Source organism: Prevotella sp. HCN-7019 (genome assembly GCF_037890215.1).
In the GTDB taxonomy this organism is placed as follows: domain Bacteria; phylum Bacteroidota; class Bacteroidia; order Bacteroidales; family Bacteroidaceae; genus Prevotella.
On the sequence record NZ_JBBKBO010000010.1, the window covers coordinates 1 to 57671 of the forward strand.

General features: G+C 47.6%; 33 protein-coding genes, 2 tRNA genes and 1 pseudogene (1 of these 36 running past the window's edge). 21 read left to right on the plus strand and 15 right to left on the minus strand.

Annotated elements, in window-relative coordinates:
- Positions 1-1213 precede the first annotated feature (1213 nt).
- Positions 1214-5458, plus strand: coding sequence for a family 78 glycoside hydrolase catalytic domain (locus tag WKT13_RS11385; RefSeq protein ID WP_340323968.1), 4245 nt, complete (start codon positions 1214-1216; stop codon positions 5456-5458).
- Positions 5459-6917: 1459 nt separating this feature from the next.
- Here WKT13_RS11385 and recO read toward each other — a convergent pair.
- Entirely contained in the window at positions 6918-7643 is a 726-nt protein-coding gene (gene recO, locus WKT13_RS11390; RefSeq protein ID WP_298621204.1) for a DNA repair protein RecO, read from the minus strand.
- Positions 7644-7873: 230 nt separating this feature from the next.
- Between recO and rpsT the strand changes: the two genes are divergently transcribed.
- The 5 genes from rpsT (at position 7874) to WKT13_RS11415 (ending at position 12030) form a co-directional block, all read left to right on the plus strand.
- Positions 7874-8128: a 30S ribosomal protein S20 gene (rpsT, locus tag WKT13_RS11395; protein ID WP_340323969.1), complete on the plus strand. Its 255-nt coding sequence runs from the start codon at positions 7874-7876 to the stop codon at positions 8126-8128.
- 169 nt (positions 8129-8297) lie between these two features.
- On the plus strand, positions 8298-10106 hold the full coding sequence (locus tag WKT13_RS11400; protein ID WP_340323970.1) for an AMP-dependent synthetase/ligase: 1809 nt from the start codon (positions 8298-8300) through the stop codon (positions 10104-10106).
- Positions 10107-10208: 102 nt separating this feature from the next.
- Positions 10209-11330 carry a peptide chain release factor 2 gene (prfB, locus tag WKT13_RS11405; RefSeq protein WP_298621197.1) on the plus strand — a complete coding sequence of 374 codons (1122 nt, stop codon included), beginning with the start codon at positions 10209-10211 and terminating at the stop codon, positions 11328-11330.
- A 62-nt stretch (positions 11331-11392) separates the two neighbouring features.
- Entirely contained in the window at positions 11393-11530 is a 138-nt protein-coding gene (locus tag WKT13_RS11410; RefSeq protein ID WP_298621195.1) for a hypothetical protein, read from the plus strand.
- Entirely contained in the window at positions 11530-12030 is a 501-nt protein-coding gene (locus tag WKT13_RS11415) for a CYTH domain-containing protein (protein WP_298621193.1), read from the plus strand. Before WKT13_RS11410 ends, WKT13_RS11415 begins: the two co-directional genes overlap by 1 nt.
- On the opposite strand, the gene WKT13_RS11420 is transcribed toward WKT13_RS11415, so the two are convergent.
- The gene (locus WKT13_RS11420) at positions 11981-12385 is read right to left on the minus strand and encodes a VanZ family protein (RefSeq protein WP_340323971.1); all 405 of its coding nucleotides are present in this window, start codon (positions 12383-12385) and stop codon (positions 11981-11983) included. The two genes, WKT13_RS11415 and WKT13_RS11420, sit on opposite strands and share 50 nt — an antisense overlap.
- 73 nt (positions 12386-12458) lie before the next feature.
- On the opposite strand from WKT13_RS11420, the gene WKT13_RS11425 reads away from it, so the two are divergent.
- Complete coding sequence (locus WKT13_RS11425) at positions 12459-13820, plus strand: sodium-dependent transporter (RefSeq protein WP_298621189.1); 1362 nt, start codon at positions 12459-12461, stop codon at positions 13818-13820.
- A gap of 39 nt (positions 13821-13859) precedes the next feature.
- Complete coding sequence (locus WKT13_RS11430; RefSeq protein ID WP_298621187.1) at positions 13860-14756, plus strand: ComEA family DNA-binding protein; 897 nt, start codon at positions 13860-13862, stop codon at positions 14754-14756.
- Between the two features lie 288 nt (positions 14757-15044).
- On the opposite strand, the gene WKT13_RS11435 is transcribed toward WKT13_RS11430, so the two are convergent.
- Positions 15045-15248 carry a hypothetical protein gene (locus WKT13_RS11435; RefSeq protein WP_340323972.1) on the minus strand — a complete coding sequence of 68 codons (204 nt, stop codon included), beginning with the start codon at positions 15246-15248 and terminating at the stop codon, positions 15045-15047.
- A 709-nt stretch (positions 15249-15957) separates the two neighbouring features.
- Positions 15958-16030, minus strand: a tRNA-Pro gene (locus tag WKT13_RS11440).
- A 124-nt stretch (positions 16031-16154) separates the two neighbouring features.
- Between WKT13_RS11440 and WKT13_RS11445 the strand changes: the two genes are divergently transcribed.
- Positions 16155-16227 (plus strand) — tRNA-Phe (locus tag WKT13_RS11445).
- 81 nt (positions 16228-16308) lie between these two features.
- On the opposite strand, the gene WKT13_RS11450 is transcribed toward WKT13_RS11445, so the two are convergent.
- Positions 16309-17496, minus strand: coding sequence for a WG repeat-containing protein (locus WKT13_RS11450; RefSeq protein WP_340323973.1), 1188 nt, complete (start codon positions 17494-17496; stop codon positions 16309-16311).
- 222 nt (positions 17497-17718) lie between these two features.
- Positions 17719-18525, minus strand: coding sequence for a hypothetical protein (locus WKT13_RS11455; protein WP_340323974.1), 807 nt, complete (start codon positions 18523-18525; stop codon positions 17719-17721).
- 819 nt (positions 18526-19344) lie between these two features.
- Between WKT13_RS11455 and WKT13_RS11460 the strand changes: the two are divergent.
- Both WKT13_RS11460 and WKT13_RS11465 read left to right on the plus strand, forming a co-directional pair.
- Positions 19345-23646 (plus strand): annotated as a pseudogene (locus WKT13_RS11460) (glutaminase domain-containing protein); the annotation flags it as partial.
- Between the two features lie 275 nt (positions 23647-23921).
- Entirely contained in the window at positions 23922-26627 is a 2706-nt protein-coding gene (locus WKT13_RS11465) for a glutaminase family protein (protein ID WP_340323975.1), read from the plus strand.
- 750 nt (positions 26628-27377) lie between these two features.
- Here WKT13_RS11465 and WKT13_RS11470 read toward each other — a convergent pair.
- Entirely contained in the window at positions 27378-28262 is an 885-nt protein-coding gene (locus WKT13_RS11470; protein ID WP_340323976.1) for a mechanosensitive ion channel family protein, read from the minus strand.
- A 366-nt stretch (positions 28263-28628) separates the two neighbouring features.
- On the opposite strand from WKT13_RS11470, the gene WKT13_RS11475 reads away from it, so the two are divergent.
- The gene (locus WKT13_RS11475; RefSeq protein ID WP_298621172.1) at positions 28629-28805 is read left to right on the plus strand and encodes a DUF4250 domain-containing protein; all 177 of its coding nucleotides are present in this window, start codon (positions 28629-28631) and stop codon (positions 28803-28805) included.
- A gap of 80 nt (positions 28806-28885) precedes the next feature.
- Positions 28886-30232 (plus strand): MATE family efflux transporter, encoded by a 1347-nt coding sequence (locus WKT13_RS11480; protein WP_340323977.1) that lies wholly within the window; start codon positions 28886-28888, stop codon positions 30230-30232.
- Here the strand turns inward: WKT13_RS11480 and WKT13_RS11485 are convergent.
- Positions 30211-31506: a UDP-N-acetylmuramoyl-tripeptide--D-alanyl-D-alanine ligase gene (locus WKT13_RS11485; protein ID WP_340323978.1), complete on the minus strand. Its 1296-nt coding sequence runs from the start codon at positions 31504-31506 to the stop codon at positions 30211-30213. The genes WKT13_RS11480 and WKT13_RS11485 overlap by 22 nt on opposite strands.
- A 427-nt stretch (positions 31507-31933) precedes the next feature.
- On the opposite strand from WKT13_RS11485, the gene WKT13_RS11490 reads away from it, so the two are divergent.
- Complete coding sequence (locus tag WKT13_RS11490; protein ID WP_340323979.1) at positions 31934-35203, plus strand: S41 family peptidase; 3270 nt, start codon at positions 31934-31936, stop codon at positions 35201-35203.
- 180 nt (positions 35204-35383) lie between these two features.
- Here WKT13_RS11490 and WKT13_RS11495 read toward each other — a convergent pair whose 3' ends face one another.
- Together WKT13_RS11495 and WKT13_RS11500 are read right to left on the minus strand one after the other, a co-directional pair.
- A complete protein-coding gene (locus WKT13_RS11495) occupies positions 35384-36790 on the minus strand; it encodes a DUF5723 family protein (protein WP_340323980.1) in 1407 nt (468 codons plus the stop codon).
- A 22-nt stretch (positions 36791-36812) separates the two neighbouring features.
- Complete coding sequence (locus tag WKT13_RS11500) at positions 36813-38588, minus strand: hypothetical protein (protein WP_340323981.1); 1776 nt, start codon at positions 38586-38588, stop codon at positions 36813-36815.
- A gap of 806 nt (positions 38589-39394) precedes the next feature.
- On the opposite strand from WKT13_RS11500, the gene WKT13_RS11505 reads away from it, so the two are divergent.
- The 3 genes from WKT13_RS11505 (at position 39395) to cdaA (ending at position 43546) form a co-directional block, all read left to right on the plus strand.
- Positions 39395-41704, plus strand: coding sequence for a glycoside hydrolase family 3 N-terminal domain-containing protein (locus WKT13_RS11505; protein WP_340323982.1), 2310 nt, complete (start codon positions 39395-39397; stop codon positions 41702-41704).
- Between the two features lie 177 nt (positions 41705-41881).
- Positions 41882-42727, plus strand: a complete 846-nt coding sequence (folP, locus tag WKT13_RS11510; RefSeq protein ID WP_445323601.1) for a dihydropteroate synthase — start codon at positions 41882-41884, stop codon at positions 42725-42727.
- Positions 42728-42772: 45 nt separating this feature from the next.
- A complete protein-coding gene (gene cdaA, locus WKT13_RS11515) occupies positions 42773-43546 on the plus strand; it encodes a diadenylate cyclase CdaA (protein WP_298617575.1) in 774 nt (257 codons plus the stop codon).
- Between the two features lie 182 nt (positions 43547-43728).
- Here the strand turns inward: cdaA and WKT13_RS11520 are convergent, their stop codons facing one another.
- Entirely contained in the window at positions 43729-46344 is a 2616-nt protein-coding gene (locus WKT13_RS11520; protein ID WP_340323984.1) for an alpha-L-rhamnosidase C-terminal domain-containing protein, read from the minus strand.
- Positions 46345-46492: 148 nt separating this feature from the next.
- On the opposite strand from WKT13_RS11520, the gene WKT13_RS11525 reads away from it, so the two are divergent.
- The gene (locus WKT13_RS11525; protein ID WP_340323985.1) at positions 46493-47365 is read left to right on the plus strand and encodes an AraC family transcriptional regulator; all 873 of its coding nucleotides are present in this window, start codon (positions 46493-46495) and stop codon (positions 47363-47365) included.
- An 884-nt stretch (positions 47366-48249) separates the two neighbouring features.
- Here the strand turns inward: WKT13_RS11525 and WKT13_RS11530 are convergent.
- Positions 48250-50145: a hypothetical protein gene (locus WKT13_RS11530; RefSeq protein ID WP_340323986.1), complete on the minus strand. Its 1896-nt coding sequence runs from the start codon at positions 50143-50145 to the stop codon at positions 48250-48252.
- A 485-nt stretch (positions 50146-50630) separates the two neighbouring features.
- Between WKT13_RS11530 and pta the strand changes: the two genes are divergently transcribed.
- The 3 genes from pta (at position 50631) to WKT13_RS11545 (ending at position 55447) form a co-directional block, all read left to right on the plus strand.
- On the plus strand, positions 50631-51638 hold the full coding sequence (gene pta / locus WKT13_RS11535; protein WP_295311062.1) for a phosphate acetyltransferase: 1008 nt from the start codon (positions 50631-50633) through the stop codon (positions 51636-51638).
- Between the two features lie 100 nt (positions 51639-51738).
- A complete protein-coding gene (locus WKT13_RS11540; protein WP_340323987.1) occupies positions 51739-52935 on the plus strand; it encodes an acetate kinase in 1197 nt (398 codons plus the stop codon).
- 463 nt (positions 52936-53398) lie between these two features.
- The gene (locus WKT13_RS11545) at positions 53399-55447 is read left to right on the plus strand and encodes a hypothetical protein (RefSeq protein WP_340323988.1); all 2049 of its coding nucleotides are present in this window, start codon (positions 53399-53401) and stop codon (positions 55445-55447) included.
- 518 nt (positions 55448-55965) lie between these two features.
- Here WKT13_RS11545 and WKT13_RS11550 read toward each other — a convergent pair.
- The 3 genes from WKT13_RS11550 to WKT13_RS11560 all read right to left on the minus strand — a co-directional run.
- Positions 55966-56664: an SGNH/GDSL hydrolase family protein gene (locus tag WKT13_RS11550; protein WP_295311068.1), complete on the minus strand. Its 699-nt coding sequence runs from the start codon at positions 56662-56664 to the stop codon at positions 55966-55968.
- Between the two features lie 21 nt (positions 56665-56685).
- Entirely contained in the window at positions 56686-57456 is a 771-nt protein-coding gene (locus tag WKT13_RS11555; protein WP_295311070.1) for a UDP-2,3-diacylglucosamine diphosphatase, read from the minus strand.
- Positions 57457-57566: 110 nt separating this feature from the next.
- Positions 57567-57671: the end of a metal-sulfur cluster assembly factor gene (locus WKT13_RS11560; protein ID WP_295311072.1), read on the minus strand. The gene runs 216 nt beyond the window's last position; only the last 105 of its 321 coding nucleotides appear in the window; the start codon falls outside the window, past its right edge; it ends in the stop codon at positions 57567-57569.

A 57671-nucleotide genomic window follows, 5' to 3' on the forward strand; every position in this document is an offset into this window, starting at 1 on the left:
CTTGCATTGTTCTGAATTCGTCGAACTCACGTTATTTATTCTGTTTTTTTTGTTAGTATATGGTGCTGCGTGGGGTGTGCTGTGCACACATATTCTATATGTAGAAATACATAGCCATATTTTAATGGTATTATATGATTTATTAATGTTGTTTTCATTACCGTTGGTGTGTATTTTTGAGAATAGTCTCGTTTAAGGAAAACGTATATACTTATAACTAATAATACTATGATGCTCGGCAGATAACATATTTTTAATACTATGTGAGTGTTAAAAAATATGATATACAATAATAGTAATTTAGCATGTGTATGTTATATGTGAGACAGATCCTATTTTCATTCTGTATAATGTATATTTACCTTTGCGTTATTTTCAGAATAGCCAATATAATCAGCGTGTCTATTGTTCTGTTTCGGTCTATACGACAGATAATGATAATTGTCTATCTTTTTGGAAATACTTATATCTTTTGACACGTCAGACACCGTAATATAGGAACTGTCAGAGAATTCATATTCATGGATGCTGTCGTATGAAAACTCCTGTGTTGTGACATCCCCACAATCTGGAATACTTTGATGAAATAAAGTGGTGATTTGAACATTATATAGAAGATCATATTCTTATTAAATATATTTCTGTTCTGTTTGAATTTTTAGCATTTCGTATATTTGATGTTCATACTCCTAACAATATCCTCCATGTATATGTTCTCACAGATATATTCGTGCAAGTGGTTTGAATTTATTTTAATATTTTTTACAATGTGATTTATTATATTTTCCTCATCTATATGAGGAAAATATAATGCTTACATATGCTGTGAGTAGTTGTAAGTCGCTGAATACAGTAGCGTAGCCTTATATATAAAAAAACTATCTTTGGCAAGGTTCTGTTATTTTAATGAGAAAACATGTAGGCCGTTAGATATTTTTTCTGTATAAACTTCACTAGGTAAGATATTTTTACTCCGATAGTTATTGTCACTACTCTTCTGCGATAATCAACATATATTTCGAAACTAATTAAGTCCTCTTAAACATTGGGACATACAAATGTAGAATTATTTGTCTGAATGTCAATTATTATATATATAATATCAATTATTTTACATATGATAAGGGTAAAAACGCTATATTTGTCATCACATATAGAATTTGTAATCGGATAATAAATCTTTTACTATACAATCTAAATAAACTGTTACAAAATGAAAAGAGAATTTTTACTTGTTGTATTGTCGCTGCTGTTTTTCAGTATGCATGCTTCTGGATTATCTGTGAACAATCTTAAGGTTCAGAATATGATCAATCCTGCAATTATTGATGTTAGTGAACCAATGTTTAGCTGGAATATTAGCTCAGACCGACGTTGCGTTATGCAGACTTCTTATCGTATTATTGTTTCTACAGATCCTTCTTTTGGAGACATCGTGTGGGACTCTGGTATAGTGGATTCTGATTCTTGTGTGGGGGTCAAGGCTGTTGGTCTTGTTCTTAGACCGGCTACACGCTATTATTGGCGTGTTACTGTTACAGATAATGCCAATAACGAGGCTACATCTTCAGAAATCGCATGGTTCGACACTGGCTTGATGTCGTCAGGATGGAGTGGGGCTCAATGGATAAAGGCTACGGATTTCCCTGCCGGTACGGAAATTCCTGATGTTGAAAAAGTAACGGAATACACAATTGAGGCAAGATTCTCTATTGAACATACTGCTGCTGGTATATGTTTTGCTCGTAAGGATAATTCTAATTTTTATATGTGGCAGTTTAATGTGGAAGGTGAATTTCCACGTCTACGTCCTCATAAATGGACAAATGGCAATCCGGCATGTCTTGACAATATCGATCTTACAGGGAAAGTTGTATTGAAAACAGGTTCGTGGTACACCGTTCGTGTGGAGGTGTCTGATGATTGTACAATGGCTAAAACATATATTGATGGTGTGCTTGTCGATGAGCGTAGCGGCGATTTCTCTTACGGTCTTGTTGGTGTTCGACAGGATAAAGGTGAGAGCGATGGTGCTCCGGAGATAGCTTCGTTCGATGATTTTAAAGTAGTGACGTCTTCTGGTAAGGTTTTGTTTGAGGAGGATTTTAGTTCAGACGAATATGGATTTGACGGTGGTGAGGTGATGGATGGATACCTACGTGTTGTCGGTTCTACTGTGAATTCTGTTTATGCATGGCAGAAAGACGAACATGCTTTTCTGAAATATACAATTGAGGCAGACATGACACTTATGAAAGACAATGCTGCCATCGTATTCTCATCGACAGGAGCTCGTACATATCTTATGTGGCAGATAAATACATTTGATTCTGACAAACCATTATTGAGGCATCATATCTACAATAACAGTCTGCATCCGCAATATGATGACGTTATTATAGAACAATTTTCTAAGGATGATATTCTAAATCATGAACGTCGTGTAAAAATAGATGTAGAAGGTAAGTGCATCAGAACGTTCATTGATGGTGTACTTGTAGATACCTATATTGATAATTCTGGTGTATTGGCTAAGGGTGATATAGGCTTCCGTGTTGATAATTCGGCTCAGTTCCGTGATAATGTCTATTTTGACAATGTGCTTGTAACCGAATATGATGAGAACAATATACCTACAATTGTTCTTGATGAGAATTTTGAACAATTACCGTCAGCTTTTTTCTATGACGCTATTGTGGTTGACGTGAATGGCAACCATAAAATGTATATGCCTGTGACAGGAATTGAAACTCGTGTTATGCAACGGGGAACAAAAGGTGCACCTATGTTTAGAAAGGAATTTTCGGTGTCTCGTGAAATTAAGTCTGCAAAGCTTTACACTTCAGGCCTTGGAGTGTACGATGTTTTTGTGAATGGTGTGCGAGTAGGTCATGTCCAGCCAGATGGTACTGTCGTGTATGAAGAATTGAAGCCTGGTCGTACGGACTATCACAAGCGGGTACATTATTCATGTCACGACATAACATCGCTTGTGCATGAAGGTGCTAATGCTGTTGGCGCTGTAGTGACTGACGGATGGTGGCGTGGTGATGTGGCTCATGGGGAATATGGAACTCCCGATCTTGCATTTATTGCCTTGTTGCGTTTGACGTATGAGGATGGTACAGTGGAGAATGTTGTCACAGACCGTTCGTGGTTGTCGTTTACAGGTGGAGCTATGAGAAGTGGTGATATTTATAATGGTGAGATATATGATGCACGACTTGAGGACAGATGGACGGAGGCCGGCTATGACCAGTCTGCTTGGAATGCTGTTACTCAGTCAGATGATTTCGATGGAGTTGTGGAAGCTCCCCAAACACCACCAGTGATGGTACTTGATGAACATACGTTTGTGCCTGTAAAGACAACTGTATATGATGGTACTTTGGACGAGGGTTCTGATTTTGGAATGATAAATATTGTGTCGGAAACATCGTCTGTTGCGCCACTTAAATTAAAGAAAGGTCAAACTGTAATATTTGATTTTGGACAGAATTTTGCAGGATGGGTGGAGTTTAAAGCACGTGCCGCTTCCGGTAATCGCCTACGAATGAGATTTTCGGAAATGCTCAATGATACAGGTGAAAAGTCTCGTGGAAATGATGGTCCTGGTGGAAGTCTTTATCTTCTTAATTTACGTAGTGCTAAAGCCGAACTTTTTTATACATTTGCAGGAAAAGAGAATGGCGAAACATACCGTCCTACCATGACGTTCTTTGGTTTCAGATACTGCGAAGTTTCTGCATCAGATGACGTGGAAATAATGTATGTTTCAGGTCTGCCTATCAGTACACGGCTTGAGACTACCGGAAGCATTACTACAAGTGATGATTCTGTCAATCGTCTTTTCAGTAACATCCAGTGGAGTCAGCGTAGTAATTTTATAAGCATTCCTACAGATTGTCCCCAGCGCGACGAAAGATTAGGCTGGACTGCTGATGTGCAGATATTCTCACGTACGGCGGCATATAATGCAGATGTCTCAACCTTCTTGGCTAATTGGATGGAGACCATGCGTGATGGGCAGCACTCTGAAGGGGCTTATCCAAATGTGTCGCCTTATGAAAGTTGGGACGGTTACGGAGCTGGAGCATGGGCTGATGCTGGTATAATAGTACCGTGGACAATGTATCAGATGTATGGTGACAAGTCAATAATAGAAGACAATTATGAGTCCATGATGCGATATATGGACTGGCTCTCACGTCAGGTTGGTGATGGTTATAAGTATCAAGGAGGTGTACCAACGTTCGGTGACTGGTTGGCTTTTGTCCCGACGGATTCACGTTATGTAAGTGTGTGCTATTATGCTTATGATGCGAGCCTTATGGCTAAGATGTCGAAAGCTTTAAGTAAATCACCAGACGACCGTTATGCACGAAATGCAGAAATGTACGAGAAACTGTTTGATGATATAAAAGCAGAGTTTGTCACACGATATCTTATGAATGGTGTACCGCGTCAGCAAACCCAGACAACGTGTCTGTTGGCACTTAAGTTTGGATTGTTGCCAGATGCTGTGTCGGAGGAACGCGTGCGCAAGTTACTTTCACGTCTAATCTCTTCTGAAGGCGATCGACTTAATACTGGCTTTGTTGGAACAGGTATCATTAATACAACTCTTTCCGAACAAGGACTCATAGATAAAGCATATAATCTTTTACTTCAACGAGAGTGTCCATCGTGGCTTTATAGCGTGGATCAGGGAGCTACTACAACATGGGAACGATGGGATTCCTATAGACTTGATACAGGCTTCGGTGATTATACAATGAATTCGTTTAATCATTATGCTTATGGCGCTGTCGGTGAATGGATGTATCGATATCTTGGCGGTATAGATACGGATGAGGACGCTCCAGGATTTAAACATATTGTGCTCAGGCCTTCTCCTGATGTGCGTAAAGAAATACCAGAAGGACAGGAACGTATAACCTGGGCCAAGGCTTCGTATAAGTCGGCTTATGGTGTTATTAGGTCAGAGTGGAAATATGAGGGCGACGATCTTGTCTGTGAAGTGGAGGTTCCTGCAAATACCATTTCTACACTTTATTTCCCGTTGCCTTTCAAAGATGCTGTTGTGTATGAAGGTGGTGTACCTGCTATACAGTCAGAGGGCGTAGAATTTGTGTCTTCTGATGACGGTGTAGCTGTGTTCAAACTTGGGTCAGGTACATATCGTTTTACATGTGATTTTACTTCTGGAATAATATCCCGTGATGAAAACGAACGCATAATGGTTTATCCTAATCCGGCACGTGATGTTGTATACGTGAAGTGTGATATGCCGCTCGATAGTATTGCACTATATGATATGGCTGGCAATATGGTGATTCGTGATGGTTTGTGCGATGGACGTATTGATGTGTCAGGACTTGTACCAGGAGTGTATGTTCTAACAGTACGTTCCGGAGAAAAGAAAAGCACGATAAAGATAGTTAAGGTCGCTTGCTGATAATGTGCATGTATATTGTTATAGTATTATTCTTTTATAAGGAATAATTGTGAATATAGTCCGGCCATTTTCAATATGTAAATAATGATAATTATGTAACGAGACTTTGTGTTATGTTATGATTCGGATTTGCATATTGAGAATGGTCGTATATTTTATGAATGTATTGAAAAGTCTGTGCTTTAAAGTTTTGTACTTGAGTTGCATTCGCATTCTATTTTTGCCTGATGTTTTTTGTATACTTATGCATCGTTATTTCCGTGTAAGGTCGTTATTCTGCGTCAGAATTTTTATGATTATTGTTACGCAACTTTAGAGCGGTTATAATATAAGTCGGCGGAGTGTGATTTCCCGAATTTCTATATGTGTAATATTGTGGCGTGATAAAGCTTTTCAGATATTGCGTGACGCCCTTTTATGATTCTCTGCCCTGCATTTCCTTGATTGTCTTGAAGGCTTTCCCGTGTGGTGATATTGCCTTTTTTAGGCTTAGTATGAATTCTGTGTGTATTGGTTTTATTCATGATTTATCGCGGAATGAAGTGAGAATCGCGGACAATGCACGGGTGTATAAAACATGGCGGAGCATGTGTCCGTGTAATAATAAATTCATTTTGCCACAACCTTTAAGTCCACACATCGAGAAGAGTGCATGCTTTGCGCGCATCTTCTTCCGCATGATATCGGCGTTTTTAAAGAAAACCCGGACGGCGGACTTACAGTTTTTCTTGACTTTTTTTTGACAAAATAAAATCACAAAAGAGATGCGTGGAAATGTTAAATACGGTATCAGAAAGCCCGTTTCGGCTGTGCTGTCTTGTCGTATGGCCTGCGATGTAATCCCGGATCAATCGTCTTACATTCCGATTATGCCCGTTTTAAGGTCTGGTTACGACTTTTTCAGCGTGTGATATTGCGCGTTTTAGGCCCTGAAACAGGCCATATCACGTGCTGAAATGGTGTTTTTTACACGGCGAAAAAATGGTTCTTGTTTATAAATATCTGATGTTCAGTGTTTTATGCAAATCTCTTATTTTTGCGTATTTGCGTCCGACGGAGAGTCTGCCCGCAAATTCTCGCTTATTTTTGTGGGTAGAACTGAAAACTCGGATGGAAAAACCGCAGGATACTTAAAATCTGTAACTGCCCCATATCGCATCTCTTTCAACTGAAAGCAACAATGCCGATACGGGACAGATGTCGCGGTTTCTTATTGCAGGCAATCCGTATAGAATTTTTACTTAGACCTTTTTTATATCGCAGACAGAGAATGACCGGTCTGTTTTTATGAGAACATGTGTTTTATATTCTGCCCTTGTGACTTAACGGTTTCCGTTTTGCAGATTTCTTTTGTCACTATAAAGTCAAGGCGGAAAAGTATGAATATGAAAATCAGAACACCGGGCGGTGTGCGCCATATTTTATTTAATGTACACAGATCAGCTGTGACGTACGCGTATCAGGCAAAAAGTTCCTGCAGCACATCGAGTGACTTCAGCTCGGGAAAGTCGGGTACGTGCAGCCTGTAGTATTTCAGAATGAGGTCCACGCAGCGGTTGCGCTCATTGCGTGAGAATGCAAAAAGGTGCATTGTCTCATATCTCATGCGCATGAGTGTTGCTATTCTTGCAGCCTCCTCCGGTTTCAGAAAGTCCGTGTGCCAGGGTTGTCCGTCTGTGAAGCATCCGCTACGCAGGTCGAAGTAGGCGTTCTCTTTGCGGCTTTCGAGGTTAGGGTAGAAGCCTACGAAGCGCGTGAGGTGCATCATATATACAATGTGGAAGTTGGAGAAAGCGCTGCGGCATGCGTCGAGCCACATTATGCTGTTGACTATATATTGAAACAGCGGTTCGTTGTCCTGTTCGCTGCGGGTTGCGAAATTGGTGAACTCGGCCACGAACATGGCTATCGACAGTTTGTAGGCATCGAAGGGTATGGAGCTGAGCGGGCAGGCTATGGAGGCGTCGCTGATGCGCAGCAGGCGGGTGTTCTGTCTGTAGTCGAACACTATGTCGAGAATCGACAGTGGCTGCAGCAGTTGTTTCTTCACCCTTGCGCGTGCGCTTTTAGGTATGTGTTGTATGAACGACAGCCGTCCGTGGGTCTGTGTGAGCATGTCGGCGATGATTTGCGAGTCGCCGTATTTAAGTGTGCGTAACACCACTGCTCTTGTCTTTGTCAGCATAAATTCATGCGTTTTATACCGCAAAATTACGAAAAATGCACTATTTTGAAAAAAAAACTCAAATATATTTGGAGGATAAATAAAAAATGTCTACCTTTGCATCCGCAAATAAGACATCTACGGTCCCTTCGTCTATCGGTTAGGACGAGAGATTTTCATTCTCTAAAGAGCAGTTCGATTCTGCTAGGGACTACAATAAAAATACTACAAAGAAAAGAAGACTAATAAAGATGGCAAATCACAAATCATCCTTAAAAAGAATACGTCAGACAAAGGTAAAGAATTTGCACAACAGATATTATGCAAAGACAATGCGCAACGCAGTTCGCAAATTGCGCTCTCTCACTGACAAAGAGGAGGCTGTAAAACTTTACCCCTCTGTACAGAAGATGCTTGATAGATTGGCAAAAACCAATATCATTCATAAGAACAAAGCCGCAAACTTAAAATCAAGTTTGTGCAACCACATCAATAATTTGGCTTAATTAAACTAAACTTAATGTTTTTCCATAGGTGAGAGTCGCTGTCCGTGAGGCCAGCGACTTTTATTTGTACCCATTTGAAGCCGTGCCGGAGCGGCGAAAATAAATCCTTATTTTGTTTTGAGTTTTGGTATATTTGCATTATTTTTGCAATAATTATAAACCAACGCTTATGCAGACAAGGTGTCATCTCTCAATGCTCATTCACGAGCAGGCAAAAAAATACGGCTCGCGCACGGCGCTCACGTTCAGACTTTTCGGTAAGAGCACCTGGGGCAGTGTGTCGTGGGAGCATTTCTCCCTGAGAGTGAAACAGGTGAGCAATGCTCTGCTCAATCTTGGCGTGAAGCCGCAGGATAATATCGCGGTGTTCTCGCAGAACTGTGTGCAATATCTCTATACCGATTTCGGCGCATACGGCGTAAGGGCCGTCACAGTGCCGTTCTATGCCACAAGCAGCGAACAGCAGATACAGTTCATGATCAACGACGCGCAGGTGAGATTCATCTTTGTCGGCGAACAGGAGCAGTACAACAAGGCTCACCGTATCTTCCCCTTGTGTCCGTCGCTTGAGCGTATCATCATTTTCGACCGCAGTGTGCGCATCAGCACGCACGATCCTCATGCTCTTTATTTCGACGACTTTGTCGGTCTTGGCATCAATCTTCCGCGTCAGGCGGAGGTAGAGGCGCTGTGGCGTGAGGCTTCGGACGACGATCTGTGCAACATTCTCTACACAAGTGGCACGACAGGCGAGAGCAAGGGCGTGCAGCTTACCTATGGTCAGTATGCCTCGGCACTTGTCGCAAACGACAGATGTGTGCCGGTTACGGAGAAGGATAGGGTTATAAACTTCCTTCCGTTCACGCATGTTTTCGAGCGTGGATGGTCTTATCTCTGCCTTTCTGAGGGTGCCGAGCTTATCATAAACACCGATCCGCGTGAGATACAGGAGTCAATGAAGGAGACACATCCCACATGTATGTCGGCCGTGCCACGCTTCTGGGAGAAAGTCTATCAGGCCGTGAAGGACAAGATAGACCGTTCGTCACCTATGCAGCAGAAGGTGTTCCGTCATGCACTTGAGGTGGGACGCCGTCACAATGTGGAATATCTTGCTAAGGGAAAACGTCCTCCGCTCGGTCTTGCACTCGAATATAAGCTGGTGGACAAAACATTGCTCAAGATTGTGCGCAACCAGATAGGACTCACCAATCCCAACATATTCCCGACGGCCGGAGCGACTGTGTCGCCCGAGGTTGAGCAGTTCGTCCACTCCGTTGGCATTTGCATGATTGTGGGTTATGGTCTGACGGAAAGTCTTGCCACAGTGTCGTGCGACCATAAGAACAAACCTTATACGGTCGGTTCTGTCGGACGTCCCATCGAAGGCGTTGATATCAAGATATCCGAAACCGGCGAGATATTGCTCAAAGGTCCGACCATCACTCGTGGATATTACAAGCGCGACGCCGTCAATGCGGTGGCGTTCGACAAAGACGGCTACTTCCATACGGGTGATGCCGGCTATCTGAAGAACGGAGAGCTGTTCCTTACCGATCGAATAAAGGACATGTTCAAGACTTCCAACGGCAAATATATTGCCCCGCAGATGGTGGAGGCCATGCTCCTTGTCGACAAATATATCGACCAGGTGGTTGTGGTTGCCGACGAGTATAAGTTTGTTTCTGCATTGGTGGTACCGGAGTTCCGTTTGCTCGAGGAGTATGCCCGTGATCATAACATCAAGTTTGAGAGCCGCGAGGATCTGTGTGCCGACAAGCGCATACACGACATGATGATGGAGCGTGTGGAAACTTTGCAGCAGCAACTTGCACACTACGAGCAGGTGAAACGCATCACTCTTATAGCCCATCACTTCTCAATGGAGTCGGGTGAGCTTACCAACACGCTCAAGCTAAGGCGTCCGGTGATATACAAGAACTTTAAGGACGTGATAGAAAAAATGTATGCCGACTGACGTGTCCTACAGTGTCGGCGCTACGGACAGACTGGTTGCCGGAAGAAGAGGATACGTCCGCAAGGCCGGATATACATACTTAAAATAACAACAACATTTGTAATGATAACATCAGATCAGCTGAAAGACGTGATGGAACGTGCCGAGGCACTGCATCACTATCTCAACATCGACGCAAAGAAAATAGAGTTTGAAGAAGAACAACTGCGTACGCAGGCTCCTGATTTCTGGGACGATCCGCAGCGGGCGCAGGAACAGATGAAGAAGGTAAAAGGCCTTGAAAAATGGATTAACGGCTACAAGGAAGTCCGTATGTGTGCCGACGAGCTGAAGCTGGCCTTCGATTTCTATAAGGACGATATGCTCACCGAAGAAGAGGTGGACGAGGATTACAGCAAAGCCATGCAGGCCATAGAGAAGCTGGAGCTTATGAATATGCTGCGCCAGAAAGAAGATCCTATGGACTGTGTGCTGAAGATAAACAGTGGTGCCGGCGGTACGGAGAGTCAGGACTGGGCACAGATGCTCATGCGTATGTATATGCGCTGGGCTGAGGCTCATGGACATAAGGTGACCATCAGCAACTTACAGGAAGGCGATGAGGCCGGAATAAAGAGCGTTACAATGGAGATTGAGGGCGGAGAGTATGCCTACGGTTTCCTCAAGAGCGAGAACGGCGTGCATCGTCTTGTGCGAGTGTCACCGTTCAATGCGCAGGGTAAGCGCATGACAAGTTTCGCCAGTGTGTTCGTAACACCGCTTGTAGATGATACCATCGAGGTGTTTGTGGATCCGTCGAAGATAAGCTGGGATCTCTTCCGAAGCGGTGGTGCCGGTGGACAGAACGTCAATAAGGTGGAGACCGGTGTGCGTCTGCGTTATCAGTATGTCGATCCGGACACAGGTGAGGAAGAAGAAATCCTCATCGAAAACACCGAGAGCCGTAAGCAGCTTGAGAACCGCAACAACGCGATGCGACTCCTCAAATCGCAGCTCTACGACCGCGCGATGAAGAAAAGACTTGAGGCTCAGGCAAAGATTGAGGCCGGCAAGAAAAAGATAGAGTGGGGAAGCCAGATACGCAGCTATGTATTTGATGACCGTCGTGTGAAAGACCATCGCACCAACTACCAGACAACGGACGTTGATGGAGTGATGGACGGAAAGATAGACGGATTCATCAAAGCATATCTCATGGAGTTCCCGGTAAACGAAGAACAGTAACCGTCGCGGCAGGAGAGGCCTGCCGCAACTTTTGAACATAAATAACCTAAAATACTACGACTATGAGTGAAAAAAGCAAACTGAACCGCGCACGCCGCGAAGCACAACAGGAGAAACAGGCAAAGAAAGTAGTTGAGATAATATTCTGGAGTCTTATACTGCTTGCGGTGATTTATACCATCTGGGTTGTAGTTGCGTAATGAGCGGTCTGGAAATAGAACGTAAGTTTCTCGTACGAAAAGGCGACGCATTCAAACGCGCCGCCTTTTCGTGCAGCAGAATAAGGCAGGGCTACATGAATTGTGCCGATGCCACCGTGAGAGTGCGTCTGCGCGACGACAAAGCCTATCTCACCATAAAGAGCCGTTCGCTCGACGGCGGACTGTCGCGCTATGAGTTTGAGACAGAAATACAGTCAGACGAAGCTCTGCAACTGCTCAAACTGTGTCGTGGAGGATTGATAGACAAAAGCCGTTATCTCGTCAGAAGCGGACGTCACACCTTTGAGGTGGACGAGTTCTATGGCGACAACGAAGGTCTTGTGATGGCTGAGGTGGAGCTGGAAAGTGCTGACGAAGAGTTTGAAAAGCCCGATTTCATCGGAATGGAGGTAACTGGCGACAAACGCTTCTACAACTCCCACCTTCTTGTTAATCCTTTTTCTTCCTGGCGCGATACGCTGCCAGAAGAATACCGATGACGTTTCCGAGCGTCACACCTATGGCATTGGCCGCGAAGTCGAGCCAGTCGCCGCTACGCCGGCCGCCGGTGCAGTATTCCTGAAGAATCTCTATCACTCCGCTCATAAACAGCGGTGCGAGCCACGCCAGCAGGAAGAGGCGTGGCTTGTTTGTTCTGTCATGCCGGTGGAGATATTCATACCATATCGTAGCACATGTGCCGGCATACATCAGTACGTGTGTCCATTTGTCTATCAGCGTGATGTTCTCTAACGGCGTATCAGGCACATCCATGAAGCATAAAATCCATATGAATGCTATATACAGGCATGAAATCGGATAGTTTGATGTCAGATGATGCGTAAATCTTCTCATTTGCTTTCTTTTTTAATGCAAAAGTAGATATTTTTTTATACTTTTGCAGAGTTTCAGTTATTTTTCTTTGATTATGACAAACGAGAGAGCTAAATTCGGAAGCAGATTCGGACTGATACTTGCCACTGCCGGTTCTGCTGTTGGACTTGGAAACATCTGGCGTTTCCCTTATATGGCAGGCAACAACGGCGGAGCCGCTTTCATCCTTGTATATATAGGATGTGTTCTGCTGCTCGGCATCCCTTGTATGATCAGTGAGTTCATCATCGGACGTGAGGGAGCGTCGAACACGGCACGTGCCTACACAAAACTGTCCAACGGAACGGCATGGAAATATATCGGATTCATGGGTGTGCTCACCGGATTTCTGATTATAGGATATTATGCAGTGGTCGCCGGATGGTGTCTGCAGTATATTTTTGCTTCGGCCGCGGGAGAGCTTCAGGGTGATCCGAAATACGTGGCCGGCTATTTCTCCGAGTTCTCCGCCTCGCCCGTAAAGCCTGTGTTGTGGACTGTCGCCATATTGGTGATAACCCATCTGGTGGTGATACGTGGTGTGAGAGGAGGCATTGAGAAGGCTTCAAAGATGTTCATGCCCACGCTGTTCGTTCTTCTGCTGGGCCTTGTTGTGGCTTCGTGCAATCTTCCCGGTTCCGGTGCGGGAGTGGAGTTTCTGCTCAAGCCCGATTTCTCCAAGGTGGATAGCGGTGTCTTTCTCGGTGCTCTCGGACAGGCATTCTATTCTCTGAGTATCGGCATGGGATGCATCTGCACTTACGCCTCATACTTCAGCCGCCGTACAAATCTTCTCAACACGGCGGTGCACATTTCGCTTGTTGACACTATGGTGGCTGTTCTGGCCGGTCTCATGATATTCCCCTCGGCGTTCTCTGTGGGCATTGCTCCCGACAGTGGCCCTTCGCTCATCTTCATGACACTGCCCAACGTGTTCCAGCAGGCGTTCACCCATCTGCCGCTTGTTGGCTACATTGTTTCCATTGTGTTCTATGTGCTGCTCTCGCTTGCGGCACTCACTTCGCTCATTTCGCTTCATGAGGTGTGTACGGCCTTCTTCCTTGAGGAGTTCCGCATATCCCGTTTGCGTGGTGCTACGTTCGTTACGGTCATCGCATGTGTTGTCGGTGCGTTGTGTTCGCTGTCGCTCGGCCATACCGATCTGCAGTTGACAATATTCGGTAAATCTGTTTTCGACGCGCTCGATTTCGTCACCGGACAGATACTGCTGCCTTTCGGCGGATTCCTCACATGTCTGTTCCTCGGATGGTATGTTCCGAAAAAGATTGTGAAAGACCAGTTTACAAACTGGGGAACACTCCGTGGCGCATTGTTCGGAGTATATCTGTTCTGTGTGCGCTTTGTGTGTCCGATATGCATCATGCTCATATTCCTCAATCAGTTCGGTGTCATCTGATGCGGCGCAGAGAGCTTTTTAGGATGTGACAAGACTTGTATGATAAAGGAGTTCTTCTATTTTCCGAAGAGCGACCGTCGGGTCATTATATTTCTTCTGGTGGTCATTGTCCTGTCCGTGATTATTATCAGTGTCACGGACAATGGCGGAATGTCCTCGCAGCTTGCCAAGACCGACAGTCTGAAGGCCGACACTGTCACATATGGAAAGACCGCACGGCGTCAGCGCCACTATGTATATAATGTAGAAACAGCCCCTCGCGAACTGTTCGCGTTCGATCCCAATACGGCAGACAGCACGCAACTGCTGCGGCTCGGACTGCAGCCGTGGCAGGTTCAGAATATTTACAAATACCGCGCCAAGGGCGGAGTGTATCGCAAACCGTCGGATTTCGCGCGTCTATATGGACTTACCGCGAAACAGTATAGAGAACTGTTGCCATATATAAGGATATCCGACGATTACAGGCCTGCGGCCGAACTGTATGGCAATGCGGATGAGAAGAAATACGAACGCGACACGGTGCTGTATCCTGTTAAGTTGCAGCCGGGCCAGTATGTGATGCTCGATGATGCTGATACCACGGCCTTGAAGAAGGTTCCGGGCATCGGCCGTTACTATGCTTCCGAAATAGTGAGATACCGCAACGCCCTGGGCGGTTATGTGTCCGTGAGTCAGCTGTCAGAGATAGAAGGCTTTCCCGAGACAGCACTCCCTTATTTCAAGGTTTCGGGACATTCTGTAAGGAAACTCAATCTCAACCGTCTGACGCTCAATCAGCTGAAACGCCACCCGTACATCAACTTCTATCAGGCGCGCCATATCATAGACTATCGCAGGCTGAAAGGCCCTCTCCGCAGTCTCGACGACCTGAAACTGCTGAAGGATTTCACGCCACGTGACATAGAGCGCCTGCGCCCTTATGTGGAGTTCTGATGCATTTCCAATGGAGTGTTTTTATGAATCATGATGTGAAACGGCTTTACGCATGGTCCGCTGATGCCTGAAAAGCGCTGTCAAAGAGTGTGGTTTTTCTCTTTACGCAATCCGTAAGGTAGTATCAAATGACTCATGTACTTATTGGTGTTATCCTGAATTGACGGAATATTGCAGACAATAGCCGTTTCGTTTTTTTTCTGATATTATGTTTGGTTCGCCATGATGCGGAACGTACCGATATGATACTTACAAGTATATCACACCGATACGTTTTCCTGTATAATGTCAATCTAATGGATTGTTGGAACTCACTACGTTCAATGTCATTCTATATTTGCCTTTTATTTCGCATTGTCTGTTGTTGCTTTTACATTCGTATGTTCCAGTAAACGTACCTTCCACCTGTACGCCATCTCCTACATCCTTTATCGATTTGATATTGTTTGTTCCTTTCACGAGTTCGTAAAATTCGCCGGAACTTATCGTCATTGCTAGAAAGATGCGTGTTTTTCGTATTTCTCCCAGCACGTCATATCAGCGTTTTTAAAGAAAACCCGGACGACGGACTTACAGATTTTCTTGACTAATTTTTGACAAAATAAAATCGCAAAAGAGATGTTAGGAAATGTTAAATGTAGCATCGGAAAGCCTCGTTATGTCTTTACGGCATTATCCTATACCCTGTTGCGTAATCCCCGATAATTCATATTGCATTCCGATTATGCCTGTTTCAGCCTCCGGTTTCGTCTGTTTCAGGGTGTGATATTGCACGTTTCAGCCCCTGAAACAGGCCATATCACGTGCCAAAATGGTGCATTTCGTATGACGAAAAAATCACTCTTGAATATAAGTTATTGATATCCAGTGTTTTGAGCAAAGTTCTTATTTCTCGCGTATTTGCGTCCGAAGCTGAACCTCGCTGCAAATTCTCGTTTATTTTTTGGGGTAGAACAGAAAACTCAGACGGAAAAACCGAGAGATACTGAAAATCTGTAAACGGCCTTGATTGCCTCACTTTATACTGAAGGGAACAACGCCGAGATGGGGATGGAATCCCTGTTTCCCGTTGAAACCAGTCCCGGCAGAGTTTTTATTGAGCCAGAATCTCTGTATAAAATGTTAGGATAAGCCGGACAAGGCTGTTTGTATCATGATAAAACAAAAGCGACAAGCAATTTTCACTGCTTGTCGCTTTGTGTCGGGATGAGGCGACTCGAACGCCCGACCCCTACGTCCCGAACGTAGTGCGCTACCAACTGCGCTACATCCCGATTGCCTTAAAAGCGAGTGCAAAGGTACATCAAATTTTTGAAACTCGTGCAATTTTTTCGAGAAAAATTTGCTGATATATAAAAAAACTTCTATCTTTGCACTCGCTTAATAAAAGTTACAGATGGTGCCATAGCTCAGTTGGTAGAGCAAAGGACTGAAAATCCTTGTGTCACTGGTTCGATTCCCGTTGGCACCACATAGTAAAATCGCTGACAGACTTGAAATGTTCTGTCAGCGATTTTGTTTTTACGGAGTGTTTGTTGTTCGCTCTGTGGTTTTATTCTACCTTCTCTCCTTTTCCGTTTAACAGCACGCCATTACCGCTGTTTTCCTCACAGAGATACAGGTCTTTGTCTATTGCTGTTATGCTTATGTAGGATGGAGGAGTGAGAATCTTGCCTTCTGGCGACATGAGTCCGTACCATCCGTATTCAGCCTCGTACTGTCTGCATCTGGCTGTTTCTTTTACGTGTTGTGGCTCGGTGGCGAGATTTGCGTCATCCTTTTCTTCGTCTTTACCATAATCAGAGATTGAAGGATATTTCAATTCGGGTGTGTCATAGGTCAGGTATTCTATATCGCTGATATAGAAATCATCAATGAGTTTGCCTTCGAGATCGTATTGCCGCAGAGTGTGGTCGTGCATTGTAACTTTGAAAATGTTGTTTTCAAGACGTATCCGTTTGGCTATAAACGGTATGATGGTTTGCATGTTGTCTGATATTACGCTTTGTTCTTTGCCGTTGTTTACTATCCAGAAGCTGTCGCGTGGTACTATTGAGGCATACTTGGGCTGTAATATCCATCTGCCTTTCTTGTCTATCAGTCCTATCTTGTTCAGGTCATCGTTGTGTGTCGCACAATGATTGTTGTGGAATATATAGCCATCCGATCCTTCGATATAAGGAATTTTTGGATCGAGGACCACTTTCCCGTTGCCGTCGATGAACTTTATCCATCCTTTGTCATCCACGGCGGCAAGTCCTTCGGAGAATATCCACGCATGCGCATATTGAGGTTTTATGGACGGCATGCCGGTATGAATGTTGAAGTATCCGCGTTTGCAGCCGTCGCTGTAACATACAAGTGAGTCATTGCCTGAAGGTGTTGCAATCCAAGAGATGTCTGATATGGTTTTTTCACCGGCCGAATTTTCTATGTAGCCGGTTTTTTCGTCACAATCTATATGGTAGGTTGCTCCGCGCGACAGAATCATGCTTCTGTGCGTGTAGGACATCAGATATTCGTCGTATTCGAACATTCTTGAAATGTCTTGAAATGTTCTCGAACACAAGGATGCTACTAAAATGAGTGTCAGCAGTGCGAAACATCCGCCGAACACCCGTCTGATAAATCTGCTGTATGCCGAATTGTCGTTAATGGCGAACTGTAAACTGAACCATCCGGCAATGTGTGAGAAAAAAGCATTCAGTCTTTCGATGAATCTGGTGTGGTTTCTTTTCATATTCTTTATAGTTAAGTTAGATGTGTTTGTTGTAAATATTATGTTTTTTGCAGTTGTATGTTTTGTTGTTCTGTCGTTGGTGAGGATAAGCAGGTTTCCGTAATGTCAGTATGGCAGGATATTGTCATTATGAATGCCACATATACAGATTTGCTGTATAAGAACAGCTTATCGCTGTTTTATACCTTTCGTATTTTTCTTTATAGCTATGAGGTTTAATGTTTATTCCTCCCCAAACTCTTCACCGGTTGCGCCGACAAAGGCTTTCAGACGCTGTCTGTCGTTTTCTGTCAGTTTTATTTCTCCTCCCGATTTGTCGTATTCCAGCAGCCATTTTGCGTTCTTTTTGCTTATCATGGCATGCTCTTCTGATTTCATGAGATAAATGGCCGCCTGTTTTTTATCTCCTTTTTTGATATAAATATTTGCGAGCATGCGATAGGTCACCGGTGTTTCCTTGCAAAGCATCTCGAACTTCGGTATGACTGATATTGTCGGTTCTTTCAGGCCAGATGCTGCCAATATGAGACCGGCGACGTTGCTGCCTTTTTCCGATGCTGTCCTTAACAGTTTCAGCGCGGTGTCTTCATCGTTTATAGTGATGGCAATTATGGCGCGAAATGCATAAGAATCAGGAGTATCCATTTCCGTAAGTATCCTGTCAAGAGAGTCCTTCTTCTCTCTCAGAATATCATTTGTTGCGTCTGATATTTCAAGCATAGTCCTGAACGTGTCGTTCTTTGGAAGTGTTTGGGCGTATTCTTTGATACTTGTGATAACCTTGAAACTTAAAGCCTGTTTCACCATAGCGTAGAAACAGAGAAAATCTTTCTTTACACCTGTTCCGTTGCGGTAGCAGTCTGCCAGGTGCAAGTACGCTTGACGGTCACCCCATCTGGCACTGTCGATGAGTTCTTTTACATTTGTCTCTTCTACGGATATGGCATTGCCCGACACTTGGATATTTGCTGCCTGTAGGCCGGTACATGTCATGATAAATGCTGTTAAACTACATACTAAATGTTTCATTCTTAATGTTTTTTATTGTTTATGCGTTTATGACGTTTATAATAATGTGGAATTGTTGCTCTGTTATTATGTGGTAATATATGGCGCGTTCAGATGTCCGACGTCGTATACCGGCGTGGGCTGTAATATTTATGCTCCAGTGTTTTCTATGTTGTTATGCCATTAAACCTGTGTTTCCGGACTTCCATACTGTTGTTGCCCGGTAGTTTTTCCGATTGTATTATACTGTTGTAAACTTGTGCTTATGTACTCATGATATAATTCTGAGTTGTTTGTTTTTTAAATTGAGTTTCTTGTTTTATTGTTCTGTTATGATGTTTATGATAAAAGAGTATCAGATGTAACCCTTTTCTATCAGTTTTGTAAAAAAATAATTCTGAGTCGTTGTGATGGAATCTTATAATGGGCGCATGTTGTCTTCATTTGTATTCTGTCTTTCCCAATGTCGGTAGCGCATGATACAGTTTCTTTTTTCGCTTTTTCTCCATGTATTAGATGCGGTTGAGGGCGCGCTATGATCTCATTTCTGTATGGTTATATCTAAATATTTTACTGCCTGATTGCATGAATATTTATTTCAGAAGTGTTGTCTTGGTGCAATAGAACAGACTCCGGCATTTGCGGACGCAGTGGTATTAAAAGTTATGTATTCATAACCTTTTGACGCATAAAACATTCGTAAAGATATGCATTCTGCTTTTTTTAACTAATTATTGTTTGTATTGTCAGTTCAAACCTATATCTTTGCAATGTATTTTCCTGGCCTTTTTTTATTCTGCCGCTAAATATGATAAGATTATAACTAACACTTTAAACCGAATGAAACGAATATTTACATCTATTGTTGCTGCGTTTGCGGCAATGACGGTTAGTGCGCAAACCGCGGAGTTTTTCGAGCCTTACAAGAGCGTCGACCTGCGTTTGCCTTCTGTACCTATTGTGGTGAACGACCCTTATTTTTCTATCTGGTCGCCTTATGACAGGCTTACCGACGGACCTACACGCCACTGGACAGACGCCCAGAAAGCCATAGACGGACTGCTGCGTGTGGACGGAAAGACCTATCGCTTTATGGGAGTTGAAAAGCCTTATATACTCAAGTCCATTCTGCCGATGGCCGATGAGGGCGCGTGGACAGCCAAGACAAGCCGCAAGAATCCGGGCGACGGATGGGCTGCTGCCGATTTCGACGATTCTTCATGGGGAACGGAGCAGGGCGCTATCGGTACGGCTGACGAATATCCTAACGTGAACACAAACTGGGAAGAGACTAACAGTGACGTGTACGTAAGACGTACCGTCAATCTCACAGCTGACGATATCAACGATGATCTTTACATTGTCTATTCTCATGACGACGTGTTCGAACTCTATATCAACGGCACACAGGTTGTGTCAACAGGCGAGACATGGCTTCAGGGAGAGACTCTCCATCTCTCAGCTTCGCATAAGGCGCTGCTCAAGGAGGGTGAGAACGTCATCGCCGCTCATTGTCACAACACCACTGGTGGCGCGCTCATCGATTACGGACTGTATCGTAATGTGAAGACAGAGGGCGCCGACATCGAAACAGCCGAGCAGACAGCAGTCGATGTACTTGCTACAAATACTTATTATACATTTAAGTGCGGTCCTGTGAACCTCGACCTCGTGTTCACCGCTCCGATGCTTATCGACGACCTCGACCTTCTGTCAACACCGATCAACTACATATCCTATCAGGTAACTTCAACAGACGGTGCAAACCATGATGTGCAGTTCTATCTCTCAACTTCGCCTGAACTGACGGTCAATGAGACATCGCAGCGCACCAAGTCTGAGCTTCAGGCGGCCGCAGACGGTTTCAAATACATCAAGGCCGGCACAATGTCGCAGCCCATACTCAAGAAGAGCGGCGACCTCATCTGTATCGACTGGGGATATCTTTACATGCCTGCAATCAACGGCGAGGTGTCTCTGTCGTCAGGATATGTTTCTGAAAATGTTTTCGCTACCACCGGAAAACTTCCTGAAAGCGATCGCATTCTGGAAGGAAGCGGTGTTTCTTCCATGCCTTCAATATCTTATGTACACGATTTCGGAAGCGTGAGCACAGCCTCAAGCTTCGCTATGCTTGGATACGACGAAGTGTACGACATAACCTACATGGGCAAGAACTATAAAGGATATTGGGCACGCGACGGTAAGACAATACTTGAGGCCTTCGCCGAACTGCGCGACAATTACACTGACATCATGACCCGTTGCCGTGCTCTCGACAAGCGCATCTACGACGACGGACTTGCTGCCGGCAATACCAAATATGCTGAAATACTTTCCGGTTCATACCGTCACGTCATTGCTGCCCACAAGCTTTTCGAGGACAAGGACGGCAACCTGCTCTTCTTCTCCAAGGAGAACAACTCCAACGGATGTGTCAACACCGTTGACCTTACTTATCCGTCGGCTCCGCTCTTCCTTCTCTACAATCCTGAATTGCAGAAAGGCATGATGACAAGTATCTTCGAGTACAGTTACACAGGACGCTGGACAAAGCCTTTCGCAGCACACGATCTCGGAACATATCCTATCGCCAACGGACAGGTTTATGGCGGCGACATGCCTCTGGAGGAATCTGGTAATATGATAACTCTTGCGGCGATGATATGCAAACTTGAGAACAGCACGGCCTATGTTGACAAATATTGGGATATTATAACAACCTGGGCAGATTATCTTGTTGAGAACGGACAGGATCCGGAGAACCAGCTCTGTACCGACGACTTCGCAGGACACTGGGCGCACAACGCCAACCTCTCCGTGAAAGCCATTATGGGTGTGGCCGGATATGCAGAGATGGCACGCATCAAGGGCGACATCGCTACAGCCGACAAATATATGAACAAAGCCAAGGAGATGGCACGTATCTGGGAGTCTATGGCAAGAGAAGGTGACCACTACCGCCTTGCTTTCGACCGCGATAATACATGGAGCCAGAAATATAATATGGTTTGGGACAAGCTTTGGAACATACATATCTTCCCCAACAAGGCTGCAGAGCGCGAAATACAGTATTATCTCACAAAGCAGAATACGTATGGTCTGCCGCTCGACAGTCGCGAGGCATACACCAAGAGCGACTGGATTATGTGGACAGCAGCCATGTCTCCCGACACAGAGACATTCCTCAAGTTCTCCGACCTTGTATATAAGTATATCGATGAAACCAAGTCACGCGTGCCAATCAGCGACTGGTATTGGACAAACTCCGGCGATATGCGTGGATTCAAGGCACGTTCTGTGATCGGCGGACACTGGATGAAGGTTCTCATGGACAAGATAGGTACGCTGGAGCCACCGGTAAAGGAGTGGGCTCCTGCAGGCGACAAGATAAAGACAAAATGGGCAGATGAGGTGAAGGTGGACAACGTGCTGCCTGAATATCCGCGTCCTCTCATGGAGCGTTCAGAATGGATGAACCTCAACGGACTTTGGAATTTCGGATTCAATGTGGCAAGCTCCAGTGCTGAACCGGCAATGTACGACGGTCAGATACTTGTGCCGTTCGCTATCGAGTCGAGCCTTTCTGGCGTTATGCAGCCGATGGTAGAGAACAACGCTCTGTGGTATAAGCGTGAGTTTACAGTGCCTGAGACATGGGCAGGAAAGCGTGTCATCATCAACTTTGGCGCCTGCGACTACACTGCAACAGTCTATGTCAACGGAAAGAGTGTTGTTTCTCATACAGGCGGACATACAGCGTTCAGCGCTGACATTACTGATTTCCTGTCAGAAAGCGGTGCAAACGAACTCACTGTAAAGGTTATCGACAATACCGACGAGAAATCGCAACCAGTAGGAAAACAGCGCAAGGATGCCGAGGGAGACGGAAGTACATGGCATTCTCCGGTATCCGGTATATGGCAGACAGTATGGCTCGAGCCGGTAAACAACGAATACATATCAGCTGTTTCCACTACACCTGATGTTGACAACAGCAAGTTTGTTGTCAACGCTACAGCCGAAGGAGTGAGCGGAGGCAATGCCGTTGTGACCGCGAAACTTCTGGATGGCGACAATGTTGTGGCTACAGGTGAAGGCGCTCCAGGCACCGACATCGAACTCAATGTTGCTAACCCGAAACTGTGGAGCCCGCAGTCGCCTTATCTCTACGACATGGAGCTCAGCCTCACATGCGATGGCAAGGAGACCGACCGTGTGGACAGCTATGCCGCTCTGCGCAAGATCTCTGTGGCACAGGATAAGAACGGCGTATGGCGTATGCAGTTAAACAACAAAGACTTCTTCCAGAACGGTGTGCTCGATCAGGGTTATTGGCCTGACGGACTCTACACCGCACCGACCGATGAAGCCCTCTGCTATGATATAGAGACTGCAAAAAGTCTTGGCTACAACATGATACGCAAGCACATGAAAGTGGAACCGGCACGCTGGTATTACCACTGCGACCGCCTCGGAATGCTCGTTTGGCAGGATATGCCTGCTCTTGGCAACTCTTATGAGGACTGGAACAGCGACAGCTGGTATACAGGTACAGACGGCCGTCCGACCACAACCGTGCGCGTAAATTTCACAAAAGAGTGGACAGAGATAATCAAACAGCACTATTCAAATCCTTCTATTGTTGTATGGACTCCGTTCAATGAGGCTTGGGGACAGTTCCTTACATCTTCTGTTGTTTCAAGTACAAGAGGTCAGGACGCAACACGTCTTATCGATGCTGCCAGCGGTGGAAACCATCATGAAGGCCTTGGCGACATGCTTGACCTCCATGATTACAGCAGTGAACCGTCCGTTTACTTCTACGATGCTACACGTCCTACAGTTCTCGGCGAGTATGGTGGACTCAGCTACAACGTCGAAGGCTATCGCTGGGATCCTGAATACACAGCTACCGATTACACCGGAACAGATGAACTGACTGACGCTTATGTGACACTCTCCGGCAGAATTGCCGCTCTTGCCAAGTCTGATGCAGCCAAGGACTTCTCTGCTGCCGTATATTCACAGATAACTGACGTCGAGACCGAAATGAACGGACTGATGACATATGACCGCAAGCTTGTCAAGGTTGATGCTGACAAGGTGAAGGCCGCTAACGAAAAGCTCGCTTCCGTACTCGACACTTCAACCGGCATTGAGGATATCAACGGACAGGACGGACCCGCTGTAGAACTCGGCCGTTACAACGCCGGCGGACAGCGCGTATCAAAGAACAGCAAGGGACTCAACATCGTTAAGTATTCTGACGGTACGGTGAGGAAACTCATTGTGAAATGATATTGACATTATGATGACAGACCGCCCGGTTTTCTGAAAAATGAAAGCCGGGTGGCTTTTATATTATTGTACAAGCTTATTATAAATTTTTTTATATATAGATCAACATTAATTTTATGAAGAAAATCATGACGCTTGCGGCTGTGATGGCCGTTACACTGTCAGCCGGGGCACAGACTCCGGAGTTTTTTGAACCGTACAAGACGATAGACCTGCGCCTTCCTTCGGTGCCTATCTTCGTAAACGACCCTTACGTTTCGTTCTGGTCGCCTTGCGATGAACTTAACGCGGGCAACACTTGTCACTGGACCGACGACGAGAAACCTATTGATGGTATGCTCCGTGTCGACGGTGTGACCTATCGTTTCATGGGAGTTGAGCGCGAGTATGTGCTCGATCAGACACTCCTGCCTATGGCTGACGAGGAAGCCTGGGAGGCAAAAGCTACGACAAAGAAGCAGACCGGCACAGGCTGGACAGCTCCCGATTTCGACGACAGCAGCTGGGAAACAAAGAAAGGTGCGTTCGGTACAGCAAAGGAATATCCTCATGTGAACACACCGTGGGAAGATGCAAACAGTGATGTTTATGTACGCCGTACAGTCAATCTTAAGGCTTCTGACATCGCGAAAGACCTTTATGTGGTTTTCTCTCACGATGATGTGTTCGAACTTTACATCAACGGTCACCGTGTGGTAAGCACAGGCGAGACATGGCTTCAGGGCGAGACAACCCGTCTGACAGACACTATGAAGGGCTTTCTCAAGGAGGGCGAGAACGTAATTGCCGCACACTGTCACAACACTACCGGCGGTGCTTATCTCGACTACGGACTGTTTGTAAACTCAAAGACAGAGAATCCTGACATAAAGAAAGCCGTGCAGAAGTCGGTAGATGTGCTTGCCACAAACACATACTACACCTTCGAATGTGGTCCGGTGATGCTCGATGTTGTGTTCACAGCTCCGATGCTCATCGACAATCTCGATCTTCTGTCAACTCCAATCAACTACATTTCATACCAGGTACGTTCAAACGACGGTAAGGAACACGACGTGCAGTTCTATCTTGCGACTTCTCCGGAACTTGCAGTGAACACTTCAAACCAGGCCACACTGTCGTCGCTCAAGTCAGAGAACGGCATTAAGTACATCTGTGCAGGAACAACCGAGCAGCCGGTTCTGGCCAAAGGTTCAGACGGTATATGTATTGACTGGGGATTTGTATATCTGCCACAGATCAACGGAACAGTGAGTCTGGCTTCCACACTTGAGGTTGAGAGCGTGTTTGCAAACGAAGGCAAGCTGCCGCGCACCAAGATTTCTGTAGCCAGCACAAAGCAGTCAAAGAACCCGACACTTGCTTTCACCTACGACTTCGGTAAGATAAAGACCGGCTCAAACTTCGCTATGATAGGTTATGATGAGGTTTGGGACATCGAATATATGAACCAGCGCTACAAGGGATACTGGGCACGCAACGGCAAGACCATCTATCAGGCGTTTGAGGAACTGCGCGATAACTACACCGACATAATGAAACGTTGCCGCGAACTTGACAAGCGCATATATGACGATGCATTCGCTTCCGGCGATAAAATGTATGCTGAGATACTTTCCGGAACATACCGTCACTGCATCGCTGCCCACAAACTGTTTGAAGGTCCTAACGGCAATCTCTACTTCTTCTCAAAGGAAAACAACTCCGGAGGATTCGTAAACACAGTCGATCTGACTTATCCTGAGTCACCTATCTTCTTCCTCTACAATCCCGAACTGCAGAAGGCGATGATGCGCAGTATATTCGAGTACTGTCGCTCAGACCGCTGGAACTTCCCCTTCGCTGCCCATGATCTTGGTATCTATCCGCACGCCAACGGCCAGCGTTACTCAATCACAAGCCCTGATGCTGACGGAGGTTTTGCCGGAAACATGCCTCTTGAGGAGTCCGGAAACATGATTACGCTCTGCGCAATGATATCCATGCTCGACGGCAACACATCTTTCGCTGACCAGTATTGGGACACAGTGAAGCAGTGGGCCGACTATCTCGCTGAAAACGGACAGGATCCGGAGAACCAGCTCTGTACTGATGACTTCGCTGGACACCTCGCACACAACGCCAACCTTTCTGTAAAGGCTATCATGGGTGTTGCCGGATTTGCAGAGATGGCACGCATGAAGGGCGACATAGAGACCGCCGACAAGTATATGGCCAAAGCAAGAGAGATGGCCGAAATATGGGAGAAAGACGCACGCGACGGCGATCATTACGGTCTGACACTCGACAAGACAGGAACATGGAGCCAGAAGTACAACATGGTGTGGGACAAACTCTGGGGACTGAATCTCTTCCCGAACAACGCCATGAAGCGTGAGATGGCATATTATCCAAGAAAGCAGAACACCTACGGTTTGCCGCTCGACAGCCGCAGCGACCAGTCTAAGACCGACTGGATAATGTGGACTGCCGCCATGGCCGACACCGATGAGGACTTCCAGAGATTCCTTGCTCCGCTCTACAAGTACATCAACGAGACTCCGTCTCGTGTGCCGGTGTGTGACTATTACAACACAAAGACCGCCACAAGAATCAACTTCAAGGCCCGTTCGGTTGTAGGTGGACACTGGATGAAAGTGCTTATGGACAACTTCGACAAGAATAAGGTGCCTTCTACAGGCATCACATCAGCTGTAACAGACAAGGATTTCGAACCGATGTCTTATTACAACATGAGCGGCGTCAAGCTGTCTTCGCCTGCCAAGGGACTGAACATCGTGACAGACAAGGAGGGTGACGCAAAAAAGATTGTGATGGAATAAAAAAGCGATAACGACATTTACCCGTCGTGAACACCGGCGCCCGGCGACGCACTTATGCGTCTGCCGGGCACTTTTTTGTTGAGGCTGCGTGATGTGATGTGCACTGTCGCAGCCTCAGAATGTTCTTTACGAAAAACGCAATATCTGGCGGGAACTGCATAATTATGCAATTTTGAAAGTAAAAAATTTTGACAAAATAAATTTGCAAAATAGAAAAACGCAACCCGCCGAAAAGCATCATATCGCGCGACGGACGGTTTTCCGGATGACGATGGAGAGCGTATGAAATGATGCTTCTGTGCTTGTGAGCTTACAGAAGAGCCTGTTTTGTCTTCCGGTTTGGAGTTTTTCATGGGCCAATTAATACCGTTTTACGGTGCAAAACAGGCTGTTTCACACCGTAAAACAGGCTGTTCCGCAGAACCATATCGGCACCTTGATGAGGCTGGTGGGTGTAAATGGCTGATTGACAATGTGTTGTGTTAAGTCTCTGAGAATCGCGTGTACGCAACCGACTGCACTCTTGTCCGGCTCTGCGCGATTCTCGTGAGGTTGACGATGTATAAATATTCATCCGTGTCACAGTTTCTGCATAATTATGCAGAAGCCGCCGTGGCGTTTCTCTTGCCTTTATTTCTTGCTTCAAGAAGCAGCTGCATGAGGTTGCGGATGCGCCATGGGATATAAAAAACATATTCCCGCTCCACATTTGCGGAACGGGAACACGTTTTTCTTCGGCCTTACATGCTCTCAGGCTTTCTGGTTCATCACAATCTGATTGAAGTATGGATAAGGTATCTCTATGTTCTCCTTGTCGAACCGTTCCTTTATCGACTTCAGCAGATCGCACTTCATTGCGAACGCATTGCCCGGCGTTGCCGCCCATGCCCATGCTCTCAGCGTGATGGCCGAGTCGCCGAGGTTTATTACTCTTATCACCACTTCGGGCACTCCGTCGGCCTTTTCCTTCTCTGTACGGTGGTCGGTCAGCATGGGGTGGTGCATTATCTCGTCGCGCATCACATCCATGGCAAAGTTGAGGTCGGTGGTATATGACACTCCCACCTCCACGAAGGCACATGTCACTTCCTCGCCGAACGACGAATTGACTATGGTGCTTGAGCTCATCTTGCTGTTCGGTATGAGTATCATTCTGTTCTCGGCGTTGCGTATGACGGTGTGTCGGAGTGTTATCTCCATCACAGTTCCGACCACGATGTCATCCACCTTGATGAAGTCGCCCACCTTAAACGGTCGCGAGAAGACGATGAACATTCCACCCACTATGTTCGATAGCGCCTCCTGCGAAGCAAGACCTACGGCCATGGCCATGATACCGGCACTGGCCAGAATGGAGTTGCTTATCTTCTCCATGCCTGGAATGAGCGACAGAAAGGCCGCACATCCTATGATGTATACCGCCGCAACCACCATCTGACGGATGAATCCCCGCTTGGTCTCATCGAGCGCCACAAGGCGTCCCTGTTTCTTCAGCGAGCGGTTGAAGAAGTATTTCACAAGAGTTGTCACTACGCGTACGAACAGATAGATTAAGGCCGCCTTGATGCAGAATCGCAGCACCGCGCGCACGGTTATGCCGAAAAGGCTCAGTTCGAGAATGTTGTCAATGTCCATATTCTATTCTTTTTGTTTTTTTATTCCTTGTTAAGAGCCCGTCCGCGTGCTGTTTGCAGGTGTGGAAAACGGCCTTTGAGGCGGGCAATGTCATACGCAAATATACAAGAAAAAAAGTAATCGGACGAACTGAATGGTGTTTTTGTTGTATCTTTGCATAAGATTAGCTGCACTCGGGAAACTGAGAACGAGTTTTCTTTCCGCTCGTTTGCATAATCTTTGCATAAGATTAGCTGCACTCGGGAAACTGAAAACAAGTTTTCTTTCCGCTCGTTTGCGCAATCTTTGCATCAGCAAACAGGAATGCGGCGTCTCCGCCCGGACGGACCGGGGCGCTGCGGTTGAATATATAGAATTGTTATTATTATGAATCTGCCTGAAGATCCGATGATGCTGTTCAGCGTCATCAACATGAAACTGAGAGACTGTTACGAGTCGCTCGACAGTCTGTGTGAGGACATGGATGTAGACAAAAAGGCCATCCTTTGCAAGCTCGCTACGGTGGGGTTTGAATATGATTCCGCCGCCAACCGCTTCTGGTGAAAGACGTATGAGGCAACGGCTGCCGCACGGCACTACATGTGGCGCAATGCGCCGGACGCAGGCACGTACAATGACAGACGATGAATCTTACAGACGCTAAGTACATGCAGCACTATAAGTCGCTGCTGTCAGTTGGGTTGCCCATAATGATCGGGCAGCTTGGAGTTATTGTTCTCGGATTTGCCGACACTATGATGGTGGGCCATCACAGTACGGTGGATCTGGGTGCGGCCTCGTTTGTGAACAACATCATGAACATGGTCATCATTTTCGGTACGGGCTTCTCTTACGGACTCACGCCCGTTGTAGGTGCTCTTTTCGGCACAGGTCACAGAGCACAGGCCGGTCAGGCTCTGCGCTGCAGTCTGTTGTCAAATGCCATTGTGGCCGTGCTCATGTCGGCACTCATGCTGGTGGTCTATTTCAATGTGGGGCGCATGGGACAGCCCGAGGAACTTTTGCCGCTCATACGGCCTTACTTCCTCGTACTTCTGGTGTCGCTGCTGTTTGTCATGCTCTTCAATGCCTTCAAGCAGTTTGCCGACGGCATCACCGACACACGTGTGTCTATGTGGATTCTGCTCGGCGGCAACATGCTCAACATCGTCGGCAACTATCTGCTCATATACGGCAAGATGGGCTTTCCTGAGCTTGGTCTGCTGGGTGCAGGTATAAGCACCCTGTTCTCAAGAATAATGATGGTGGTGGTTTTCATGGTCATCTTTGCGCGCTCGCGCCGCTACCGCCGCTATCGTGCGGGCTTCATAGGGCTGGGCTGGTCGCGCGGGTTGGTTAGGCGTCTCAATGCTCTCGGCTGGCCTGTAGCGTTGCAGATGGGCATGGAGACGGCCTCGTTCAGCCTGAGTGTGGTCATGGTGGGATGGCTTGGCACAGTGGCTCTGGCGTCACATCAGGTGATGCTCACCATCTCGCAGTTCACGTTCATGATTTACTACGGCCTCGGAGCGGCCGTCGCCATACGTGTAAGCAGTTTCCATGGACAGCACGACCGTGAGGGCGTACGCCTTGCTGTGGGTGCCGGTTTCCGTCTTATGCTTGCTTTGGAGATTGTTTTGTCGGCTGTTGTGTTCAGTCTGCGCCATCATCTTGGCGGTTGGTTCACCGACAGTGAGGCCGTAGCTTCGTCGGTGGTGTCGCTCATGGTTCCGTTTCTTATATATCAGTTTGGCGACGGACTTCAGATTACCTTCGCCAATGCTTTGCGCGGAACGTCCGACGTCAAGTTTCTCATGGTCATAGCCTTCATAGCCTATTTCGTCGTGTCGCTGCCCGTAGGCTATTTCTGTGGATTCGTTCTCGGCATGGGACTTGTAGGCATCTGGATGGCGTTCCCGTTCGGGCTGACCGCAGCCGGGGTGATGATGTGGCTGCGGTTCAGACGTTCTTACAGCAGTTCGGGAAGCTGATATAGCTTCATTCCGTTGCTTCCTTTTATCAGTATGTACTGGCCTTCGGGCCTGTTCTTGCTCAGTTCTTCTTTCACTTCGTCGGCGTTGGCAAACTTGCGGAAGTCACATTGTGTCTTGCCGAACTCCTCGCCTACGAGCCATACGGTGTCGAGCCCGGCGCTCTTCAGCATGTCGGCCACCTTCTGGTGTTCTTCTTCCGACGAGTCGCCCAGCTCTCTCATGTCGCCGAGAATGGCCATCTTGGGACTTACCTGCATGTCGCGGAAATTCTGTATTGCGGCTGCCATGCTCGTTGGGTTGGCGTTGTAGGCATCCACAATCAGCTTATTGTGCTCCGTATTTTCGAGTTGTGAGCGGTTGTTGCTTGGAATATATCCTGCCAGTGCCTCGCTCACGGCGTCCTCGCTCACGCCGAAATACAGTCCGATGCTTGCTGCAGCGAGCATGTTGCAAAGGTTGTAAGTACCGATAAGATGCGTCGCCACCTCATGCCACGGACCTTCCGCGCTGTGCCATCTGAAGCAGAGCAGCGGTGCGCACGACGTCACCTCGCCTTCTACATATAGTCCGTCCATAGGTGAGCATGCGTATTTTATGAGGTCGAGACCTTCGGATATGCCTGCCAGATGCTCGTTGCCGGCGTCGATGAACACCTTTGATCCGTTGCGCTGGCGCAGGAAGTCGTACAGTTCTCCCTTTGTCTTGACTACTCCTTCGAACGAGCCGAAACCCTGCAGATGGGCTTTTCCCACGTTGGTTATCAGTCCGTAGTCGGGCTCCACGGTCTCTACTAGTGTTTTTATGTCGCCGGGATGGCTCGCGCCCATCTCTATGACGGCTATCTCGTGTTCCTTCTTCAGTCGCAGCAAAGTCTTCGGCACGCCTATGTCGTTGTTGAAGTTGCCCTGCGTGTAGAGCACGTTGTATTTCTTTGACAGCACTGCTGCCACGAGTTCCTTGGTCGTTGTCTTGCCGTTAGTGCCCGTTATGCCTATCACGGGGATGTCGAACTGGCGGCGATGGTGGCGTGCCAGCAGCTTGAGTGTGGCCAGCGCGTCGTCCACGACGATGTATCTGTCGTCGCGGGCATACTCCGGTTCGTCTATCACTGCGTACGAGCAACCCTTCTGCAGGGCGGTTTCGGCAAACTTGTTTCCGTCGAATGATTCTCCCTTCAGGGCGAAGAAAATTGAGCCTTCGGGGCAGTCGCGGCTGTCGGTTGTGACAACCTGATGTTCTGAGAATAATTTGTACAGATGTTCTATTTCCATGACTTATCTGTTATTATAGAAAAAATGCAGTGCAAACTTACACAAAATGTTCGGATTAAGCATGCTTTTGGTCGAACATTTTGGCCTCGTGTGTTTGCCGGCAGCTGTTTATGTGCGTCGCTCCGGCAGCCGTCCTGTGCCTTGTAGTGTTTCTCTCCGTGTGTCGGCCGCCGCTTTGCTGTGTTGTCCAATGCTTCTATCCTTTGTTGTACAAAGTGGTGGCTATATGACGAAAAGTGCTTACAGATGACTGTACAAAGGGAAAAAATGTGTATATTTGCTGTCACTTGAAAGGCATGACAGTTGTTTTATATATGTCGGACGTGCCGGCATAATTATGTGCTCCGCTCATGCGTATCTTCAGCCGGAGTCATGACTGCACCGGCGGATAATGTGGAAAATAACAACATTCTAAACAATATACGGTATGAAAAAACTTTTGCTAATGGCATCGGTGCTGTTTGCCACCGGTGCGGCACAGGCTCAGGATGGTCCGTTATGGATGCGCTATCCTGCCATTTCGCCCGATGGGACGACCATCGCATTCTCTTATTGCGGCGACATATTCACAGTTCCTGTGGACGGAGGCCGCGCAACGCAACTCACAACCAATCCGGCCCACGACACACGTCCCGTGTGGTCGCCCGACGGCCGGCAGATTGCGTTTGCATCCGACCGTAATGGTGGATTCGACGTTTTCATCATGAGCCGTTACGGTGGTGCGCCAATAAGACTCACCACTCACTCAACCAATGAAGTCCCAGTGGCGTTTGCTGACAGTACACACGTGCTTTTTGCGGCATCGATACAGCAGGATTATAAGGACATTCAGTTCCCGAGCGGTCAGTTCTCCCAGATTTACAGCGTGTCGACTCATGGTGGTCGTCCGGTAATGTTCTCGTCGATGGTCATGCAGGACCTCTCTTTGAACAAGGCGGGCGACAAACTTCTTTATCATGATATGAAAGGTTATGAGGACAACTGGCGCAAGCATCATCAGTCGTCCATCACCCGCGATATATGGCTTTGCACCCTCGGACCGACCCGTACTTATCAGAAATTGACATCGTTCCGTGGTGAAGACCGCAATCCTGTGTGGGCGCCGGACGGCAATTCGTTTTATTATCTGAGCGAACAGAATGGCAGTTTCAATGTCTATAAGAGTGATCTGGCCGGCGAAAACCGCACACAGCTCACTCATCACACTAAGAATCCGGTGCGCTTCCTCACTGTTGCAGACAATGGAACGCTGTGTTACGGTTACGACGGAGAAATATATACAATGCGCGAAGGTGCCCAGCCGTCGAAAGTAAAGGTGGAGATTGTGACCGATCGCGTGGAGAGTGATGTGCTGAACCGCACTTTCTGGAGCGGAGCAACCGACATGGCCGTGTCGCCAAATGGTAAGGAAGTGGCGTTCATTGTGCGTGGCGACGTGTATGTTACGTCTGTGGATTATGAGACGACACGCCAGGTAACCAATACACCGCAGCAGGAACGCAACGTCAACTTCAGCCCCGATGGTCGCTCGCTCGTATATTCTGCCGAGCGCGACAGTGTCTGGGGAATATATCAGAGCAGCCTTGTGCGCAAGGAAGACAAGTATTTCACCTATGCGCAGGAACTGAAGGAAGAGCCCCTTGTGGTAAGCGACAAACCGTCGTTCCAGCCGGAATATTCGCCTGACGGCAAGGAAGTGGCATTCCTCGAAGACCGTACGACGCTACGGGTGATAAATCTCAAGAGCAGAAAAGTGCGCACAGTGCTCGACGGAAAATTCAATTATTCATATAGTGACGGTGACCAGAACTACCAGTGGTCGCCCGACAGCAAGTGGTTCCTTACTTCTTACATCGGCGTGGGAGGATGGAACAACACTGACATCGCGCTTGTCAAGGCCGACGGAAGCGGCCAGATTACCAATCTGACAGAAAGTGGATACAGTGATGGAAATCCGAAATGGGTGCTCGACGGCAAGGCTATGATATGGTCGTCAGACCGTGCAGGCTATCGCAGTCATGGCAGCTGGGGTGCTGAGTCTGATACTTACATCATGTTCTTCGATGCCGAAGCCTACGACAAATTCCGTCTGAACAAGGAAGAACTCGCCCTTGAGGAAGACATGAACAAGGATTCTGATGAGAAGAAGGACGGCGATGAAGAGAAGAAAGACGACGGCGACAAGAAGAAGGATAGCAAGAAAAAGAAAGACAAAAAGGACAAGAAGGACGACAAGGAGAAGGAACTCACCTTCGATCTTGAAAACCGTCGCGACAGAATCATGCGTCTTACGATCAACTCTTCCAACATGGGTGACGCTGTGCTTACACCGAAGGGCGACAAACTCTATTACTGCGCGGCTTTCGAAGGCGGCTACGATCTGTGGGAACGTAACTTCCGTGAGAACTCCACCAAGCTCATAATAAAAGGTATCGGAGGCGGAAACATGATTCAAGACAAGAAGGGTGAGAACATATACTTGTGCTCCGGAGGACAGATGAAGAAGATACAGACCAACGGCAACAAGGTGAATAACATCTCGTTCAGAGCTGAATTTGATCTGCGTCCGGCCAAAGAGCGTGACTATATATTCAATCATGTTTGGCAACAGGTGAAGGACAAGTTCTACGATCCGAACCTCCACGGAGTTGATTGGGAAGGATACAAGAAGACATATTCGCGCTATCTGCCTTACATCAACAACAACTACGACTTCCAGGAGATGCTTTCCGAACTGCTCGGCGAACTTAATGGCTCACACACCGGTGCACGTTACGGAGGCAGTGGAGCTGCACAGCAGACGGCATGTCTGGGCGCTTTCTATGACAACTCGTACGATGGCGACGGTCTGAAGATTGTCGAGGTGATAGCAGGCGGACCTCTCACCAAAGCCGACTCTAAGATAAAGAACGGCTGCATAATAGAGAAAATAAACAACAAGGAGATAAAAGCCGGCGAGGACTATTATCCGCTGTTGGCCGGAGAAGCCGGAAAGCAGGTGCTGTTGTCGGTTTACGATCCGGCGACAGGCAAACACTTCGAACAGCTGGTGAAGGCTATCAGCTACGGAGCACAGCGCAATCTGCTTTACAAACGCTGGGTGGAGAACTGCCGCAAGAAGGTTGACGAACTGTCAGGAGGCAAGGTTGGTTATGTTCATGTAAAGGGTATGGACAGCGAAAGCTTCCGCGAGGTTTACTCAGAAGTGCTCGGCCGTTGCCGCAACAAGGAGGCTGTGATAGTAGATACACGTCATAACGGTGGCGGATGGCTGCACGACGACCTTGCCACATTGCTCAGTGGAAAGGAATATCAGCAGTTCGCACCGCGTGGACAGTATATTGGCAGTGATCCTTACAACAAATGGTGCAAGCCCTCATGTGTGCTTGTCTGTGAGGATAACTATTCCAACGCGCACGGCTTCCCGTGGGTTTACAAGACTCTTGGTATAGGAAAACTTGTTGGAGCACCTGTTCCCGGCACCATGACGGCCGTGTGGTGGGAGACTCAGATTGATCCTTCGATTGTGTTCGGAATACCTCAGGTGGGTGTGAGAGACATGCAGGGACACTATCTGGAGAATCAGGAACTGAAGCCGGATGTTGAGATATACAACACACCGGAGCAGCAGCTCGGAGGCGAGGACAAGCAGCTTGAGGAAGCTGTAAGACTGATGCTTGAGACTGTGAAGAAATAGAAAACATCCTTATGACGGCATACTGACGTCATAAGGATGTTCAAAAAGAAAGCGGACACGCACTGGCGAAACCGTAGATACCGCGTTGTGGCGGTGACGGAGCGCCGTGCGTGTCCGCTTTTTTATGTGTTTCGGCAAACCTTGTCGTGTGCGGCGGTCTGCCGTATTGCTTGTCGCTGATTACCAGACAACGCTCATTCCTAGTGTGAGGCTTGCGTTCGAACTCAGCGGAATCATTTCCTTGCTTGTCTTACCAAGTATGTGGTCCATTCCGATGAAGAGGTTATAGCCTTTCGGATGCAGGTTGAGTACCCATCCCATGCTTGTGGTGAAGCAGTTCACAGCGAAGCTTACGCCACCGTCGAGCCAGCTCAGCGGAGCATAGTTGGCACTCAGACGTCCTTCTGTCCAAGAGTATGCTCCTTTTATGCGTGAGGTGCAGAGCGCACCGAACGAAACTTTGCGATATACCGGCAGCGTGTATTCGGCGCCCACATTGATTGTCGCGCCAATACCTGTGGTGCGTCCGCCCTTATCGCCGAGGTCGGTAAGGTTGGCGAAGTCAGCCAGCTGATCGCCGTAGCGGTCAACCTTTGTGTCGATTTCCTCGCCGCGGTCAGATGTCACCGACACATCGTGGAAGCCGTTGAAGATGAAACTCTTCGATCTGTTCTCTGCCGCCATGTCGTTTGTCCAGTTGATGAATCCGAGGTCGAGTACTGATGCGCTGACTGTCCAGTCGTCGTTTATCTCGTACACACCGCCGAGGTCTATGGCCATACCGAAGCCGCCTACGCCGAAACCATCGAGGTCTACGTCGTTCACACGTTCGTATGTTCCGCTGCCCTCAATGTTGTATTCCTTCTCCTCAGACACATAAGAGAAACCTTTCATCGATACGTCCGCCGTGGCTTCTCCCGTTATGGTCCATTTGTCTTCGGCTGCGAGGTCTGCCTTCATGTTCTTCATCTTCACGTCGGCACGTGCCAGACCCACCAATACTTTCAGTTTCGCACCCAGGCGCAGTTTGTCGTTTATCTGGCGTGAGTGGCCAAGTGCTATTTCCGCATACGACTGTGCATGAGCATTTATGTCGCCTATGTTATAGGTCTTGTTGCCTGTGTTTTTCGCAAACTCGAACAGTTCGTATGGCAACGACATGCCCAGCGAGCTTTTGGAGTTTATCTCTATGGTGTTGTAACCGCCCCAAGCCTTGAATCCTGCGGACAGAATGGCCAGGCTGACATCGCCTGTTATGCGGTTGTTGCCGGTGCTGAAACCGCTCAGGGCGTCCTCTGCTGAGATGTAAGGGTTCATGAATGTTGTCATTTTCTTGTTGCTCTGCGACGGATACATTGGGTTGTGCATGATGACATCCTGATATCCGAAGTTGCCGTTGAGCTTTATGTTGATGTTGCCCATTGCCGGTATGGAGAAATAGTTCTGCTCGTTGCCCAGAGCCGGATTGAGTGTGTGGCGGAACTTGTAGTCGTTGGTGAAGTAGGCCGAATTGAGAGTCTGTGCCGCAGCACTGCATCCTATCATCACGATAACGGCCGTCAGTATGTTTCTGTATATTGTTTTCATTTTATGGTTCTTGTTGGTGTTGTTAATTGAAATCGGCTATAATTTTTCCTGTTACCTTTATTTTCACATCGCGTGCTATGAGGAAGTGCTTCTTCGAGTTGAGCGTCTTTCCTGTCACGCTGTCGGTTCCGTCTTCCGATTTTGCCTTGCCCTGTATGGTGAGACGCAGACCGTCAATCTTCTTCATTGCGTCGGCCGTCTTCTTGGTGATATTTATTGTGAGCGGTGTATAGGCAGACTCTTCGCCGTCGGGCGACGCTATGACTGTGCCGGACACCTCTACGTTCACGTCAGTACTGATGTCGTTGCCGTTCTCGTCGATTGGTGTGGCCGTCAGTGTGAGATATGCCGGTACGCGGTTCTCTATGTTTGCCGTTACGGTGATGCACGCGTCGTCGCTCAGGTCGTAGTCTTCCAGATCCTTGTGCCATCCGTCTATCGAGTCTTTATACACAATGCTTGCGTTCTCGGCAAATGCGATCGGCGCCTCTACACTGTATTTCGGTGCGATGGTATAGGTGTGGTCGAGCATGAACTCGCTCTCTTTTGTCTTGTCGGCCATGGCCTCTGCGTCGAAGCTTATGTTGTCCGGTATTGTCTCGATGAGTGTCGATAGTTCCGGCACCTCATATGCGTTGCTGCCATATTCAGCCTCTATCTCAGCTGTCTTTCTGCGACATATACAGATGTTTGTTGTTGTCGCCGGATGTATGGTCATCTGTGGTACAGTTACGCTTGCGGTTTTTCGTCCGTCTTTAGTGGCTGTGATTGTGCCGTTCACCAGTCCGGTGGCATTCATTGTGTTATTTATTGCAACCATTATCTGCGGATTGTCGAGGTCGGCTCGCACGTCGCCGTCTGTCAGAAACTCCGGAACGCCGTTTATCTCGATGTTTCCGAGGCTGTTCAGATCGATTGAAGGATCGAACTTGCCTACGGCCGACACAGGCTTGAATGTGTCAAGGTTGAACGTATTGTTTATCTCGAATCTTGTCTGCGACGGTGTACCTGTTATGTCGAGTGTTGCTTCCAGGCTCATGTCTATGTCGCCGGTCAGTGTTATGTCGCCGTTCTCTATGGTCAGTTCACCGTTGTCCATGTTGTCGGCAGAGAAAACGAGCTCGTCTGTAGTCACTGTCAGTGAGAGGTCGCGCGATGTGTTTACGCCAGTCAGAGTTATGACAGTACCGCTGTGTGAGAGCGTTCCGTTGCCGTTGCCCGACACACTTCCTACGACGATATATTCAGGCATGAAGAACTGCAGCTTGTCTATTGTCGGCATGACAGAGCTGAGTCCTTGTGGGAAATGCACACTGAGATCCATAGACGCAGGATTGATGCTCACACGTGTGAGGTCCACTACGTCGTCCGAGTGGCCGTCGTATACGAATCGCCTGATACGTTGTGTGTTGGAGAATTTTGTACGTGCATGGGCCTTGGCGTTCTTTTTGGCCATGCTTTCGAGGTCTATCACAAAAGCCTGTCCGCTTGTGAGTTTCTCCATAATGGTGAATCCGTCCACCTTTATTTCCGTAACCTCGATCTCGTCACCCGTCTGTTCGAACACGTAGTCGCCGTTGTCCCTTACTTTCACGCAGTCGCTGTTGTCGAGGTCGAGCACGTCAGCCAGTTTGATAGTGTCGGTTGAACTTCCCGGAAGGGTCAGTTCGCCGCCTATGCCCACTGTGTTGTCAATGTTGTTGAAGTCATAATCGCTGTCGGTGCACGCACCTGCAACGAAAGCCCCAGTCGCTATCATTGCGATTGCAGCTAAAACATTAATGTTTTTCTTCGTCATTTTAAAAGTTTTGTATTTTTGTTTTATAAATCTTGTTGTGAATTGTCGGTATCGCTATTCCAAAATTCGCATATAATGGGGCGTATGTAATAATAATGTGCAAAAATAAATAAAAATATTCAAAATATGTATATTTGAAATCGAATATTATTGGAAATGTCATTTAATAATCTTTTTCCGTGATGCTTTTCCGTTTTTCTTCGCGATGTGCAGCGATATGCAGTTTTCTGCATAAATATGCAATTTGAAAAGTAAAAAATTTTGACAGATGAAATTTTTAAAATAGAAATGCGACGTCGGAAAATTATGCATAAGAAATGAATAAAAATGCAATGTGAGTCGGATTTTTGATTTACGGTTTACAGGAAAGGCTTTTTCATGTGTCGAAACGGTGTGTATTGAGGTGTATTATGTACTGTTTCGCACTGCAAAAGAGGCTATATCACCACGCATAAAAGGCTCTTTCGCAACGCGTTGCGGGGCGTTTGAAAATCCGGTTGAGACTATATCGTTGACAGACAGATGTTTACGTATATTGCCAGAAATTCGCGTATTTGCCACCGGAAAGTTTTTTCTTCATTCCGACGGCACTCTCGTGAAGTTGACATCTCTTTTTTATGCATTTTCCGTTGCATATTTTCTGCATAAACGGGTGACAGGTTAGGGTAGTCCGCTATGCTGCCTGCGGGCTTGCTTTTCGTGCATACCGGCTCCGCGTGAAGGCAAAAAAACGGATTTATTCTGCCTTTTTGCATCCCGTTTTTCGTATCTTTGCGATGTAGTTTATCTTGACATAATAACGTAAAATGAATTTCAGAGCTTTTGCGGTACACGTAACCGTGTGCCTGTCTGTTGCCGTTGCGTCGCACGCACAGACATACAAAGATCCCAATGCAAGTATTGACGAGCGTGTGGAAGACCTTCTCGGTCGTATGACTCTTGAGGAGAAGATAGCGCAGATGAACATGAACGGCATGGGCGAATACCGTCAGTTGCCTCACGGGGCAGGCGTCGTTGAGAGTCCTTTCATCAGTGTACAGGAGATTGCACGCATGTCTTCCGAAACCAAATGTTATGCACGTGAGAATACACGTCTGGGCATACCGCCCATTCAGATAGGCGAGTGTCTGCACGGACAACTGGCAATGGGCGCCACCATTTTTCCGCAAGCCATAGCGCAGGGAAGCACGTGGAATCCGGCACTTGTGGAGCGTATGGCTTCGGTCATAGCGCTTGAGGCTTCGGCATCGGGAGTGGATCAGGCGCTGTCGCCGCTGTTCGATCTGGCCCGCGAACCTCGTTATGGGCGTACGGAGGAATGTTACGGCGAGGACCCTTACCTCGTGGCGCGCATGGGTGTGGCCTTTGTCGAGGGCATGCAGGGCAAGGCTGAATACACACGTGTACACGGCATAGCTCCCGGCAAACTGATGTGCACAGCCAAACATTTCGCCGGTTACAGTGTGCCAGCAGGCGGAATAAATCTCGCTCCGTCGTCGTTGGGTGAGCGCGAGATGCGCACTCTCCATCTGTATCCGTTCGAGAAAGTGGTGAAGGATGCCAATGTGTGTGCCGTGATGCCGTCGTATAATGAGGTGGACGGCATGCCTGCCCACAGCAACCGCTGGTTGCTCACCGACGTATTGCGCGGAGAGTGGGGCTTCAGCGGATATATATTCACCGATTACGGAGGCCTGAGCCAGTTGCACAACTTCCATCATGTGGCAGCCGATGCGTCTGAGGCGGCAGTCATGGGCATCAATGCCGGTGTGGATCTTGAGGCCGCACGTCCCGATGCTTACGCCCGTTTGTCCGATCTTGTGAAAGCCGGCAAGGTGAAGGAGGAGCAGATCGATACTGCTGTCAGACGTATACTGCGTGCCAAGTTCATGGCGGGACTGTTCGATAAACCTTATCCCGATCCGGAACGTCTGTCTGAAGTGGTTCACCGTCCGGAGCATGTGGCGCTGGCATTGGAGGTAGCGCAGGAGTCGGCTGTACTGTTGAAGAACGATAGCGCGCTGCTTCCGCTCGACGCTTCGAAGCTGAAGTCTCTGGCCGTCATCGGTCCGAACGCCGACCAGGTGCAGTATGGCGACTATACTTATACACGCGACAACCGCTCGGGTGTCACCATATTGCAAGGTCTGCGCGACAGGCTCGGCAGCCGTGTGCAGATAAACTATGCCAAGGGATGCAACATCACTGGCAGCGACCGTTCGGGCATTGCTGCGGCGGTTGAGGCTGCAAGCAAGAGCGATGTGGCTGTAGTGGTGCTCGGCGAGACTAGTGTCATACTCTCAGGTCTGGGCTGGGGCGTCGGACTTGGAGAGAATGAGCCGCGCGATCCGTTTGTGTCGGGCGAGGGTTACGACCTCACCAGTCTCGATCCTCCCGGCGTACAGCGCGAGCTTTTGCAGGCAGTCTGCGCCACGGGCAAGCCTGTTGTGCTCGTCATGGTGCACGGACGTCCGTGGTCAATCGGTTGGGAGAAGGACCACGTTCCGGCAATTCTCGAGGCATGGTATCCCGGAGAGCAGGGCGGAAACGCCATAGCCGGCATCTTGTTCGGCGATGTCAATCCGTCGGGAAGACTCAATTGTTCGGTTCCCCGTTCGGTGGGTCATCTGCCGGTCACATACGATTATAAACCAAGTGCGCGTGGCATAAACCGCGAACCGGGCACTCCCGAAAAGCCGGGACGTGACTATGTGTTCTCATCGCCCGCGCCGCTGTTCGCCTTCGGACACGGACTCAGTTACACGACGTTCGAATACAGCGACCTCAAAATAGACAACAACGCATCGGCAAAGACTGTTCGGGTGAGCGTAAACGTGCGCAATACAGGCAGCCGCGACGGCAAGGAGGTGGTGCAGCTTTATGTGAACGACCGCGTCAGTTCGGTGACAACACCGCAGAAAATGCTGAAAGGTTTTGACAAGATAGAACTGAAGACGGGTGAGCAGAAGACCGTTACCTTTGACCTTCCTTACGACGAACTGGCGCTGTGGAACGCATCCATGCAGCGTGTTGTCGAGCCGGGCGAGTTCTCGGTGATGATAGGTCGCTCGGCCGAGGACATCGCTCTGTCGGGCAGTTTTGTCGTCAGCGACTGACGAAAGCGCCCGTCCGGCGGTGAGTGAATGTATTTATCGCTATCTTTTTGCGATTTAATTTGTATCTCACATTTTTATTTTATCTTTGCATAAGACATTGCTTAGCCCGGCAATTTGAGAGCAAGTTCTCATTCGTTCGTCTGCGATGTCTTCTGAAAAATAGGATTTATGCACGATATGAAACATACGATAAATGTCCGTGGCAGGCTTCTCGACCTGTCGGTGCCGCAGGTGATGGGCATTCTAAATGCCACGCCCGACTCGTTCTTTGCCGGCAGTCGCCGTCAGACAGAGACTGAGATAGCCGTCAGAGCCAACGAAATAATAGAGCAGGGCGGAACCATAATTGATGTGGGAGCGTTCTCTACACGCCCCGGAGCCGACGAGGTGAGCGAACAGGAGGAGACCGAACGCCTGCGCCGTGCGCTCGCCATAGTGCGTCGTGAACAGCCTGACGCCGTACTCTCTGTGGACACTTACAGACCGACAGTGGCCCGTATGTGTGTTGAGGAGTTCGGTGCTGACATCATAAACGATGTGTCCGAAGGCGGTATCACGGGTATTGTCAACACCCCGATACACGAGGAGGAGAGCATGTTTGAGACTGTAGCGCGTCTGCGTGTGGCTTACATCCTCATGTCGGTAAAGCCCGACCTGTACAGCATGATGAAGGCTTTTGCGGCCGAGGTACAGCAGTTGCGCGACCTGGGCATGAAGGATGTTATACTCGATCCGGGCTTCGGCTTCGGCAAAACGCTTGAGCAGAACTACCGCATAATGGACGGAATGGAACGTCTGCATGAGCTCGGTCTGCCGCTGCTTGTGGGCATATCGCGCAAAAGCATGATATCGCGTGTGCTTCAGACCGACGCCTCGGGCGCGCTCAACGGCACCACCGTGCTCAACACCATTGCGCTTCTCAAGGGCGCATCTATACTGCGTGTGCACGATGTCAGGGAGTGTGTGGAGGCTGTTAAGATCGTAAGCGCCATGCGGACGGATGCTTCCGGCGTAGACATATAGTGTGGATAATCATCAGTTTCAGTTTAACGGCAATAATCAACGGCAATGATTGAATTCGGAATAAAAGATGTAGTGGATATTGTTCTTGTGGCGCTGATACTCTATTATGTGTACCGCCTCATGAAGGAGAGCCGTTCGCTCAATGTGTTCATCGGCATCATCGTGTTCGTGATAGTGTGGCTCTTTGTAAGTCAGGTGCTTGAGATGCGCCTTCTCGGTTCTATTATGGACAAGCTGGTGAGCGTCGGTGTCATCGGTCTCATAGTGCTTTTCCAGGAAGAGATACGCAAGTTTCTTTATACACTCGGCACGCACCGCCGTTTCCAGATCATCACCCGGTTCTTTGCTTCGGGCGGAACATCGAGGGATGCTGAGGCCGACAAGGAGACAATCATGCCTATTGTGATGGCGTGTATCGACATGGCGAGAGGTAAGGTCGGTGCGCTCATTGTGATAGAACGTACCATCAGGCTCGACGACATCGTGGAGACGGGCGATCTGATAGACGCCAACATAAACCAGAGACTCATCGAAAACATATTCTTCAAGAACTCGCCGCTGCACGACGGAGCCATGATCATCTCGAAAAAACGTATCCGTGCCGCCGGATGCATATTGCCAGTGTCGCACAGCCACGACATACCGAAGGAACTGGGACTGCGCCACCGTGCCGCACTCGGCATATCGCAGGGCAGTGATGCCATAGCTGTGGTGGTGTCAGAAGAGACGGGCCGCATATCCGTGGCGATAAAAGGCGACTTCAGGTTGCGCCTCTCTGCAGAGGAACTTGAAAGTCTGCTCACACGTGAGATGAACTGATCGTCGGACAGAACAGGCCGTACGGAATGTGTGCGGCAATCTGTAAGCAATACGGTGACATAATAATATGACATAAAAAAAGTGCGTCCGCAACTTTATAGAGTTGCGGACGCACGTCGTAATATAACACAACCGGATGGGTTGGATATCGCTGAATACAGGTTCTTTCCCCTCAGAGAGACTTATCTTACTATGAATTTTCTGCCGTCAGAAATGTAAATTCCATCAGCAAGACTGTCTTTGTCGACGGATATTCCGGAGAGGGTGAACATCCTGTCGTCGGCTTTCTCGGTTTCAGGATTGGAGATGCCGCTGCTGACAGGGCCTTTGTCAAAGTATATGGCGTTGATTACGGCATTGTCGCCACGAAGATTGTTGCAGAGAATACGCACTGACCTGTCGTACGTGAATACAAAATACACACCTCCGTTGAGGTCGGATACGTGTGTGGAAGGTGCGATGATGTGGCCTGTCTCTATGTCGAAGAGATCTATCATGAGTTCACGTCCGCCTTTGTCACAGTCGGCTACATATACTGCCACGGTGTACGGACTGTTCTGTTTCACCTTTATGTCGGCCGGACACATCTGCACTCCGCCTGAGAAATAGCATCCGAACGCCTTGCGCGCACCGGGTTCGTCCGATACGGGAATCATCGCTTTGGGATCTATCGGAGTGATGATTGTCGAGCGATGCTGGTCTATTGTCTCTTTGCCGAAGTCGAATGTGACTGATTCCACGTAGTCGGGAAGTTTCACAAGATCCTGTTTCTCCGGGCCGCCGCCCACTATGAGGTAGCCGTCCTTGCCGTATTTTTTGAACCATTCGCCCTGTGTCTCGTGATCGGTTCTTATGTCTGTTATCACATACTTGAACTCCTCGTCAGGCAGTTGTCTGCATTCTCCGGAGTAATATGCTCTGATGCAGTGGGTGCCTTCGGCGAGATTGTCTATATATACAAAGTCTTCGTCCTCGGACATGGTGCCGATGGCCTTTCCGTTCAGTTCTATCCTGTCTATCTTCATGTCTTCCTTGGGAATGGCCAGCATGGCTTTTGTTCCTGCGGGAACAGTGAGAGTGTCGAGCCCTGTTTTCATGTTGAAGCTGGCTTTTATTGGTCCGTAGGGCGTGTTGACCTGTCCTGACACGCGTGTGGCCACGCCTTCAAAATGCGGTTTTACCTCAAACGTCTTGAATCCCGGTGATGTCGGCTTGATGCCGAGCATCTCTCTTGTGAGCCATGCGGTGACTCCCGAACCCCATGGATGGGCAAGGCTGGTGTATGTAGTCTGTGTGTATGGTATCGGTCCGTTTTTTCCGACAATATCGTTCCAGCACGGACGGTACACCTCGAGGAAGCATGTGGCGCCGTATTCTATCTGTCCGCCCCATTCGTCCAGTATTGCCGCGAACGCATCGTCGTAGTGTCCGGCCTTTGCCATGGCGTTGATTACCATGTATTCGTTGAAGGGCGAGTAGGAGAGTCTTTGCAGACGATCTGTGAAATCGGGGTGGTAGAGGTCCTGAAGATCGGCAAGCAGGTCGGCGTTTATGGCGTCGGCCGAAGAGTGCATGCCCATGTTTTCGATGTTGCCGGGCATTTTTGTGAACAGAGTTGTCTTGGCCTTGGCCCACTTGTCGTAGGTGTCGGCCTTGTCGTTCTCACCTATTGTTCTCAGTGCTTTTGCAAAATGCTTCCATGCTCCGATGGCAAGCATCTTGTATGCCAGTTTGTTTTCGTTTATGTTAGGATTGTCGAAACCTCTTCCGGTGCGCTCTCCCCATCCGAAGAACTCAAGGTTTGACGGACTGTCAAAAATGCTCCAGGCGTGGCTTAGGCGTTTCTCTGCCATGGGGATGAGACTCTTGAAACCTTCTGTGTCGCCGGAATGCATGTAATAGTCGATGAGGCTTTCAACCCAATACAGTTCGTAGCTCTCGATGTTATTGGGGTGTGAGTCAGTCCAATGTAGATTTTTCAACACTGCGTCATAGTTGGAAAATGCCACGAGTGAAGCTGCCTGTGCAGGCCATGCGTCGCCGGTCCATGAGAAGCGGTCGCCTCTTTCAAGGAGTATTGCGCCGAAACAGTCCTCACGAAGATTTGCTTTCACGGTCCATGCTCCCACATACCATATTTTGTTTATCAGCGGATTGTCACAGTCGAACGAGCCTGTATAGTTTGTCGGTTTCACCTGACTGACGGCGCGGACGGATGTTATCGTAAACGGTGACTTGAAGTTTTTGACATAAATGAAACCATATCTTACGCCTTCATACAGTTCGGAATTGAGTTCCAGTCTGTATGTGTTGCCATACTTGACAGGTGTGCGTGTCTTGTTGATAATCTCCGGAACATTGTACTCACTGATGCCAAGCTCCACCTCACCGTTCATGTCCGGACTGTCTATTTCAATCCATGCGGGCAGTTCTGCGCCCAGATCGAAGCGGATGACACAGTTGCCTTTGACGTCTATGTCGCATGTCTCGCTGTTTATTGTTGTCAGTCCGCTGACGTTGTCGGCCCCGGATGTGGCTACGGCGCTCTGTGGATGGGTGATGAAAATCTGCAACGGATCGCTCGCTTTAGGATTGTCCCATACATAATTTACCAGCGGATCGGGTGAGTCGATGACTGTCGGCCCCAACAGCGAACCACCGTTTATATACTCGTAAGGTTGTTGTATGGGTGAGCGTCTTGAGATGATCCCGTCGTCAGAAAGAGGTTCACCGGCAGGCAATACGGCCGGCATGAAGCATACAGATGCAAGGGTCAGGAGTTTAAAATAGGTTTTCATATCTCTTTAATTCATTTTTTGACAACTTAGTGAAAACAAATGTAGCTTTTATTATTCGGGTGTGAAGAAAATAATTGATTTATTTATGTAATATTTTGACATATGGATAAATAATCCTACATTTGTGTGTTTCCTTGTAAAAACGGGTATGATATATTTTGAATATCTGATAGCTAACGACCGTGACTATCGCTGGGGACTGGTGACTACAACTGTCGGAGTGCAGGAGATAGGCCCCGGCGCGGTTTATCCTGTAAGAGAACACCCGGATGCCTACATGTTTTCTACAAAGAAAGACAGAATATTGCAGGAGTTTGTTTTTCTTTACATATATGAAGGCAGCGGTTGGTTTGCCTCTGCGCACTGCAAGAAGACAAGGGTAAAGGCGGGAGATATGTGCCTTATCTTCCCAAACGAATGGCACAGTTATGCTCCGGATAAGGAAACAGGATGGGCGGAAGCATGGATTGGATGTAAGGGAACAATACCGCAGCAATGGATTGACAACGGTTTCTTTACGCCCGACAATGCTGTGTTGAACATCGGAATGAACAATCAGTTGCTGGATTATTTCAACAGGGCATACGAGGTTGCGAAACAGCAGAGTCCGGCTTATCAGCAGATGCTTGCGGGATATGTAGGTATGATAAGCAGCACCGTCTATTCGGCATGCAGGGGATTGGCTTACAAATGCAGCCCTGTTATAAAAAACATCAACAGGGCAAAGAGATTCATGCACGATAATATCTGTGAGAATATTTCCATGGAAGAGGTTGCACGGTATGTCGGCATAGGCTATTCGAAGTTCAGAAAGGACTTCAAGCAGATAACAGGACTGTCGCCCAACCAGTATTTCATAGAGATGAAACTGGAGCGGAGCAAGACCATGCTTCTCAATGAAGAGATATCCTGTAAAGAGGTGGCGTTCAGTCTTGGATTTGATTCTCCGCCTTATTTCACAAAGGTTTTCCGTAGCCACACGGGGCTTACTCCGCAGGAATTTCGCAACCGTCATTTATGAAAGAACGCTTGTCCGGGATATGTGGAAATCCGGTGGAGACAGGTTTTATACGTGAGGCATCGCGGAATGAAGAGAACATAACGGACAACGCGCGGCGTTATGAACAGCTGCTGCACATCTGCCCGCGTAACAACATATTCATGTTACCATAACCAGTAAATCCTCACCGTGAGAAAGACGCATGTTTCCCACGTGTCTAATCACGCCTCATTTCGGCGTTTTTAAAGAAAACCCGGACGGCGGACTTACAGTTTTTCTTGACTTTTTTTTGACAAAATAAAATCGCAAAAGAGAAGTGAGGGAATGTCAAATATGATGTTAGGAAAGCCTGTTTCCACCTTGTTGCCATTCTACATAGCCTGTTGCGGAGTGCCTTATAATTCGTCCTGCATTCTGATAATGCCCGTTTCAGCCTCCGGTTACGTCTGTTTTAGGGTGTGATATTGCGCGTTTCAGGCCATGAAATGGGCCATATCATGTGCTGAAATAGTGTGTTTTGCATGACAGAAAAATGCCTCTTGTGTGTAAGTGTTTGATGTTCAATGATTTGTATAAAACTCTTATTTCTCGCGAATTTGCGTCCGAAGGAGAGTCCGCCCGCAAATTCTCGCTTATTTTTCGGGGTAGAACAGAAAACTCGGACTGAAAAATCGCAGGATACTGAAAATCTGTAACTGCCCTCTTTTGTTTCCTTTTCAGCGGAGGCAACAGTACCTATACGTGATAGACTTCGCGGTTTTCTGTTGCAGCCAATTATCATAGAATTTCTACCTTGTCCTTATATGTGGGAATAAACGGTACGAACCAAAGAAAAACCCCGTAAGTCTTTGTTTATGAAACTTACGGGGCGAAATAGAGATTGAAATTACATCAGATTATGTATTTTATTTTTTGATGATCTTTTTACCATTGATAATATATATGCCTTTGGTAAGATCCTTGTTTTTAATGCGTACTCCCGACAGATTGTAAACATTTTCCGAATCAGTCTCTCCGGCATTTACAGATGTGATGTCGGTGGTTACGCCATTGATGTTTAACTTTACGTCCTTGTCGGCAGGTACCTGGAAATAAGCTCTCAGACCTTTTAGCAGGCTGTTGTCTGCGGTCGGTATGTCAAGCGCGAGGTTTTTGTTTATGGTGCGTTGTGAGCCGTCGGTCTGTAAAGTTACAGGATCATAAACTCCGACAAAGGCATATTCGCCGAATTCCGATTTGAGAGGTGTCTCGGCAGTGGCGCTTACGTTGGGGACAACAAAACCGTTGTGGATGTTGCGTGCCGGCTTTATCAGATATGGAACACCGGCTTTTATCATGTCCGAATTTGTGAACATCATTGTTTCATCTTCCACACTACTCAACTCTGTTACAAGCGTACCTTTTCCGAAAACGTGCTCAATCAGAGCTTTGTCCATATCAAACGGCAGACATATTGTGTTCCAGTAGTCGGCGCTCAGATGGCGGTCTACGACGGCGCGTATGTCTTCTATAGCCCCTGTGTAGTTGTCTCCGTTCTCGCTGTAATCAAATTTGTATGTCTCAACAATGCGTGTAAAGGCAGTCTCACTTCCGCTTGTTCCGTTGAGATAAAGCACATTATTGCCGGTGCCGTCGTCGATAACTTCTGCATATCCGGCATTGGCCGGGTCAATATAGAAATACTTTGTGTATTCGCCCATGCCATAAACGTTTTCAAAGTCATCGTCAACCAGCACGTTCTGACAGCCGTCCTCATAGTATTGTGTCAGCTTTATATTATCGATATAAGCACGCTGTGAGAAATCCTTTCCGTCCACGCGAAGACCTATTTCTCCGTTGTTGAGCAGGGCGAGATCGGTCATATCGTTCTGCGGGAAAACGTCCTGTAGCTTGTCGTCAATGTATGTATAGACAACATTTCCGAGAACTTCTATCTTTATGCGGTGCTTTGTCCCTATCAGGTCTGCCGCATTGAAGTCCGGAAAAGCCTTTCCGTCGCCCACGGCTTTCCAGCTTTCATTGCCGTTGGCAAGATGATATCTGATGAACGCATCATCCCCGCTCTGTCCCAATTGCCACATGTAGTAGGTGTCGTTGTCAGTTCTTCCGAATATGATTGACGCACAATTTTCAAGAAGTGTTATGTCTGCTTCAACTACATAATGCATGTCTTTTACTGCGCTGAGTATCGGATCGACTGGAAGACCGCGTTTTTCATTGTCCTTACTGCCTACAGCATGATACACGCCGTCGGAGACAGTGCCGTTCTGAAATGCTTTTGACGGGTCGTTGAAGTTGTTTTCGTAGATAATCTCCTGGGTGTCGTCGTTGGTTATTTTGAAATAATCGAAGTCAGCAGACTCGCCTATATCACCGGACCATGCCGCACGTGTTCCGATAGATCCAAAGGCAAGTGTCTCACCGCCCACTTCGTCGCTTTCGTATATCTGCACGTCGTCCAGATATACTTTGTAATGATTTCCGTTTGTTACTGTAATCTTTGTGACATGCCACTGTGTCAGATCTATATCGTCGAAAAACTGGTTCAGCTCTATTTCTGCATCACACGAAGGACCTCCATTCCAGTGATGCGGACGAAGGCGTGGATTGCCTTCTTGCTCTATATTGTATTGCAGCATGTAGAAATTGCTGGAAGTCTGATGTGAAAACATAATGCTTGCACTGATGTCATTGGCTTTGAAACGGGTCTCCACCGTGTAGTTCGGAATGTCAAAACTATATGCACCGGCGCTGATACATACGAAACATAAAAGAGTAAATAGTAGTAATTTCAGTTTCATAATAGATGGATTTTAATTAAAGTGTTTGATTATCCTGCAAATATACGTGTGAATTTATTCTCTGTGTATAGAATAAATGATATATTAATATAACGTTTTGATACTATCTGTAAAACGTCGGTGTGATGTGGCTCGGATGCATTCTGATGTTTATCAACGGTCTTTGCTGTGCATATCCGGTATTTTGCAGATTCCGATATGTCCATTATCGGTCTTGTTGACTGCCGGATGTCTGTTGTGATATGTCTGCAGTCGCCTTGCGGAGATGTGTCTTCCGTGTAATGACACACTGTGCTTTGTTGTGTAATATGTTGATTTTAAGTATTGTCCGACAGCTCCGTCGGTGCTTTTCCGCGCTTCCGGCAGACAATAAGCGCCACTTCGTGTTAATGCGAAAAAAACAGAGTTAAAACGTCCCTCTGTTCCGATTATTTTTCTTAATTTTGCAAATTGGAAATTACAAAATACATATTATATAAATAATCATGGATTTATTACAGAAAATCGTTGCGCATGCCAAGAGCAACAAGCAGCGCATTGTGCTCCCCGAAGCAACAGAGGAGCGTACTCTTAAAGCCGCCGACCGCGTTCTGGCTGACGACATAGCTGACATTATCCTCATAGGAAATCCTGAGGAAATAAACGGTCTTGCACAGCAGTGGGGCCTCTCTCACATCTCGAAAGCCACCATCGTGGATCCTGAGAACAATCCGAAGAGCGAGATGTATGCCGAAAAACTTGCCGAACTCCGCAAGAGCAAGGGCATGACAATAGAGGAAGCACGCAAGCTGGTGAAGAATCCTCTCTATCTGGGCTGTATGATCATAAAGCTCGAAGAGGCCGACGGACAGGTGAGCGGAGCGCTCAGCACTACTGGCGAAACGCTGCGTCCGGCTCTGCAGATCATCAAGTGTGCACCAGGTGTGACATGTGTCAGCGGAGCAATGCTTATCATCACTCATGAGCATCGCTACGGCGAGGACGGTATCTTCGTCATGGGCGACGTGGCTGTAACACCGGTTCCTACTGCCGAACAGCTCGCACAGATAGCTGTATGTACTGCTCAGACAGCCAAGGCAATTGCAGAAATAAAGGATCCGCGCGTAGCAATGCTCAGCTTCTCTACCAAAGGCAGCGCCAAGCATGAGAATGTTGACAAGGTGGTTGAGGCGACACGCCTTGCTCACGAACTTGATCCGGAACTGCATCTTGACGGTGAACTGCAGGCCGATGCCGCTCTCGTGCCGAGCGTAGGCGAGAAGAAGGCTCCGGGAAGCACCATCGCAGGTCATGCCAATGTGCTCATCGTGCCGAACCTCGAAGTGGGCAACATCTCATACAAACTTGTGCAGCGTCTTGGCAATGCGGTGGCTATAGGTCCGGTTCTGCAGGGTATCGCACGTCCGGTGAACGATCTCAGCCGCGGCTGTTCTATCGACGATATATATTATATGGTGGCCATCACGGCATGCCAGGCACAGGCTGCAAAATAAACATCAACCTGCCGCGTCGGTAAAATGCTTTCTGTCGTCATGCGACATGCTTTTTACCGAGGCGGCATAACTTATTTTTCAAACGATAACAAAAGCTAAAATGAAGATATTAGTACTTAATTGCGGCAGCTCGTCCATCAAATACAAACTCTACAACATGGACGATCACTCAGTCATGGCTGCTGGTGGTGCAGAGCGCATCGGACTCGATGAGGCATTCGTGAAGGTTACTCTGCCAAACGGTGAGAAGAAAAAGATAATGCACGACATGCCCGACCACAAGGAAGGTGTGAACTTTGTGTTCAGTCTGCTCACCGATCCTGAGATAGGAGCGATAAAGAGTCTTGACGAGATTGACGCCGTAGGCCACCGCATCGTGCAGGGTGGTGACCTCTTTGAGAAGAGTGTCATCGTGGACGAAAGCGTGGAACAGGGCATCGAAAGCCTCTGCGATCTGGCACCGGTACACAACGCCGGCCACCTCAAAGGCATACGCGCAGTGGACAAACTGATGCCTACTGTGCCGCAGGTATGCGTGTTCGACAACGCATTCCACAGCACAATGCCCGATTACGCCTACCTCTATGCAGTTCCGTATGAGCTTTATGAGAAATATCATGTGCGCCGTTACGGATTCCACGGAACAAGTCATCGCTACGTGTCACAGCGCGTTTGCGAGTATCTCGGCCGCGATATCAACACACAGCGCATCATTACCTGTCACATAGGCAACGGCGCAAGCGTTACTGCTGTTAAGTTCGGTAAGTGCGTGGATACATCAATGGGCCTCACTCCTCTTGCCGGTGTGATGATGGGAAGCCGCAGTGGCGACATCGATGCATCTGCTGTTACATACATCATGGAGAAGCTCGGACTGCAGCCTCAGGAGATGGCCGAATACCTGAACAAGGAAAGCGGTGTGCTCGGTATAAGCGGTGTATCGTCGGATATGCGCGAAGTTGAGGCCGCAGCTTCCGAAGGCAACAAGCGTGCACGCCTTGCACTCGAAATGTACACCTACCGTATCAAGAAATACATCGGTGCATACGCAGCCGCTATGGGTGGCGTTGACATCATCGTATGGACTGCCGGTGTGGGCGAGAACCAGACTGATATCCGCGAGAACTCATGCAAGGGACTCGAGTTCCTCGGCATTAAGATCGACTCGGAAGCCAACAATACACGTGGCGAAGAGGCCATCATCTCTGCTCCGGATTCAAAGGTTACGGTATGTGTCATACCTACCGACGAGGAGCTCATGATCGCCAAAGACACCATGGCGTTGCTCCAGAAGTAACGATGTGATGCGATTTTGTTTATTGATACGGTTTGATTTATTATCACACGTGTCTTTTTCATAATACAGACTATTTGATATAAATCGGAATATAACGGGAGACCGGCCATTGAAATCTACTTTTTCAATGGCCGGTCTCTTTTGTTTATTAATAAAGTTCCGTTATGTACGTGATGCATTCTTTGGTTTATTGAATATAGGAATGTTCATTTTTTAATGACGGATGTTTGGTCTTATAATATTGCATTTTCACACAGATAATTTGTAAAATACGGATATATGTTATAACTTTATGCCTTAAACATAATGTTGCGATACTTTATATATCCTGCAATATGATTATAACATCGTTCTAATGTTTGATAAACACTCGGTAATTATATATAAAAGAATGGGAAATCGTAAATCTTTTTTGTCTGCTGTGATTCCGGTTTTATTCGCATCATTTGCATTTCCTGTGAATGTGAAAAGTCAGTGTGAAGACAGCATTCCTGTAAGAAAGATTGATGAAGTTGTCGTGAATGCGCAGATGCAACGTACCAACGCGTCTGCATCGACATACATACCTACGTCTAAACAAAAGGCTTCCGCGCAGAATGCAACCGACCTTCTGCGCCAGCTTGCCATTCCTCAGATAAACGTAGACCTCATGAACGGTGAGGTAACAACGCCAAGCGGACAAAAGGTTACGATATACATAAACTCCATTCCCGCCACTGAAGAAGAGATGGAAGGCCTGTTGACGGCTGATGTACGCAAGGTGGAGTATCTTGATTTTCCCGTAGATCCACGTTTTCATGGAAGCGAACATGTGGTTAATTTCGTTGTTCAGAAATATGAATACGGAGGCTATACTAAGGCCACAGTGAATGAAAACTTCCTTATCGGAAAGCTGTCGAGTAGGGCGTCTGTTTATTCCAAGTTCGTTTATAAGCACATGACGTATGATTTATATGCCGGCGCATCGAACCATGATATCAGTCATCTCGGCACATCAACAACCGGTTCTTACACACTATCTGGTGATGACGGACAGCAATATCAGACCATACGGAACGAGTTTCTCGATGAATCGCGTTTCAAGTCGAACCAATATCCCGTGACATTCAGGGCAATCTACGATTCTGACAAAATTCAGATGTCCAATACCTTAGGCTTTAATTTCGAGCAGAATCCGATGGCCTACACGAGAGGTACGCTTTCTTTCTCGACAGAAGACGGCAATAATTATTCTTACAGTAAAAGTGAACCATACACAAGCCGTTATCTGATATGGTCAGGGAACTACTATTTCATTTTGCCGAAAAGTTTCCGTTTAAGTATCGCTCCGGGAATAAACTATGGTCATACCAACTATTCTTATATTTACCAAACCTCCTTACAGGATGCTTCCGGTATATTGAACAGTTCCAGGGAGGACGTCTTGCAGTTAAGGGGAAGCGCCACACTGTTCAAGAAGATTACCGACCGGCAGAACGTTTTCTTACGTGCATGGTACGGTTCTACATCCAACGATGTTAGCTATTCAGGCACATCGCCATACGACAATGATTTTTCCGATACATACGCAGGTGCTGCCTTGGGTTATAATTTCTCTGATAAGATGTGGAATATCAATGCAGACGTGGCTCTACAGTGGGAAAAGAACAAGATTAACGATCTGTCGGTGGAGGAACTCTATCCGCTGATCAATTTATCAGTCGGCTTTTCTCCGTCAAAAAAACATTCTTTCCGTACTTATTTCCATTTCGGAGCCAACTATCCGGGAGCAAGCGAAAAGACGCCTAATGTGCTTCAGCAGAATGAGCTTATGTATTATACAGGAAATCCGAACCTTGGACTGTCACGGCAGATAACATTCAATCTGTCGTATAACTGGATGCCCGTAAACGCATTCTCTGCTTCTGCTTTCGTGCAGTATTTCGGCGAATTTAATCTGTATGTGCCTGTTTATAATCCATACAATGACGGCAAGGCTCTGCTCAGAACCTTTGAGACAGACTGCGACTATAACCGTACACAGTTAGGAATGTCGTTCAATTATAAGCTGCTTAACGGCAATCTGCAGCTGGCAGCGTCGCCCTCTGTTTCATTATATCGCGTATCCGGACTTTTCGACATCAAGCGTTCCCCGTTCTATTGCAATGCTTCTGCCACCTATTATCTTGGTAACTTTTATTTCCAGGCATCTTATCAGACACGCAGTCTCACCGTTCAGGGCAACCGCGGAGTGATATACAAAGACCGTAATTTCTATCAGATGCTTGCCGGATGGAGCCGTTCCGGTTGGAATATCCGTGTGAGTGCGATGAACTTGTTCCGCAAAGACTGGCTGTGTTCCACCAATATCCTATCGACACCTTTATATTCCGAAACGCAGTATGTCAATGGTAATAACTTCCATCAGCGCCTCAATATCTCGGTAACATATACTTTGGGATATGGCAAGAAAGTGAAACGCGGTAATGAAGTAGGAGAACAATATGGAGCGGCTTCTGCCATTATGAAGTGATATAAGCGCAATCTTGTGCCTGTTGATGCTCCCGACTGGTCTTGTCTTTACATTCGTCAGTGGTATATCGGCGCAATGTCATCGTTGGTTTAAGGCTGTTCCGATATAGGCCTGATAGGTTTCTGAAACATACTTAATTGCAAATCGTGTTGCGGAAAGGTTTTTATCGCGTTCTGAAAGAGCCTTTGTTGACCCATGATAGAGCCTGTTTCGTGCTCTGAAACGGTCCATATCAGACCATGAAACGGCCTGTTTCGCAACCCGGAAAAGCCCATTTCACGACAGGTGAAAGCCAATGTCAATGAGCGCTTCTTATAAAACCGGCTGATAAAGGCAACCGTAATGTTTTGTCGGGCTCGTTCCGCCTCACGGATAAACATGCATTGTTGTTCGGTATGTATCTGCTTTCTGTCAACCGATAGATGTGGAACGGAAATACGGAATGGCTATCATAAAAGCATAAAAGGCATGTCATCCATAACGGTGACATGCCTTTCTTTATATCGTGTAGCCTGTTGTTACAGCGCTTTCTCTATTGCCGGGACAATCAATGCTTCCATAACGTCGTATCCGGCACCGTTGGGGTGCACTGTCTCCGGCGTGTATTTCGTGTCCATTCCGCCTTTGTCCGGGGCCAGCAATGCTGTGAAGTAGTCAACATACTGTATGCCGTTCTCCTCGGCATAAGCCTTTACGCGTGCGTTGAGGCTGCGTATCTTCTCCATGGCATCGGTGACAGACGGACGCCATCCGAAGTTTCTTGCCGGCAGAGTGGATGTTAGTATCACCTTAATCTTGTGTGCACGTGCGAGCTCCACCATTGTAAGTATGTTGCCGTAGGTTATGTCCTCGTTGTAAGGACCTGTGTTTTCGGCTATGTCGTTGGTGCCGTAGTTCAGCACGAGAACCTTCGGCTCCAGGTTGATCACGTCTTCACGGAAACGCATCAGGAACTGATACGATGTCTGTCCGCTTATTCCGCGTCCTATGTAACCGTGTTTCTTGAAGAACTCCGGGTGTGTGTTCACCCATCCTTCAGTGATTGAATTGCCCATGAAAACCACTCTTTTCTCGCCTTTGGCAGGCTTTCCGAGTTTTGCGTTTTCGCTGGCGTAGCGTTGGTAGTTGGCAAAGTCGTTGTGGTTCTGGGCCAGAGCGACATTGCATGTCAGCAGTGAACATGCCGCTGCAAGTACGATTGTCTTTAATGAAATCATAATAGATGTTATTTGGTTTGGTTATGGTCTGCTTTCGCCCTCGACGTATTCCTCGAGGAACATGTGCTCACCGTCGAACACGGCGTAGGTGAACTGCGTTATCCAGTCGCCTATTATCATAAGCCGCGACTTGCGCGAGAGAATGAGGTCAAGTTCAATGTGGCGGTGGCCGAAGATGAAATAGTCTATCTGCGGATGACTTTTCATATATTCCTTGGCAAACTGTACGAGACACTCCTTGTCTTCGCCCATGTACGGAGGTTCCTTTCCGTCGGCACGTTTCAGACGGCTGTGCTTTGCCCAATTGAGGCCGATTGCCATGCTCCAGCGCGGGTGTATGGTGTTGAACAGCCACTGGCACGTGCGGTTGTGGAATATCCTGCGCAGCAGTTTGAACTTCTTGTCAGGATCGCCGAGCCCGTCGCCGTGCGCCAGATAGAACACTTTGTCGTATATCTCCGTCGTCACAGGCTGCGTGTGCACCGTAAGTCCGCATTCCTTTTCCAGATAGCCGTATGTCCATATGTCGTGGTTGCCGGTGAAGAAATGCACCTCCACGCCCATGTCCGTGAGCTCCGACAGCTTGCCGAGAAAGCGGGTGTAGCCCTTCGGGACAACATATTTGTATTCGTTCCAGAAGTCGAACATGTCGCCGAGCAGGTAAATTGCGGCAGCCTTATGCTTTATGCTGTCGAGAAATCTTACGAGCCGCCGCTCCTGTGTGCGTCCGTGCTCTATCGCCAGCGAGCCGAGGTGTGCGTCGGAAAGGAAGTAAACGTTTTTCTTGTTCATATTGAAAGGTGGCGTAAGGGTGTTTCTTATGTGTTGTTGGCATGGGCGTGCCGGTGGCCGGTATTGAGACTGTCAGACCGCAGCATGTGCGTGGCCTGCTCTCAGTAGGTTCACTCGAAGCCCAGCTCTATTCTCGCTTCCTCGGTCATCATGCTCTTGTCCCACTCGGGTTCGAATACCAGATTGACTGTGGCCGACTTCACCTGGTCCAGCGT

Bases quoted from the DNA above. Each gene is read 5' to 3' on its own strand.
- WKT13_RS11385 (WP_340323968.1), top strand. From the start codon at position 1,214: ATGAAAAGAGAATTTTTACTTGTTGTATTGTCGCTGCTGTTTTTCAGT.
- recO (WP_298621204.1), bottom strand. From the start codon at position 7,643: ATGCTGACAAAGACAAGAGCAGTGGTGTTACGCACACTTAAATACGGC.
- rpsT (WP_340323969.1), top strand. From the start codon at position 7,874: ATGGCAAATCACAAATCATCCTTAAAAAGAATACGTCAGACAAAGGTA.
- WKT13_RS11400 (WP_340323970.1), top strand. From the start codon at position 8,298: ATGCAGACAAGGTGTCATCTCTCAATGCTCATTCACGAGCAGGCAAAA.
- prfB (WP_298621197.1), top strand. From the start codon at position 10,209: ATGATAACATCAGATCAGCTGAAAGACGTGATGGAACGTGCCGAGGCA.
- WKT13_RS11410 (WP_298621195.1), top strand. From the start codon at position 11,393: ATGAGTGAAAAAAGCAAACTGAACCGCGCACGCCGCGAAGCACAACAG.
- WKT13_RS11415 (WP_298621193.1), top strand. From the start codon at position 11,530: ATGAGCGGTCTGGAAATAGAACGTAAGTTTCTCGTACGAAAAGGCGAC.
- WKT13_RS11420 (WP_340323971.1), bottom strand. From the start codon at position 12,385: ATGAGAAGATTTACGCATCATCTGACATCAAACTATCCGATTTCATGC.
- WKT13_RS11425 (WP_298621189.1), top strand. From the start codon at position 12,459: ATGACAAACGAGAGAGCTAAATTCGGAAGCAGATTCGGACTGATACTT.
- WKT13_RS11430 (WP_298621187.1), top strand. From the start codon at position 13,860: ATGATAAAGGAGTTCTTCTATTTTCCGAAGAGCGACCGTCGGGTCATT.
- WKT13_RS11435 (WP_340323972.1), bottom strand. From the start codon at position 15,248: ATGACGATAAGTTCCGGCGAATTTTACGAACTCGTGAAAGGAACAAAC.
- WKT13_RS11450 (WP_340323973.1), bottom strand. From the start codon at position 17,496: ATGAAAAGAAACCACACCAGATTCATCGAAAGACTGAATGCTTTTTTC.
- WKT13_RS11455 (WP_340323974.1), bottom strand. From the start codon at position 18,525: ATGAAACATTTAGTATGTAGTTTAACAGCATTTATCATGACATGTACC.
- WKT13_RS11465 (WP_340323975.1), top strand. From the start codon at position 23,922: ATGAAGAAAATCATGACGCTTGCGGCTGTGATGGCCGTTACACTGTCA.
- WKT13_RS11470 (WP_340323976.1), bottom strand. From the start codon at position 28,262: ATGGACATTGACAACATTCTCGAACTGAGCCTTTTCGGCATAACCGTG.
- WKT13_RS11475 (WP_298621172.1), top strand. From the start codon at position 28,629: ATGAATCTGCCTGAAGATCCGATGATGCTGTTCAGCGTCATCAACATG.
- WKT13_RS11480 (WP_340323977.1), top strand. From the start codon at position 28,886: ATGAATCTTACAGACGCTAAGTACATGCAGCACTATAAGTCGCTGCTG.
- WKT13_RS11485 (WP_340323978.1), bottom strand. From the start codon at position 31,506: ATGGAAATAGAACATCTGTACAAATTATTCTCAGAACATCAGGTTGTC.
- WKT13_RS11490 (WP_340323979.1), top strand. From the start codon at position 31,934: ATGAAAAAACTTTTGCTAATGGCATCGGTGCTGTTTGCCACCGGTGCG.
- WKT13_RS11495 (WP_340323980.1), bottom strand. From the start codon at position 36,790: ATGAAAACAATATACAGAAACATACTGACGGCCGTTATCGTGATGATA.
- WKT13_RS11500 (WP_340323981.1), bottom strand. From the start codon at position 38,588: ATGACGAAGAAAAACATTAATGTTTTAGCTGCAATCGCAATGATAGCG.
- WKT13_RS11505 (WP_340323982.1), top strand. From the start codon at position 39,395: ATGAATTTCAGAGCTTTTGCGGTACACGTAACCGTGTGCCTGTCTGTT.
- folP (WP_445323601.1), top strand. From the start codon at position 41,882: ATGAAACATACGATAAATGTCCGTGGCAGGCTTCTCGACCTGTCGGTG.
- cdaA (WP_298617575.1), top strand. From the start codon at position 42,773: ATGATTGAATTCGGAATAAAAGATGTAGTGGATATTGTTCTTGTGGCG.
- WKT13_RS11520 (WP_340323984.1), bottom strand. From the start codon at position 46,344: ATGAAAACCTATTTTAAACTCCTGACCCTTGCATCTGTATGCTTCATG.
- WKT13_RS11525 (WP_340323985.1), top strand. From the start codon at position 46,493: ATGATATATTTTGAATATCTGATAGCTAACGACCGTGACTATCGCTGG.
- WKT13_RS11530 (WP_340323986.1), bottom strand. From the start codon at position 50,145: ATGAAACTGAAATTACTACTATTTACTCTTTTATGTTTCGTATGTATC.
- pta (WP_295311062.1), top strand. From the start codon at position 50,631: ATGGATTTATTACAGAAAATCGTTGCGCATGCCAAGAGCAACAAGCAG.
- WKT13_RS11540 (WP_340323987.1), top strand. From the start codon at position 51,739: ATGAAGATATTAGTACTTAATTGCGGCAGCTCGTCCATCAAATACAAA.
- WKT13_RS11550 (WP_295311068.1), bottom strand. From the start codon at position 56,664: ATGATTTCATTAAAGACAATCGTACTTGCAGCGGCATGTTCACTGCTG.
- WKT13_RS11555 (WP_295311070.1), bottom strand. From the start codon at position 57,456: ATGAACAAGAAAAACGTTTACTTCCTTTCCGACGCACACCTCGGCTCG.